This window comes from Flavobacterium ammoniigenes, assembly GCF_020886055.1.
Classification (GTDB): Bacteria; Bacteroidota; Bacteroidia; order Flavobacteriales; family Flavobacteriaceae; genus Flavobacterium; species Flavobacterium ammoniigenes.
The window spans coordinates 807,401-865,071 of record NZ_AP025184.1; the positions used below are offsets into that span (position 1 = coordinate 807,401).

Sequence of the window (57,671 nt, forward strand, 5' to 3'; positions counted from 1 at the left end):
TACTACTTCACCACCAATCATTCGCGCTGCTTGCAGGATGGTTGTTCCTGGTTCTACTTCTATTGACTGACCGTCTATTGTTACTTTCATATTATTAGTTGTTGGTTGTTGGATGATAGTTTAACTATAAGCCTTCAACTTTTATACGGTTTGTTTTGCTACTAAATGTCTCACTTTTTCAAATGGTTCATTGACAAAATGGTCTCTATGTTTGATTTTTTCTGGGAAACGAATATGGTATTCAAATTCCTCTCTAAAATGACGAATCGCAGCAGCAACAGGCCAAGAAGCAGCATCACCTAAGGGACAAATGGTGTTCCCTTCGATTTTACTTTGAATGCTCAAAAGCAATTCAATATCTTCTTCACGACCGTGACCGTTTTCGATTCGGTGTAATACTTTTTCCAACCAACCAGTTCCTTCTCTACATGGCGTACATTGACCACAGCTTTCATGATGGTAAAAACGAGAGAAATTCCAAGTGTTACGAACAATACAAGCGGTATCGTCATACACTATAAATCCTCCTGAACCCAACATGGATCCGGTAGCAAAACCTCCGTCAGACAAACTTTCGTAGGTCATCAATCGGTCTTCACCAGCGGCGGTTTTGTAAATTAAATTGGCAGGCAAAATTGGCACTGAACTTCCTCCTGGAACAAAGGCCTTCAAAGGTCGGTCAGAACTCATTCCGCCTAAATATTCGTCAGAATTCATGAATTCGTATACGCTTAATCCCATTTCAATTTCATATACTCCTGGATTTTTAATGTTTCCTGAAGCTGAAATTAATTTGGTTCCTGTAGAACGTCCCACCCCAATTTTAGCATAATCAGCACCTGAATTGTTTACAATCCAAGGCACAGCCGAAATAGTTTCTACGTTATTCACCACTGTTGGGTTAGCCCAAAGTCCTGATACCGCAGGGAAAGGCGGTTTGATACGTGGGTTACCACGTTTACCTTCTAATGATTCGATTAATGCAGTTTCTTCACCACAGATGTAAGCCCCAGCACCACAATGAACATATAATTCTAAGTCGTAACCAGTTCCTAATATATTTTTACCCAACCAACCAGCAGCTTTCGCTTCGGCGATGGCTCTTTCTAATATTTTATAGACCCACATGTACTCTCCACGAATGTAGATGTAAGAGCGGTTTGCACCCAAGGCATAACTCGAAGTAATCATTCCCTCTATTAACAAGTGCGGAATGTACTCCATTAAGAAACGGTCTTTGAAAGTTCCCGGTTCTGATTCGTCAGCATTACATACTAAATGTCTTGGCTTTCCTGATTTTTTATCAATGAAACTCCATTTCATTCCGGCAGGGAAACCGGCACCACCACGTCCACGTAGCCCCGAAGTTTTTACTTCTTCAACTACTTCGTCAGGGGTTAATGTTTTTAGGGCTTTTTCTACAGAGGCATACCCACCATTTTGACGGTATACTTCGTAGGTTTTAATCCCTGGAATATTGATTTTGTCTAGTAATATTTTTTGTGACATCTTATTTATCGTGTAAGATTATTTTACCCGCTTTGGCCTCTTCAATAATTTGGTCGATCTTTTGTTCGTTCAAATGCTCTTTGTAGAAATCGCCTAGCTGCATCATTGGGGCATACCCACAAGCACCTAAACATTCTACTCCGCGCACTTCAAAAAGACCATCTGCAGTAATTTCGCCCACTTTTACGCCTAACTTTTCACAAGTGTAGTCCATTAGGTTTTCAACTCCGTTCAAACAGCAAGGAGAAGTTTGGCAAAACTCAAACATGTATTTTCCAATCGGTTTTAAATTGAACATGGTATAAAAAGTAGCTACTTCGTATACTTCAACCGGTTTAATGTGAAGGATTTCAGCCACTTTATCCATTAACTCAATACTCAACCAATTTTGGTGTGCATCTTGTACTTCGTGCAAAACAGGAATCAAAGCTGATTTTCTGTTTTCTTCAGGATAATGACCAATTAATTCATTGATGCGATTCATCAAGGCTTCGGTCATATTTATTTCTTGTTTGTGTAAGGTACGTTCCATAATTTATGCGTCTAATTCTCCGGCAATAACATTTAAACTTGATAAAATGACAATCGCATCCGAAAGCATCGCGCCTTTTATCATTTCTGGATAGGCTTGGTAATAAATAAAACAAGGTCTGCGGAAATGCAATCTGTAAGGCGTACGGCTTCCGTCAGTAACTAAATAGAATCCAATTTCTCCGTTTCCACCTTCCACGGGATGGTAAATTTCTGCTACTGGAACCGGAACTTCTCCCATTACAATTTTGAAGTGGTAAATCAAAGACTCCATATTATGGTAAACGTCTTCTTTTGGAGGCAAGTAGTATTCCGGAACATCAGCATGGTAAGGTCCTTCAGGTAATTTTGCCAAAGCCTGACGAATGATGCTGATACTTTCCCAAACTTCAGCATTACGAACGCAAAAACGATCGTAGGTGTCTCCTGATTTTCCAACAGGAACGATAAAGTCAAAATCTTCGTAAGAACTGTACGGTTGTGCTACACGCACATCGTAATCTACTCCTGCAGCACGTAAGTTAGGTCCTGTAAATCCATAAGCCATAGCTTGTTCTGCTGTAATCGCACCTACATTTACGGTTCTGTCAATAAAGATTCTGTTTCTTTCAAATAGGTTTTCAAATTCTTTCCAGGCTACCGGAAATTCTTCCAAAAAAACTTCTAATTTGCGGAAAGCTTCTGGCGACCAGTCTCTTTCGAAACCACCTATTCTTCCCATATTGGTTGTTAAACGGGCTCCACAAATTTCTTCGTAGATTTCGTATACTTTTTCTCTAAATTGGAACACATACAAAAATCCCGTATAAGCACCTGTATCTACACCAAGAATAGAGTTACAAATCAAGTGATCTGTAATTCGAGCCAATTCCATTACGATAACACGTAAATACTGAGCTCTTTTTGGAACTTCAATATCCAATAGTTTTTCTAAAGTCATCCACCATCCCATATTGTTAATAGGAGAGGAGCAATAGTTCATTCTATCGGTAAGTGGTGTAATTTGGTAAAACGGTCGATTTTCTGCAATTTTTTCAAAAGCTCTATGGATGTAGCCAATGGTTGGTTCTGCTTCCAAGATTCTTTCTCCGTCCATCAACAAGATATTTTGAAAAATACCGTGTGTTGCTGGGTGAGTAGGCCCCAAGTTCAGAATAGAAAGCTCGCTTCCGTCTTCATTATGGCGCTCTTTGATTATTTTAGCATAGCGATGCTCTGGTGGTAATAATAGTTCTGACATTTAGCGAATGTGAAAAATTATATATTGTTTTGTTAGCAATTTGCTGTTGTTCTTCCGAAGAAACGATCGTCTTTATCCGTTCTTCCGCTGTCTTCCATTGGAAATTCTTTTCGCATTGGAAAAGAAACCATTTCGTCCATATTTAAAATACGTTTCAATTGAGGGTGACCAATGAAATTGATGCCGTAAAAATCGTAAGCTTCTCTTTCCATCCAATTAGAACTTAAGAAAATATTTGATACGGTTTTGATTTCAGGATTGTTCCCGCTTAGAAACGCTTTGATTTTAATTCGTTTGTTTTCGTACCAATTGTGCATATGGTAAACCACTGCAAATTGTCTTGCTTCTTCATTATCTGGGTAATGAATCCCACATAAATCTGTCAAAAAGTGAAAACGTAAAACAGGATCGTTTTTTAAGAAAAGGATAACGGCTGTAATTTTATCAGCGGCGACTTCAAATGAAAAAATATCTTTTTCTTGATTGAATTGAAAAACATCGGAACCAAAAGTGGCTACTAATTTTTCTTGTATTTCGTTTGTTTCTAAAGCCATCGTGTTATTTGATATTATAAGAAGCTAATAATTCTTGGTACTCTGGAGAACTTCTTCTTCTAACCGATTCGTTTTTAACGATTTCTTGCAATTTCATCACCCCGTCTACAATTTGTTCTGGTCTTGGAGGACAACCCGGAACATAAACGTCTACTGGAATTACTTTGTCAATTCCTTGTAAAACAGAATAAGTGTCAAAAATACCTCCTGAAGAAGCACAAGCGCCAACGGCGATTACCCAACGAGGTTCTGACATTTGTTCGTATACCTGACGTAAAATGGGCGCCATTTTTTTAGAAATAGTTCCCATAACCATCAACATATCGGCTTGACGTGGAGAAAAACTCACACGCTCAGAACCAAAACGAGCTAGATCATAGTGAGAAGCCATAGTGGCCATAAATTCAATTCCGCAACAAGATGTTGCGAAAGGTAAAGGCCAAAGTGAATTGGCACGAGCCAAACCTACTACATCATTTAGCTTTGTAGCGAAGAAACCTTCTCCTACAACTCCTTCCGGCGGCGCTACCATTGTTGTTTTTGAATCACTCATTTCGAATTCGTATTTTTTTGAATTGATATTTTTAAATTAATTATTCCCAGTCTAGTGCTTTTTTCTTGATGATGTAGAAGAATCCTACTAACAACAAAAGCATAAAAACGACCATTTTAATCATCCCTTCTATTCCTAATTCTTTGAAGTTGATTGCCCAAGGATATAAGAAAATAACTTCCACATCGAATAATACGAAAAGGATAGCTACGACAAAATATTTTACAGAGAAAGGAATACGTGCATTTCCTACTGATTCAATACCACATTCAAAGTTTTTGTCTTTGGATTGAGAGGTTCTTTTTGGACCTAATTTTCCAGAAACAAATATGGTACCTGCCACAAAACCAACTGCTAAAAGCAGCTGCATGAAAATTGGAATATAATTCAATTGTTCTGATTGCATAATTATTTGGATTTTTTGTTGAATTTTAGCCACAAAGATAACTTTCAACTAATTAAAACACAAGCGGAAATCCGAATTTAATCGTACTAAAAATCTAAAAAACAGCTTATTTTTATTGATTATAAATAAAGAGGTAGTTGATACTTGTGTTTAAGGAGTTTAAAAAAACAGTAAACAAAAAAACGCCCCGATATTTATCGGGGCGTTTAGACCATTCTCAGGCTAAAAAAATATTTTTTTCAGCTTAGATAACAGCTACTTGTGCAGCTACTTTTCCTTTTCTTCCTTCTTCTTCTACGTAGCTCACTCTGTCACCTTCGCGTAATTCTTCCGCTGTGATTCCTGATGCATGAACGAAGATGTCTTTTCCTGTTTCTTCGTCCGTAATGAATCCATAACCTTTTGATTCATTAAAAAATTTAACTGTACCTGTACGCATTGTAATAGTAATAATAATTTATAATAGAACAAATGTAGTATTAAATATAATACGAAATGCGTTTTTGATTTTTATTTTGCAAAAATATTGATTTTCAACGTTTTCTGACTAAATTATCAGTTCTACTACGCTTGAATATTCAATTGAATGTGTAATTCTTTCAATTGTGCGTCATCAATAGTTGAAGGTGCGTCAATCATGACATCGCGTCCCGAATTGTTTTTTGGGAATGCAATAAAATCACGAATGGTTTCTTGCCCCCCTAAAATTGCAACTAAACGGTCCAATCCAAAGGCTAAGCCACCGTGAGGAGGAGCGCCAAATTGGAAGGCATCCATCAAGAACCCAAATTGGGCTTTAGCTTCTTCAGGGGTAAAACCTAAATATTTAAACATCAATTCTTGTGTGGCTTTGTCGTGAATACGAATCGAACCTCCGCCAATTTCATTTCCGTTCAATACCATATCATAGGCATTGGCACGCACTTTTCCTGGCTCAGTTGCCAATAAGTTAATATCTTCTGGTTTAGGAGACGTAAACGGGTGGTGCATTGCATGGTAACGACCACTTTCTTCATCAAATTCTAATAATGGGAAATCAACCACCCATAATGGTGCAAATTCGTCTGGTTTTCTCAAACCTAAACGAGTCGCTAATTCCATTCGTAAAGCCGAAAGTTGTCCTCTGGTTTTGTTTGCAGGTCCTGATAAGACAAAAATCATATCGCCTGGTTGTGCTTGTGTGGCTTTAGCCCAGTGTGCCAAATCGTCTTGATCGTAAAATTTATCTACAGATGATTTGTAGGTCCCATCGTCGTTGCATTTTACATAGACCATTCCTGAAGCACCAATTTGTGGGCGTTTTACCCAATCAATCAAAGCATCAATTTCTTTTCGAGTGTAATTTCCAGCGCCTGGAACAGCAATTCCTACTACTAATTCAGCGGTATTAAAAACGGGGAAATCCTTATGTTGTGCTACAGCATTTAGTTCGCCAAATTCCATTCCGAAACGAATGTCTGGCTTGTCATTTCCGTAGGTTTTCATGGCATAATCGTAGGTAATTCTTGGAAATTTGGCTACTTCAACACCTTTTATTTCTTTTAATAAATGACGGGTTAGTCCTTCAAAAACATTCAAAATATCTTCTTGTTCTACAAAGGCCATTTCGCAGTCAATTTGAGTAAACTCGGGTTGTCTGTCGGCACGTAAATCTTCGTCACGGAAACATTTTACAATTTGGAAATACTTGTCCATACCACCTACCATCAACAATTGTTTGAAAGTTTGAGGCGATTGGGGTAAAGCATAAAATTGTCCCTCGTTCATGCGCGAAGGCACCACAAAATCTCTTGCTCCTTCCGGAGTCGATTTGATTAAATAGGGTGTTTCTACTTCGCAAAAATCCAAATCAGAAAGGTATTTTCGTACTTCCATGGCCACTTTGTGACGGAAAAGCAAACTGTTTTTTACTGGATTTCTTCGAATGTCAAGGTAACGGTATTTCATTCGGATGTCTTCACCGCCGTCTGTTTCATCTTCAATAGTGAAAGGAGGAGTCAAGGCCGCATTCAAAATAGTCATCTCTGAAACCAAAATCTCAATTTCTCCGGTTGGGATAGTTGTATTTTTTGATTCACGCTCAATCACAGTTCCTTTTACTTGAATTACAAATTCGCGTCCAAGGGTTTTAGCCAATTCAAAAACAGTTTTTTCGGTACGACTTTCGTCAAAAATCAATTGGGTTATTCCATAACGGTCGCGTAAATCGACCCAATTCATAAATCCTTTATCGCGCGATTTTTGCACCCAACCCGCTAATGTTACTTCTGTATTGATATGTGAGGCGTTCAATTCGCCACAGTTATGACTTCTGTACATGATTAAAAATATTTGATGCAAATTTAGGACTAATTATGAATAAATGCAGGATAAAATTATAAGAATAAAAAAACCTGCAAATTTTAGTTTGCAGGTTCTTTATTCACTCTATTTAAAACATTTATTATTCCGCTAAAGCCTCTTGATTTCTTTTGTTGCGTCGGTCACGCAACCAGTATTTAGTTCGTTTTACTAAATAAAACATTACTGGCACCATTACTAAAGTTAGTACTGTAGCATAGGTCAATCCGAAGATAATGGTCCAAGCCAAAGGGCCCCAGAACATCACATTATCTCCACCCATAAAGAAATGTGGGTTGAAATCAGTTACCAAAGTAAAGAAGTCAAAGTTCAATCCGATTGCTAATGGAATTAATCCCAAGATTGCGGTTAAAGCGGTTAATAATACCGGACGCAATCTTGATTTTCCAGATTCAATAATTACTTCTTTAATTTCCTCCAAGCTTAAATCGTCGTGGCTTTCCAGTTGTTTGTCTGCTACTTTTTTGTCCAATAATAAGACAAAGAAGTCCATTAATACGATTCCGTTTTTCACCACAACTCCAGCTAGCGAAATGATTCCCATCATGGTCATTAAGATTACAAAATCCATATTGGCAATTACGTAACCATAAAATACACCACTAAAACTCAACAATACGGTAAACATGATGATCATGGTTTTTGATACGGAGTTAAACTGCAATACAATAATGATGGTAATTCCAGCCAAGGCTAAAAACAAGGCATACATCAAGAAACTTTGGTTTTTACCTTGTTCTTCTTGTACTCCAGAGAACGAATAAGTCACACTTTTCGGTAGGTTGTAACTTTTTAGTTCTTCCTGGATTTGTTTGGTAATTTCATCGCCATTATAACCGGTCAACACATTCGAATAAATAGTCATAATTCGTTTGTGATTCTTTCTCTTGATCTGATTATACGTATTGGTTTTTTCCGTTTGTGAAACAGCCGAAATAGGCACTTGCATGATTTGACCATTACTTGGGTTTCTGAACGTCATCGATTGGTTGAAAAGGATGTTTTCGTTTTTACGTTGGTCGTCTTGCATACGCATGACAATATTGTAATCGTCATCGCCTTCTTTGTAAGTTGATATTTCTTGTCCGTAAACCGAACGACGAAGGTTAAACCCAAGTTGTCCAGTAGAAATTCCCATACTTCCGGCATTGGCACGATCTACTTTTACTTCCAATTCAGGACTTTCTTTGTTGATATCAATGCTCAATTTTTCGATACCCGGAATGTTTTTAGAATCTATAAAAGCAATCATTTTGTCGGCTTCAGTCAACATTTGTTCGTAATCAGCACCTGTTAATTGAATACTAATTGGATACCCTGCAGGCGGTCCGTTTGAATCTTTTTCTACAGTTACAGTAGCACCAGCAATTCCGGTAACTTTACTTCTGATTTCTTCTAAAATCACAGAAGTATTGATACCTTTTCTAAATTTGAATTCAGAGAAGCTCACAGTCACTTTACCTTTATAAGGTGTTTCAGAAGCTGATCCAGCGTCTACATTTGGATTACCAGCACCCACACCCACTTGCGAAATAATCGATTCCGCCATGAAATTTTTGTCAGTAGCAGGGTCTACATATTTTTCTAAAATTTGAATAATTTGTTTTTCTACAAACAAAGTCGCCTTGTTGGTTTTTTCGATCGTTGTCCCTTGAGGATATTCGATATAAGCAATGGCTTGGTTCGGAATATTATCAGGGAAGAACAATACTTTTCTAGGGAAAATTCCCAAAAGTATAAACGAGAAGAAAAGTAAAACAATAATACCTCCAAAGGCTTTCCAAGCTGTTTTTCCAGATAAAATTTTAGCTAAAAAGATTTTGTATTTTTCTTCCATTCTAGGAAAGAAACTGTACTGAAAATCTTGGGTCCATTGGAACACTTTCCAATAATATAGCCACATCAATCCAACAGATATTAGTAATAAATGTCCTAATCCACGCAATAACTTACTATCGTAAATATTACCTGGAACAGCAAATAAAACACCCAAAGCGATGAAAAGAATAGTGTAAAATCGCAAGCTTTTCTTCTTGATGTTTTTATCTTCTAAAGCCATAGAACCACCTGTCATAGCAGCGTTGATAACCATCGCTACAAATAAAGATCCAGTTAAAGTTACTGTCAAGGTGATTGGGAAATATTTCATGAATTTACCCATAGTTCCTGGCCAAAGGGCAAAAGGCAAAAAGGCCATCAATGTAGTAGCTGTTGACGAAATTACCGGCCAAGCAATTTCTCCAATTCCCACTTTAGAAGCCTGAATTCGGGTCATTCCTTTTTGCATATTGGCATACACATTATCCACTACCACAATACCGTCATCTACCAGCATTCCTAATCCCATTACCAAACCAAAAAGCACCATAGTGTTTAGGGTCAAACCAAACATGGAAAGAATGGCAAAGGCAATCATCATAGACAATGGAATGGCAGCGCCTACAAATAATGAGTTACGCAATCCCATAGTAAACATTAACACAATCATTACCAGAATGATTCCGAAAATGATGTGGTTAGATAATTCATCTACTTGGTGTTCTACTCGAGACGATTGATCGCTTGTTAATTCTACTTTTAAGTTTTTAGGCAAATAAGTTTCTTGTGCTAAAGCAACTCTTTCTTTTACTTGATCAATAGCCGAAATCATGTTTTGATTGGAACGTTTTTTAACGTTCAACATCACTACTTCAGTTCCTTTTTCACGAGCATAAGTTGTTTTTTCTTTTTCTTTAAAACTTACTGTCGCAATGTTTTTAAGATACACGGTTCCACCAAACGATTTCACAATGATGTTTTCTAACTCTTTTGGGTCTTTAAATTCACCAACAATTCGAATGTTATTTCGAGATCCTTGCGAAGTTAAATTCCCACCCGAAAGGGTCATGTTTTCGTATTTAACTGCATTTTGAATGTCGTCAAAAGTTACTTGAGCGGCTGTCATTTTAAAGATATCAACCGCAATTTCAACTTCTTTATCATCGACACCTAGAATGTCAACTTTTTTGATTTCTGAAATTTCTTCGATATCATCTTGTAGTAATTCCCCATATTTTTTTAACTGTTGGGTAGTATAATTCCCCTGTAAGTTGATGTTCAAAATAGGCACTTCCTCAGAGATGTTCAATTCAAAAACATTGGGCTCTACCTTACTACCGTTGTCCATATTGGGCCAATCGGTATCTGACTTAGCATTGTCTACTTTATCTTTAATTTTTTGTTTGGCTTGTTCTACCGTAACATCATCTGAAAATTCAGCGATAATCATTCCGTAATCTTGAAATGAACTCGATGTTACTTTATCAACTCCACTGATGTTTTTGATTTGTTTTTCAAGGGGTTTGATGACCAATTTTTCAACATCTTCAGCTGAGTTTCCAGGAAACACAGAGGAAATGTATATTTTGTTCTCGATAATTTCAGGGAAATCTTCACGAGGCATATTAATGTATGCAGTCAAACCTGCAATGACAATAATGAAAGTCAAGATATAAACGGTAACACGATTGTCTACCGCCCAACTTGAAATGCCGAATTCTTTATTTTGATGACTCATAATTTAGGGTATTAGGTTATTTGTTTATAAAGTTATAAGCAAATTATTTAGGTAATTGTGATTTATATAATCCATTAATTAACACAGTAACCTCGGTTATTTTTTCTCTAATTTCAATATATTTTTGTTCTTCAAAGTATTCAAAATCAAATGACAAAATCAATTGGTTCAACAATTCTAAAGCAGATCCAAATGCAATTTCAGTAAATCTCGCTTTATCTTTCATAGAATTTCTGCCAGAGCCTTCAGCTAAATTTGAAGCTATAGAAACGGCACATCTTCTCATTTGACTAGTCAAACCAAAAAGTTCATCTTTTGGGAAAAGCTTTGTAGTTTTATAAATTTCAGAAGCTAATTCTCTTGCTTTTTGCCAAGCAATAAGTTTTTCAAAACTAAATGTTTTCATATGGGGGCTTTTAAACATTTAAACAAATCAACTTTTTAAACTAAAAATTCAATTTCATTCCTTCCGAAATCGTGTTGACTCCTTCAATTACAATGATATCATTAGCATTTAAGCCGCTTAGGATTTCGGTTAGATTGTCAGATGATTTTCCTACAGTTACCATTGTTTTTTTAGCAGTAGCAGTTTTTCCATTGCTGTTGGCAGCTACAAAAACAAATTGGTTTCCTTTACCGTCTTCTTGAACCACATTTGAAGGTACAACAATTGCATTTTTAACAGTGTAATCAATTACTTTTAATTTGGCTACTTGGTTAGGGCGCAATAAATTTTCAGGATTTGGAATGCTTACTTCAATTCCGAAACTTCTGTTGTTTGGATTGATGAAATTTCCAATCTGACGTACTTTCCCTTTGTAATTTTTATTCAATGAAGTCAAGAAAACATCAACTTGAGTTCCTACTTTCAACTTGCCAATATAGCTTTCAGGAATCGAAGTGGAAACGTACATATTATTAAGGTTAACAATTCGCATTAAACCTTGTGGTCCTGCTGAAACAACTTGTCCTCTTTCTACAAAAACTTCGTCAATGGTACCAGAGAATGGCGCGCGAATTTCCGTTTTTGACAACATAGCTTTGGCTTGTGCTACGGAACGTTGTAAGCTCAACATTTGTGTTTGTGCTTGTAAATACTGAATTTCTGAACCAATTTTTTGACTCCAAAGATTTTTTTGTCTTTCAAAAGTTGTTTTAGCCAATTGGTATTGTGTTTCTAAACTAGCAACTTGTTGGCTAGAGCCACCATCATCTACACGAGCTAAAAGCTGTCCTTTGCTTACGCGTTGTCCTGCTTTTACATTAAGTGCTACTAAAGTTCCTGGCATTTCAGGTTGAATTAAGATATTCTCTTTAGTTTCCACACTTCCTTGGATATCCAAATAGTGATTGAACACAGTGTCTTTCAAAGTAGCAACCGAAACCAAAGCTTCTTCTTTTCTTACGTTCAAAGTAGCTAACGCCGCTTCAATCTTAGCTAAGTCAGCTTGTATAGCCGCTTTTCTTGCTTGTAATTCTTTGTTGTTTTTAGCTGCAATCAATTGATCTACGGTTTGATTGTTGTTTTTTTCTCCGCAAGAAACAACTAGTGTAGCTGCGATCAATAATGCGAAAAGTTGTTTTGTCATGGGTGTTCTATTAAGTGTCATAATATGGTGCTGTTAGTTCTTTGTTGTTATTTTTTCTAAAGAGGCTTTTTTATTGATTACGTCAAGCATGGCTTGTAAATAATTTTGTTGTGTGGAATACAATTGGCGTTGTGCCTCACTCAAATCAAAACTAGACGACAAACCTTCTTTCAATTTGATTTGTTGTTTGTTTTCAATGCGTTCAGCAAGAGCTAAACTGCTTTTTGTGGTGTTCAATTGTTCTAAACTGTATTCGTAATCGCTTTTGGCTTTCTCAAATTGTAGTTTAAGACTTTGTTCTACTTGTAACATTTGTGTTTTGGCTTGTTCCAAAGCAATCTTAGCTTGTTGTGTGCGAGCACTTCTTCCTAAACTGCTAAAAATAGGAACATTCAAACTGACTCCAACATTAGCAAAATTCAACCATTTTTGATTGTTGGTAAAAAACTGAAATTGGTTTCCAAAAGCATTATACCCAATATTATAGGCTGCTCCTAAAGATGGAAGTGCATTACTTTTTTCCAATAAAAGCAATAATTTTTTGCTTTGAACAAGGTTCTCTTGAATTTTGAAATCAATAGAATTTTCTACTTGAAAAGGGGTAGTAGTTAACTCAAAATTGATGTTGTTTAAACTAAGGTTGTTTAGGTTTTCAGTCAAAACCAACTCTTTGTCAATTGTAATTCCAAGAATTAATTTCAACATATTGGTAGCAATTACCTTTTGTCTTTTGATGTTTTCTTGAGCACTTTTAATCGTAGTCAAGGTAATTTGAAGTTGTTCTACATTTTCTTCTTCAATCAAACCGTTTTTGAAAATTTGATTGGTTTCATTTAAGGTTTTCTCCAAATTCAATTTATTCTTTTCCAATATAGCAATACTCTCATTGGCTAGCAATACATTGCCATACGCATTGACTACCATTTCACGAATTTCTTGATTGGTTTTGATTTTGGCATTTTCTGAAATTTGCAAATACACTTTTGCCGATTGCAATCCAACCAAATAGGAACCATTGAAGAGGAGTTGGCTAACTGTTGCGCTTCCCAACATATTGTGTCTGGTTCCAAAAGCTACCTCGGCAAATTCACCTTTTGTTCCGCCAAAAAATTCAGCTGGGATCAAGGATTTTTGCAATTCAATATTGTTTTGGTATCCAAGCGACGCATTGATTTGTGGCAAACCTATAGTGGTGGTTTCCCATTTTTTCTTTTTAGCCGCATCAATATCTCGACCGGCATTGATAGCAGAATAGTTGTTTTTTAAAGCGTAATCAATAGCTTCGTTTAAGCTAAAAGAATAGGATTCTTTGAGGGTGTTAGTTTGTGCCTGCATCACAAAACTAAGAGTTAAGAGGACAATTAATTGGATTTTCTTCATTGTATGATTAGGATTGATTTGAAATTATGTATTGGTTTAATTCTAGTATTCCTTTGGGAGTTGCCATGGCTCTAATATGGTATTCTAAGGCTTCTAATTCTAATTTTTTAGCTTTCTTTTCTGAGCTTGTATTTTCATTAATTGTAAAAATCAATGCATAATAAAAGTAGACATAACTCGACACGTTTATGGTGTCTCGGTACAAACCTTCTTGGATTCCTTTTTCAATATTTTGTTTGAATAAGGTAGTACATTCTGACTGCAATTTTTCAGTTAATTTTTCATGAATTTCGGGATAGTGTTTTTTTAACTGATATGAAGGAGACGTTTCAATAGAAACAAACATTTCTTTGATCATTTTTATGATCTCGAAATTTTCTTTAATTGCATTGTATTTTTTAGCTACAATCTCATCTATTGTGGTATAAATAGTATGAGTAATTGTCTCTGTCGTTTCTGCAATTAAAAGTTCTTTATTGCAAAAATACTTGTAGATGGTTTTTTTAGAAATACACATTTCATTGGCAATATCATCCATAGTAACGCTTTTGAAACCAAGTTTCAAAAAGAGCTGGGTCGCTTTTGCAATGATTTTTTCTTTCATAATTTTTTTAAAGTGGTGCAAATGTATGAAAGGAAACTTTGAATACCAAAAAAGTTTCCATTGTTTTTACCAATAGCACTATTGAAAAGAGGGATTCTAAAAATCTACTCTTTTTTTGGAACAAATTATTCAGATGGGAATTGTATATTTGGGGCTTAGTAAATAAGAATTAAAGAAGCTATGCATTCCATTCAACAGTATCAAGATTTTGTTTTGGATTTTCTTAACGCACAACCCAAGCTGCGTGAGCCTAAAAATTTATACGAACCTATTCAATACATATTAGGTCTTGGCGGAAAAAAAATAAGACCTGTACTTACTTTGATGAGTGCCGAAATTTTTGATGCCGACTATTCTAAAGCACTTCCAGCAGCATTAGCAGTAGAAGTTTTTCATAATTTTTCGTTAGTGCATGACGACATTATGGATGATGCGCCTTTGCGAAGAGGAAATGTGACGGTGCATGAAAAATGGAATATTAACACCGGCATCCTTTCAGGAGATGCTATGTTGATTTTGGCGTACCAATATTTTGAGCAATACGAACCTGCTATTTTTAGAGAATTAGCCAAGTTGTTTAGCAAGACCGCTTTGGAGGTTTGTGAAGGTCAGCAATGGGATGTAGATTTCGAAACCCGTTCCGATGTAACCATTCCGGAATATTTGAAAATGATTGAATACAAAACGGCAGTTTTGGTTGCAGCAGCTATGAAAATGGGTGCTATTGTAGCCGAAACTTCAGTTGAAAATGGCGAATTAATATACGATTTTGGATTGAATTTAGGTTTGGCGTTCCAATTGCAAGACGATTATTTGGATGCGTTTGGTAATCCAGCCACTTTTGGAAAACAAATTGGTGGCGACATCATCGAAAATAAAAAAACCTATTTGTATCTTAAAGCAATTGAATTTGCTTCGGCAGAAGAGAAAGCCAAATTATTGCAGTTATTTTCGGTCTCACTTGAAGAAAACAAAACCAAAATCGAAGCAGTGAAATCTATTTTCAATACATCTGGCGCTTCAAATGCTACACAACAAGCTATTCAAGACTACACCTTGAAAGCGTTTGCTACCTTAGATAAAATGAACATAAGTCCCGATAAAAAAGCGATATTGAAATCATTTGGAGAGAATTTAATGAATCGAAATGTCTAATTCTACTTCGTATATCGCGCCCTTAAATACAGAGGTATTGCTTGATGAAGCGACTAACGAAAACTTGTATTTCAACTTAATCGAGCAAATTAATAAAGATTTCAATTTAGCCAATGAATCGATCGACTTGCCTCAGGACATTCAACCAGAGGAGTTGAAAAATGAATTACACGAAAAAATTTACCGATTGATTCAGTATAAGTTTGCTGAATATTTGAACTTACTCTATATAGTAGACGTTCCCGAAGATCAAATTAAAAAATTGGATGGTTCGGATATTGCAGAGTTAGCTAAGCAAGTTGCGTTCTTAATCTTAAAAAGAGAATGGATGAAAGTTTGGTTTCGAAATAAATACCAATAATTTTCTTAAAAATACAATCGAACAAAAGGCATTAGGGCATCGCTGTAAATACTGTTATCCTTATCGAACAATAAATTGTAGCGTGCACCAAGGGTAACATTACCATTACGATAACCGGCACCAACATACAATCCGGTGTTCCAATATTTTTGGGTAACGGGATTGGGTATCATTTGTAATTCTGTATTCACTCTTAGTTGTTCAATCTCTAATGAAAGTTGAATTTTTTCAATGGGTTGAAACAAGCCAATACCACTTACACCCAGTACACCAGTAGTGTAATAATTTTTGGAATTGGTAAAACTTCCAATTAATCCAGCGCCTACACTTACATATTTATTTACAGGATAAATAGCGCTCGGGGCGATAGTAATTTCGGTATAACCAGTTCCGAAATTCAATCCAAATCCGCCACCATATTGTAGTTGTTTCCAGAATTCTTTTGGGGTATTTTCCGCAATCGTTTGCGAATAGGAAAAAGAAAAAAGAAAAAGAATTGGGATTGTTACCAATACTTTTGGATTCCATATGCGCTCAAAATTGATTTTTTTCATCGGTGTTTCAACAATTTTTAACAAAATTTAACGTAAAAGTAGTTAAATAATAAGGTTAAATAGATTGGTTTATTGTACTTTTGTCAACAAATTAAACAAAAAGCATATTAATCAATAATTATGGATAGGTTTTCCTTTTTAAACGCAGCTCATACCGAATTTTTCGCTCAATTATACGATCAATATTTAGATAATCCAGACAGTGTTGAACCAAGTTGGAGAAGTTTTTTTCAAGGGTTTGATTTTGGAATGGCCACTTACAATGAAGAAAATGCCGCTGAACAAATGGCGACCTATTCTTCAAATTCGGTTGCTTCAGGACAAGTGTCTGAAAAAGTTTTAAAAGAATTTAATGTATTAAAATTAATTGACGGATACAGAACTCGCGGGCATTTGTTTACTAAGACAAATCCTGTTCGTGACAGAAGAACCTATTCTCCAAATCTAGCGATTGAAAATTTTGGTTTGTCTGCAGCGGATTTGGATACTGTATTTGATGCCGCTAAAATTTTAGGACACCAACCAGCTACTTTAAAAGAAATCATTCGTCGTTTAGAAAACTTATATTGCCAGTCTATTGGTGTTGAATATATGTATATCCGTAAGCCAGAAGTGGTGCAATGGATTCAAGACCGATTGAATATTAATGATAATTTGCCCAACTTTAATGTGGAGCAAAAGAAAAACATCCTTGATAAATTAAATGAGGCGGTTTCATTTGAAAATTTCTTACATACTAAATATGTAGGTCAAAAACGTTTCTCTTTAGAAGGAGGAGAAAGTATCATTCCAGCTTTGGATGCTTTAATTGAAGCTGCTGCCGAAAAAGGAGTAGAGCAATTTGTAATGGGAATGGCACACCGTGGAAGGTTGAATATCTTAGCCAATATCTTCGGCAAAGCCACTCAAGATATCTTTTCTGAATTTGATGGAAAAGATTACGACCAAGAATATTTTGACGGTGATGTTAAATACCATTTAGGATTAACTTCAGAAAGAAAAACCAAAACAGGTAAATCAATCAATATTAATTTAGCGCCAAACCCATCTCACTTGGAGACGGTTGGAGCGGTTATCGAAGGTATTACCCGTGCCAAACAAGACAAATATTTTCCAGACGATTTCTCAAAAGTATTGCCAATTGCCGTTCACGGGGATGCTGCAGTAGCGGGACAAGGAATTGTGTACGAGATTGTTCAAATGGCCCAATTGGACGGTTACAAAACAGGAGGAACGATCCACTTAGTGATTAATAACCAAGTTGGTTTTACAACCAATTACCAAGATGCACGTTCGTCAACCTATTGTACAGATGTTGCCAAAGTGACTCTTTCGCCAGTATTACACGTGAATGCTGATGATACCGAAGCGGTAGTTCACGCCATGTTGTTTGCCTTAGATTACAGAATGACTTTTGGAGGCGATGTATTTATCGACCTTTTAGGATATAGAAAATACGGTCATAACGAAGGGGATGAGCCTCGTTTTACCCAACCCGTTTTATATAAAATCATTGCGCGTCATAAAAATCCAAGAGATATTTATGCTGAGAAATTGATTGTTGACGGCATTATTGACCAAGCTTATGTAAACAAAATTGAAAGTGATTACAAAGCCAAATTAGACGAAAACTTACAAGCTTCTCGTAAAAAAGATTTGACAATCATCAAGCCGTTTATGCAAGATGAATGGAAAGGATTTGTTCAAGTATCTGACGATGTGATGTTGCAGAAAGTCGATACTACTTATGATAAGAAAAAATTAGATGGTATTTTAGAAACTATTTCGACTTTGCCATCGGATAAAAAATTCATCAACAAAATCACCAAAATTGTAACCGATAGAAAAACGATGTACGACAACAATCAAATTGATTGGGGAACAGCCGAAGCTTTGGCTTACGGATCGTTGTTGCAAGAAGGCTATGATATTCGTTTATCAGGGCAAGACGTAGAGAGAGGAACTTTCTCTCACCGTCACGCCGTGGTTAAAGTTGAAGACAGTGAAGAAGAAGTAGTGCTTTTAAACTCAGTGAAAGATAAAAAAGGACAGTTTAATGCTTTTAACTCTTTCCTTTCAGAATATGGTGTTTTAGGTTTTGATTACGGTTATGCTTTGACTAATCCTAATGCATTAACAATTTGGGAAGCACAATTTGGAGATTTCTCTAACGGTTGCCAAATCATGATTGACCAATACATTTCGTGTGGAGAAGACAAATGGAACAATCAAAATGGAATTGTACTATTATTACCTCATGGTTACGAAGGACAAGGTGCTGAGCACTCTTCGGCTAGAATGGAGCGTTACTTACAATTGTGTGCTCGTCATAATATGTATGTGGCTGATTGTACTACACCAGCTAACTTCTTCCACTTGATGAGAAGACAAATGAAAACGAAATTCCGCAAACCTTTAGTAGTATTTTCTCCTAAGAGTTTGTTGCGTCATCCTTTATGTGTTTCGACTCAAGAGGAATTGGCTAACGGAAGTTTCCAAGAAACCATTGACGATACATCAGTAGATAAATCAAAAGTAAAAACAGTAGTTTTCTGTACGGGTAAATTCTACTATGATATTCTTGCTGAAAGAGAAAAACTAGAACGAAATGATGTAGCTTTGGTTCGTATCGAACAATTGTTTCCATTGCCAACAGACCAATTAAAAGCAATTATCGCTACCTATCCAAATGCAGACGATTACGTTTGGGCACAAGAAGAACCAAAAAACATGGGTGCTTACAGTTATATGTTAGTGAATTTTGATTTGGTTCCATGGCGTTTGGCTTCATTGAAAAATTACTCGGCTCCAGCTTCTGGAAGTCACACTAGAGATAGAAGACGTCATGCCGATGCCATTAGAATGGTTTTTGACAAAAATTTATTTAGATAATATTAGACAACAATAAAATTACAAACGATGATTTTAGAAATGAAAGTCCCTTCACCGGGGGAATCAATCAAAGAAGTAGAAATTGCCACTTGGTTAGTAAAAGATGGCGATTATGTAGAAAAAGACCAAGCAATTGCTGAAGTAGATTCAGACAAAGCCACCTTAGAATTACCAGCAGAAGCAAGCGGTGTAATTACACTTAAAGCTGAAGAGGGTGATGCCGTAGCGGTAGGTGCCGTAGTTTGTTTGATTGATACTGCTGCAGCAAAACCATCTGGCTCAGCTCCGGCTCCAGTAGCAGAAGCGCCAAAAGTAGAAGAGAAAAAAGTAGAAGAGAAAAAAGTTGAAGCGCCAAAAGCGGCTCCAGCACCAGTAGCAACTTATGCAGCGCAAGCACCTTCGCCAGCGGCAAGAAAAATATTAGACGAAAAAAACATCCAGCCTTCTGACATCGTTGGAACAGGTAAAGATGGTCGTATTACTAAAGAAGATGCTGTAAATGCAGTACCTTCTATGGGAACTCCAACAGGAGGAAGTCGTGGTACTGAACGAATTAAATTGTCGATGTTGCGTCGTAAAGTAGCAGAACGTTTAGTAGCAGCTAAAAACGATACAGCTATGTTGACTACTTTCAACGAAGTGAACATGACTCCAATTAACAACTTGCGTAACGAATACAAAGATGCGTTCAAAGCTAAACACGCAGGTGTTGGTTTAGGCTATATGTCTTTCTTTACAAAAGCAGTGACAAGAGCCTTGCAATTGTATCCTGATGTTAACTCTATGATGGATGGAGATTACAAAGTAGCTTACGATTTTTGTGATATTTCAATCGCGGTTTCTGGTCCAAAAGGATTAATGGTGCCCGTAGTTCGTAATGCTGAAAACTTGACTTTCCGTGGAGTAGAAGCTGAAATCAAACGTTTGGCTATCAAAGCGCGTGACGGACAAATTACAGTTGACGATATGACCGGAGGAACATTTACTATTACAAATGGAGGTGTTTTTGGAAGTATGTTGTCTACACCAATTATCAACCCACCACAATCAGGAATTTTAGGAATGCACAACATTATTGAGCGTCCAATTGCAGTTAATGGGAAAGTAGAAATTCACCCAATGATGTATGTGGCTCTTTCGTATGACCACAGAATTATCGACGGTCGTGAGTCTGTTGGATTCTTGGTAGCGGTTAAAGAAGCCCTTGAAAATCCAGTTGAATTGCTTTGCGATAACAATCCTAAAAAAGCATTCGAATTGTAGAATTGTCATTCTGAACTTGTTTCAGAATCTAACATATTAAATCCCAAACTCCACCAAGAGTTTGGGATTTTTTTGTTTATTTGCTTTTCCTAAAAAGTACCATTATGTCATCCAATAAAAAGTCGGCCGCTATCGGATTTATTTTCATTACCATGTTAATTGATATTACGGGTTGGGGAATTATTATTCCGGTGATCCCAAAATTGATTAAAGAATTAATTCATGGCGACATCAGCGAAGCTGCTAAATATGGCGGATGGTTGACCTTTGCGTATGCCATCACTCAATTTTTATTTGCTCCCTTAGTGGGGAATTTAAGTGATAAATTTGGCAGAAGACCCATTATCTTAATATCGCTTTTTGCTTTTTCTATGGATTATTTGTTGTTGGCTTTTGCGCCAACGATTCAATGGTTGTTTGTTGGGCGAATTATTGCCGGATTAACGGGAGCGAGTATCACTACAGCAACCGCTTATATTGCCGATGTGAGTACGCCCGAAAGCAGAGCCAAAAACTTTGGAATGATTGGAGCAGCATTCGGATTAGGATTTATCATCGGACCAGTTATTGGAGGTTTATTAGGCCAATACGGCGCTAGAGTTCCATTCTATGCGGCAGCTATCTTGTGCTTGTTGAACTTTTTGTATGGGTATTTTATTTTACCTGAATCCTTGGCTAAAGAAAATCGTAGAGCATTTGATATCAAACGTGCCAACCCCATTGGAGCCTTATTACATTTGAAAAAATACCCTAAATTGATTGGTTTAGTAATCGCTACTTTTTTATTGTATGTAGCGTCTCACGCCGTGCATAGCAATTGGAGTTTCTTTACTATGTACCAATTCAACTGGGACGAGAAAATGGTAGGAATATCACTAGGTGTCATCGGACTTTTAGTGGGGCTAGTTCAAGGTGGATTAATTCGTTGGATCAATCCTAAGTTAGGCAACGAAAAAAGTATTTATGTGGGAATGGCCTTGTATACCATCGGTATGTTCTTATTTGCCACCGCCACTCAAAGTTGGATGATGTTTGTCTTTTTAATTCCGTATTGTTTGGGAGGAATTGCAGGCCCTGCCATGCAAGCTGTAATTTCAGAACAAGTGCCTGCGAATGAGCAAGGTGAAATTCAAGGAACAATGTCGAGTTTGATGAGTGCTTCAGCAATTATTGGACCGCCAATGATGTCTACCGTATTTTATTTTTTCACCCACAACGAAGCGCCGTTTAAATTTGCAGGTGCCCCTTTTGTCTTAGCTGGATTTTTGATGTTGTTGAGTACCATAGTGGCTTATTTGTCTTTTAAAAAGCGCCACTAATTTTTATAATTTTCGATCCATGATATTGACCGATACCCATACACATTTATGTTCTGAAGAGTTTGACCAAGACCGAACCGAGATGATCCAACGCGCCATCAGCGCAGGAGTTTCTCGATTTTTTATTCCGTCCATTGACAGTTCTGAAACGCAGAAAATGTATGATTTGGAGGCCCAATTTCCTGACAATGTGCATCTAATGATTGGCTTACATCCTTGTTATGTAAAAGAAAATTATTTAGAAGAATTAGCCCATGTGGAAACCCAATTGGCGCAACATAAATTTTATGCTATTGGCGAAATTGGAATTGATTTGTACTGGGACAAAACTACTTTGGACATTCAAAAGATTGCTTTTCAACGCCAAATCCAATGGGCCAAGCAACACGGTTTAGCGATAAATATCCATTGTCGCGATGCCTTTGACGAAGTCTTTGAAGTCCTAGAATTGGAAAAATCATCCGAATTATTTGGCATTTTTCATTGTTTTACTGGCGATTTGGATCAAGCCCAAAGAGCTATTTCGTATGGATTAAAATTAGGAATTGGCGGAGTAGCCACATTTAAAAACGGAAAAATAGATCAGTTTTTAGATCAAATCCCATTGGAACATATTGTACTCGAAACTGATTCGCCTTATTTAGCTCCAGTTCCATACCGTGGTAAGCGCAATGAAAGCAGTTATACCCTTTTGGTGGCACAAAAATTAGCCGAAATCTATCAATTGCCAGTAACTGAAATTGCACGAATTACAACCGAAAACTCCAAAGCAGTTTTCGGGATTTAATCCAGAATTGACGCTAATTTGGGTTTTTTTTTGTTCATTTGTCCTCTATAAAATTATTTTAAAATGCAAAAGTTTGACGCTATACGCCCTTTTTATGAAACTGAAGTAAATGAGGCATTACAATCTGTAATTTCCCATCCAATGATGAAGGCGTTAATGAATTTTACTTTTCCAGAAATGGAAGATGAGGTTTGGAAAGCACAATTGAAAAAAACTCATTCCATTCGTGATTTTCAATGTAATTTTATTTACCATACCGTTCAAAGAATTTTAGAAAACAGCTCCGATGGCTTGACCACTTCGGGCTTTGAACATCTGGAAAAAAACAATTCGTATTTGTTTATTTCCAATCATCGAGATATTCTATTAGACACCACTTTATTGAATGCCGCTTTATTTCAAAACGGCCATTTGATGACGGCTTCGGCAATTGGCGATAATTTGGTTCAAAAATCATTCATCAAAACCTTGGCGCAACTGAATCGTAATTTCTTAGTATTGAGAGGTTTGTCGCCAAGAGAAATGTTGCAAAGCTCCAAATTATTATCTGAATATATGGGGCAGTTGTTGTTACACGAAAACCGTTCGGTTTGGATTGCACAACGCGAAGGACGAACCAAAGATGGTAACGACGAAACCAATCCTGGTGTGTTAAAAATGATTGGCATGGCCTCTGATGAAGCCGATGTAATGCAGTACTTTAAAAAGCTGAAAATCGTTCCGGTTTCGATATCATACGAGTACGACCCAACCGATGTTTTGAAAATGCCACAGCTATTAGCAGAGGCGAATAACGAAGTGTATGTTAAATCCAAAAATGAAGATTTGAATACGATTTTGAGTGGCGTGATGGGACAAAAGAAACGCATTCATTTGCACATTGGAAAAGTATTGGACACTGAAATTGACCAAATCGTTGCTGAAAATGATTCGTCAAACAAACAAATTCAAGCTTTGGCACAAAAAATCGACGATGCCGTTTTAAGCAACTACAAACTATGGCCGACCAACTTTATCGCCTACGATATTGTGCATAAGTCGTCGACCTATTCGCACCTGTACACCGAATCAGAAAAATCACTTTTTGAGCGCCGATTGGAGATGCGAATTGGTTTAGACAATCCAATTGCATTGGAAGGATTTTTGGCTATGTATGCCAATCCGGTAGTTAATAAATTAAAATACAACCATGCTTTCTAAAGCAAAAATATTGCTGATTTATACCGGTGGAACTATCGGTATGAAGAAAGATTTTGCAACGGGTGCGTTGAAGGCTTTCAATTTTAGTAAGTTGTTGCAACGCATTCCAGAACTAAAATTATTGGATTGCGAAATCGAAACCATTTCGTTTGAAAATCCGATCGATTCTTCTAATATGAATCCGGAGAAGTGGGTCAAATTAGCCACTATCATCGAGGACAATTATACTGCTTTTGATGGCTTTGTGGTGCTTCATGGTTCCGATACGATGTCGTATACCGCTTCGGCTTTGAGTTTTATGATGGAACATTTGGCCAAGCCAATTATATTCACAGGTTCGCAATTGCCTATTGGAGATTTGCGTACCGATGCCAAAGAAAATTTAATCACGGCAATCCAAATTGCATCGTTGCGAGAGAATGGACAAGCGGTGGTTCAAGAAGTGGGTTTGTACTTTGAATACAAATTGTATCGCGCGAATCGCACCACTAAAATCAATGCCGAACATTTCAAAGCGTTTACCTCGCCCAATTATCCTTTTTTGATCGAATCGGGAGTGCATCTGAAAATCAATTCGGAGGCATTGCTTCCTGTTTCCGGAAAGGAGTTGCGTGTGCATAAAAATTTAGATACCAATGTGATTATCCTGAAATTATTCCCAGGTATTAGCGAACAATTAATGGATGCCGTTGTAACTATTCCGAATTTGAAAGGGATAGTTTTAGAAACCTACGGAGCTGGCAATGCGCCTACTGACGATTGGTTTTTGGCTGTTTTGCAAAAAGCCATTCAAAACGGAATTCATATTATCAATGTAACCCAATGTTCAGGTGGAAGTGTCCGAATGGGTCAATATGAAACCAGTACTGCTTTGCGCGAAATAGGAGTGATTTCTGGTAACGATATTACGACTGAAGCTGCTATCACAAAGTTGATGTATCTGTTAGGCCAAAATGAATTGGTGTCCAATTTTAAAGAGGTATTTGAAACTTCGTTACGAGGTGAAATCCAAGAATAATTCTTTTTCATTTTTCTAAGTCAGTTTTTTTTAAGTTATTTGCAACCCCAATTAGAGAGGTGTCCGAGTGGTTGAAGGAGCAAGCCTGGAAAGTTTGTATATGGGTAACTGTATCGTGGGTTCGAATCCCATCCTCTCTGCTAATTTAAATCCCCAAGAAATACAGTTTTGTAATTCTTGGGGATTTTTCAGTATTTGTAAGATATTTTGTCAAAATCCATTTGAATTTTGAATTTTAAAATTAAAAAGTGTCTATTTTTTAATTTTATTGGACAATTTTGTTGTATTTTATAAATGAAAATAGGGGAATAATATTATTTTTGTAGGTTAACACATATAGGTATTAAAAATTAAGTGGTTTACAGCCTCTTTTTTTTGTAAAAAATAAAGTGATTAATAATGAAAGTAGTTGTCTTGTTTTTCTTTTGTAGCTTGATGTATGGGCAAAAACTGCACCATCATATGCTTTCTGCTCATGGAGGTGTTGCTACAACATCAACGGGTATAAAGGTGACTCACACGATTGCTCAACAAGGTGTTATTGGTATCTCTACAACAAAAAAAGTAATTTTAGGTCAGGGATTTCAACAAAGTAAAATTTCCAATGTTCAGCCCATTACTAATGATGCAATAACCACTTTGGTGTACCCAAATCCAGTGGTAGATGTTGTGAACTTTACATTTTCGGCGCCTGTAACTGGTAAAATTGCTGTTTCTATTTTTGATATTCATGGGCGTTTGATATTGTTTCAAGAAAAAGAAGCAATTGATACTATACTTTCGATAACTAATTTATTAATAGCTTCAGGAGAGTATGTTGTTAAACTCGACGGAAATCGCTATTCTTTCACCACCACCATTTTAAAATCAAAATAATCAAAATATAAATGAAAAAAATTATACCCCACATCCTTTTTTTCCTTCTTACCATCACCGCTTACTCCCAAGGAGTATTCTTCAATCTTGGAAAAAACTTTAGCACATTTCATTACAAAAACAAATCGGCTTATGCGGATAAATTAGGTATTAAAGGCTTTGGAGATGCCTATGAAATTGGGTATACCGATGTTTTGAAATACAAAAATTTTAAAGATTTAAAGTATTCAGGAAGTGTAACCATCAACGATTTCAATGCTATTGCGGCCTCAAATGTGAACAAATTAGAATGGAAAACCACTTACTTGGGTGTACAGAGTTCTGTAGACTATCAATTTTACGATTCGTTTTATTTTTTCTTAAGTGCTAAAGCAGGATTAAACCTTTCAACTCTACTGAGAGGTCATCAACAAGTAGATAATTCAGCAGTTAATTTAGTGGGTGTAAATGAATTTTCAGGCATCATTATTCAACCAGTTCTTGGGGTGTATGCCAAATACTATTTAACCAAAAACGGCTATTTAAGCGCTGGCTTAAACCTAAGCAAAAGCCTAAAACTAGGCAACAATTCCGATCATGTTTCTATTAATACAACCCAAATCCTTTTCGGAGGTTATTTTGATTTAATAAAAAGATAATTCCCCATGAAAAAATTATTTTACATCCTTCTTTTATTAGGTTCAACTTATGTTTTTGCTCAAAACAAAGGCATGACGTATCAAGCAGTAATCTATGCGCCCGGAGGGCAAAATGTTCCTGGTGTCAACGTGGCCAATGTCCCTATGACGAACCGCACTATTTGTTTGCAATTTAGTTTGTTAGATGCTAGTTCTGGTTTAGAATACCAAGAGGTAGTTAAAACAAAAACAGACGAATTTGGTATGGTGAATATCACTATTGGTAGTGGTACTCAAACCGGTGGTTATGCTACTTCATTTGGTGCAGTTGTATGGAGTGCTTCAGCTGATAAATCGATGAAAGTAGCACTTGATGCCACAGGATTGTGTAACCAATACGAGGAATTATCAGTAGAAAAATTGGATGCTGTTCCTTTTGCCAATGCTGCAATTACTGCCGGAAATGTAACTGGAGTTGTCGCTTTGACTAATGGAGGAACGGGTGCAACTACCGCTGCTGGAGCCAGAACCAATCTAGGAATTGGCAATGTAGACAATACTTCAGATTTGAATAAACCAATGTCAACGGCTACCAAAACTTATGTTGATAGTCAATTAACAAATAGTACGATAGTGGATGCAGACGCAAACACTAAAGGGAAAGTACAACTAGCAGGTGATTTAGCAGGAACTGCTGCAGCACCTACTGTACCTGGTTTAGCTTTAAAAGAAAATGCAACCAACAAATCGACTACGACGACTTTAGGGACAAGCAACGTTTTATTCCCAACGCAAAATGCGGTAAAAACCTATGTGGATACCGCTATTGCGGGAGCTACTATTGTTGATGCCGATGCCAATACTAAAGGGAAAATTCAGTTAGCAGGTGATTTAGCAGGAACTGCTGCAGCACCTACTGTACCTGGATTAGCATTAAAAGAAAATGCAGCCAACAAATCGACTACGACGACTTTAGGGACAAGCAACGTTTTATTCCCAACACAAAATGCGGTTAAAACCTATGTGGATACCGCTATAGCGGGAGCTACTATTGTAGATGCTGACGCCAATACTAAAGGAAAAATCCGATTGGCAGGGGATTTAAGCGGTACTGCCGCAGCACCAACGGTACCCGGATTAGCTTTAAAATTAGATGCTAGTTTGGCAGGTGTTCCTAACGGGATTGCGACCTTAAATTCAGCGGGTATTATTCCTGCAAACCAGTTGCCACCAATCAGTGTGGCTTCTACCAATGTGGTGGGTAGTCAAGCTGCAATGTTGGCTTTGAGCAATGCTACAGTAGGAAGTATCGCTGTAAGAACAGACGTGAATAAAAACTTTATACTATCTACAGCTGGACCCTCTGTTTTGGCTAACTGGATTGAATTGTTAACCCCTGGAGCACCAGTACAATCAGTAAATGGTTTGACGGGAGCTATTCAACTTTCAAAGGCTGATATCAATTTAGCCAATGTAGACAATACTTCGGATGCCGCTAAACCGGTTTCGACGGCAACTCAAAATGCGTTGAATTTAAAATTAAATACCAACCAAGTGGGTGTTCCCAATGGAACAGCGAGTTTGAATGCTTTGGGTAAAATACCTACGGAACAAATTCCGGCCATTTCATTTTCAAGTGTAAAAGTATTGGCTAGCCAAGCGGAAATGTTAGCTCAGACCAATGCTTTGATTGGTAGTGTGGTGATTAGAACAGACGTAAATAAAAACTATGTTTTAGCACAATCAGATCCTACAATTTTAGCCAATTGGGTTGAATTGTTAACGCCTGCTCCACCCGTACAATCGGTTAATGGATATGTAGGAAATTTGTCTTTAACAAAAGCAGATTTAGGGTTGGGAAATGTGGATAACACAGGCGATATCAACAAACCCGTTTCAACACCGACACAAAACGCTTTGGATTTGAAAGCAAATTTAGCTTCGCCAAGCTTTACCGGAACCGTATCTGGAATTACCAAATCGATGGTAGGTTTAGCGAATGTGGACAATACAACCGATCTAAACAAACCTGTATCAACGGCTACACAAACAGCATTGGATTTGAAAGCCAATACAGTAGATCTTACTGCTGAAACGACAAGAGCGACAGCTGCAGAAGCTACTTTAACTACAAACGTAGCTACTAATGCAACGGCTATTGCGGCAGAAACGACTAGAGCTACGGCTGCAGAAGCTACTTTAACTACAAACGTGGCTACTAATGCTACGGCTATTGCGGCAGAAACGACAAGAGCTACAGCTGCAGAGGCTACTTTAACTACAAACGTGGCTACCAATACCACTGCTATTGCAGCAGAAACTACAAGAGCAACGGCTGCTGAAGCTACTTTAACTACAAACGTGGCTACTAATGCTACGGCTATTGCTGCTGAAACTACAAGAGCTACGGCTGCTGAAACTACATTGACAACTAATTTAGCTGCCGAAGTAACTAGAGCAACGGCTGCCGAAGCATTGAAAGCAAATGCTACAGATGTTACTACTTCTTTAGCATTAAAAGCCAATTTAGCTTCACCAACTTTCACAGGTACCCCAACAGCTCCTACGCCAGCAACGGCCGATAATTCGACTACTATTGCTACTACAGAATATGTTAAGAATTCGATAGTCGCTGCAAACGCAGGTTTGAGTACTATTGGTAATATTTCAGCTACCTCTAATGCAAAAGGTGCCGTAATTAATGGAACTACAGAATTAGTATTAACACCAGCTGATGCCACTAATGGTGGGGTGGTAACTACAGGAGCTCAGACTTTTGCTGGAGCAAAGACATTTAATAGTGATATTAAAGTGAATGATATAACAGTAGGAGGAGGATCACAAACTTATGGGAATACTGCTCTTGGATATCTTACATTGGCTAGTAATCAACCAGCTTCTTATAACGCAGGATCGTGGAATACAGCCATTGGTCATTCTGCTATGTACAGAAATACAAATGGAAATTATAACACAGCAATTGGTAAATCAGCTCTTACTAATAATACGACAGGTAAATACAACACAGCAATTGGATACTATGCAGGATCAAGTTTGTATACAGTAAGTTCTACATTTCCTACTGATAATACATTAATCGGAACTGCTTCTGGTATGGGAATAACTACAGGAAGTTTCAATACTATTATCGGTTCTCAAACCTACAATGTAGTAAGCGGTTATCCAGTAGGTATAGGTATTACTACAGGAAGTAACAATACTATAATTGGATCAAAGATTTTAGGTTTGTCTCCCACATTATCCAATAATGTAATTTTAGCTGACGGTAGTGGAAATATTCGCGCGCAACATGATGGAACCAATGGATGGACTCTGGGAACAATATCTTCAGGTACTTGGAACGGTACCGAAATTGCCATCACCAAAGGAGGTACTGGAGCTACTACTGCAGCCGATGCAAGAACCAATTTAGGATTGGGGAATGTAGATAATACTACTGATGCCAATAAACCAGTCTCAACAGCCACTCAAACCGCTTTGGATTTGAAAGAGAATGCTGCTAATAAAACGCTAAGCGTTAGTACAGATGGAGCCTCCGATGTAAAATTCCCTTCTGCGAAAGCTGTAAAAACCTATGTAGATACCGCTGTTTCAAGTTCATCTACTACTGCGGTTCCTTATACAGGCGCTACAGGTGCAGTGAATTTAGGCGCTTATGATTTGACGGTGAATGGATTGACTGTGGGTAAAGGTGGTGGATCAGATACAAGTAATACTGCCTTGGGAAATCAAGCTTTGTCTAACAATGTGATTGGTGTAGGCGCAGCGCACTATGGAACAAACAATACAGCTTTAGGTTATCAAAGTATGTTATCGAATACCAATGGATTTAGTAATTCAAGTTTTGGTAATAGTGCATTGAAGGCTAATACTACAGGTGCTTGGAATACTGCAATTGGATCTGGTGCTCTGAAGTTAATTACTAATGGCTTTTCTAATACCTCTATTGGTATGGGGTCTCTAGATTTTTTAACTTCAGGTTCAGATAATATTGCAATTGGTTCATCCGCAGGTAGAAGTTTTGTAGGAGGAAACTTAACAATATCTAATCAAAGTATTTATATTGGAGGTGGATCTAAATCAAACGCAAATTCAAGTAGCAATGAAGTTGTAATTGGATACAACACATCAGGTAACGGGAATAATACCGTAACCATAGGAAACACTTCGGTGACAGATAATTATTTTAAAGGAAATATTAATCTTACTGGAAATGTAAATGGAGGTACCTGGAACGGTACCGAAATTGCTATTGCGAAAGGCGGTACTGGTGCTACAACAGCGGCTGCGGCCTTAACTAATTTAGGAGCAGAACCTACTGCGAATAAAAGTACGGCCACTGATTTAGGAAATAGTGCACCAAGCGATGTATTATTTCCATCTCAAAAAGCAGTGAAGGCATATGTAGATGCACAAACCGCTGCGGCAGGGGTATCGGATGGTTCGATTACTTCGGCTAAAATTGCAGACGGAACCATTGTAAATGCAGATGTATCTACAACTGCAGCTATTGCCTATTCGAAATTAAATTTGGCTAGCTCAATTGTAGTTGGCGATTTAGCAGCCGATGCAGTAGAAACTGTAAAAATTAAAGATGCTAATGTAACAGCAGCAAAACTAGCAGCCGATGCTGTGGAAACTGCTAAAATCAAAAATTTAAATGTTACTACTGATAAATTAGCGGCTGATGCAGTGACTTCTGCCAAAATTACTGACGGCACCATAGTAGTTGGTGATTTAGCAGATAACGCTGTGGAAACTGCAAAAATAAAAGCAGCCGCAGTAACTAATGCCAAATTAGACAAAGCCAACATTCCATTAAGTGGTTTTGGAGCTGCTGCAGCTGACGTAGCTTTAGGAGCCAATAAATTGACTGGAGTAGCTGATCCTACTTTAGCGCAAGATGCAGCTACTAAAAATTATGTGGATACAGCAACAGCAGGAATTACCACTTTAGCTGATGGAAAAATTTATTTAGGAAATGCGTCAAACGTAGCTACCGAAGTAACACCATCAGGTGATGTAACGATGACAAATGCCGGAGTTACTGCTATTGGAACAGGGAAAGTTGTTGTGGGAATGCTTGCAACTGATGCAGTAGAAACTCTAAAAATAAAAGATGCAAATGTAACTGCAGCAAAACTAGCTACCGATGCAGTAGAAACTGTAAAAATTAAAGATGCTAATGTAACAGCAGCAAAACTAGCAGCCGATGCTGTGGAAACTGCTAAAGTAAAAGACGCTAATATTACGTATGCTAAAATTCAAAATGTAAGTGCTACCGATAAAGTATTAGGACGTGTAACAGCTGGTGCTGGAGTTGTGGAAGAGATTGCAACTACCGGATCGGGGAATGTAGTAAGAGCTACTTCTCCAACTTTAGTTACGCCAACATTAGGAGCTGCCACTGCAACTACCATAAATAAAGTTACAATTACACAACCTACTGCAAGTGCTACCTTAACTATTGCCGATGGCAAAACACTAACTGCAAATAACTCCATTGTTTTAGCGGGTACCGATGACAAAACTATGACCTTTCCAACAACCGATGCAACCATTGCTAGAACCGATGCAGCACAAACGTTTACGGGAACACAAACCTTTAGCTCCGATATGGTAGTCAACAGTGTCAATATTGGACGTGGAAAAGGAGCAATTGCCACTAACACTGCAGTAGGAACCGATGCCATTAGCGCGACTGCTACCGGTACCGAAAATGCAGCATTGGGTTATAATGCCTTAAAAGTAGTTACTTCGGGTTCTAGAAATGCGGTTGTAGGATCTCAAGCGGCTAAAGCTTTAATTACAGGTATTGATAATATCGCTTTAGGATATCGAGCTTTATCTACAGCAACAAGTTCGGAGTCAAATACTGCTATTGGAAGTGATGCCCTTAAAGTACTGGGTGATTCTACAAATGATCGAAATACTGCAGTAGGAACGGGATCATTTTCTAATTTGACAACGGGACAATACAATGTGGCGGTAGGTCAAGGAACTTTTCTCAACGCAACTTCGGGTTCAAACAATGTCGGGGTTGGAAAATATGCCGGTTTTAGAGATACTAACGATGCAGGAGTAACTTCTTCCAATAAAAGTGTTTTTATTGGTGCTGAAACCAAACCGTTAAACTCCACATCAACCAATGAAATTGTAATTGGATACGATGCAAGAGGACTTGGAAACAATTCAACTGTACTAGGAAATTCATTAATCACTCAAGCCAAAGTATTTGGAGCTTTAGATCTCCCGGATGCGACTACTTCAACCTCAACAACAACTGGAGCGCTAAAAGTAGGAGGTGGAGTTGGTATTGTAGAGAATCTTAACGTGGGGGGCAATGCTAAAATTACCGGAACCTTAACAGTTACTAATGGAGCAGGAGCAGGAAAAGTATTGACCTCAGATGCCAATGGATTGGGGACTTGGACAACACCAACAGGTGTAACTACAATGGCTGCCATAGGAAGTACACCTAATGCCAATGGTGCCACAATATCAGGAGTGAATTTGAATTTAGAACCTGCTAGCGCCAGCTACGGTGGTATAGTGACAACCGGAACGCAAACCTTTGCAGGAGCTAAAACCTTTTCTCCTGCATTGACTGCTGCCTCCGCTCTTGCGATAGGAACTAAATTTACTCCTACACTAACGGCTGCTGCAAATGCAGATATTTTAGTTGGGCTAGATATTGACCCTACCTTTACTAATGGATCGTATTCCGCTTTAACCAACTACGCTTTACGCGTACAAGGCATTGGTTTTGGACGTGGTGGCGGTGCTGTAGAAACGAATACCGCTATAGGATCGGGGACATTAATTAACAATACTACTGGAGCAAACAATACGGGATTAGGATATAGAGCATTACTATTAAATTCTACAGGAAGTGGTAATACCGCGTTTGGAACATTAGCAGGAGCTTACATTGGACCTACAAATTCATCAGCAAATAGCTCTGGAACTAATTCTACTTTTATTGGATATAATACTTCGCCATTGGCAAATGGAGATGATAATGAAGTAGTTATCGCCGGAGGTAATGCTACTACTAGAACGGTGGGACTAGGATCTAATACTACATTAATTGGTAATGCTGCCACCACCCAAACCCGTATCATGGGAGCTTTAGATCTTCCTGATGCTACTGCATCAACATCTTCTACCTCTGGAGCGTTAAAAGTAGCAGGAGGTGCCGGTATTGCTGGAGCTTTAAATGTGGGTACCACAGCAACTATTACTGGGGCAACTACAATAAGTTCAACAACTAGTTCAACTTCTACAACAACGGGAGCATTAAAAGTAGCAGGTGGTGCCGGTATTGCAGGGAATACCTATATTGGCGGAACCATAAGTATTGCAGGTGGCTCTCCAGGCGCCGGCAAAGTGTTGACCTCAGATGCTAATGGAGTGGGTTCTTGGGCTACTCCTGCGGGGGTAACAAGTATAGGAACTATAAGCGGGTCTTCAACAGCTAATGGTGCAAGTATTACTACAGGAGTATTAAATCTTGCCCCAGCTGACGGGACTAATGGAGGTGTAGTTACGACAACAACTCAAACATTTGCTGGAGCCAAAACATTTAGTTCTAATATAGTTTCTAACGGAGTAAAGCTTGGTAAAGTAGGTGGATCCAACAATGTTTTAGTGGGCAGTAATGCTATGAATACAACAACTACTACATCTGATTATAATACCGCTATTGGGGCATATACATTAACGAGTATCACTTCAGGACTGGATAACATAGCTTTAGGTTATTCATCATTGTATAACCTTACTACAGGTTCAGATAACGTTGCTATTGGTTCAGCAGCATTAAATACTCATACAAGTGGTAGTTATAATGTTGCTGTGGGTAACAACGCACTAAAATCTTCTACCACATCGACTAAAAATGTTTCTTTAGGTTATTGGTCGAGCTACAAGTTAACAACTGGAAGTGGAAATACTACGCTTGGATATTATGCGGGTTCCTATATTGGTTCTTCAGGTACAGTAGCAAATACAACTGGGTCAAATTCTACTTTTATTGGTATTAATACTTCACCATTAGCTGATGGTGATGATAATGAAGTGGTTATTGCTGGAGGTTCTACATATAGAACTGTTGGTTTGGGTAGCAATAGTACATTAATAGGTAACGCTGCCACCACCCAAACCCGTATCATGGGAGCTTTAGATCTTCCTGATGCTACTGCATCAACATCTTCAACCTCTGGAGCGTTAAAAGTAGCAGGAGGTGCCGGTATTGCAGGAGCTTTAAACGTGGGTACCACAGCAACTATTACTGGGGCAACCTCTTTGTCAAGTACCTTAGGAGTAACTGGAAATGTTGCTGTAAATACTGATAAATTTAAAATTACAGCATCAAATGGAAATACTGAAATTGCAGGTACTATAAAAATTGCAGGAGGCTCTCCAGGTTTAGGAAAAGTATTGACTTCGGATGCAAATGGGTTAGCTACTTGGTCAAACAATGGTGGTGGTGTATTGAGTAAAACGGCGACTTATACCATTTTAACAACTGACAATGCGAACGTATTGGTATTCTCTGGTTCAACAGCTTCCCAAACGATTACTCTACCAAGTGCCGTTACTGTGGGTGCTGGTCGTGAAATTACTATTAAAAACGTAGCATCTGTTTCGATAGCTATTGCTTCTGCTGGGGGGTATTTAATTTCAGATAGTACAACAACTACAGCAACTGGATTAAACATTGGTATTGAACCATCCAACAACTGGATCAAAGCGATTTCAGACGGTGCCAATTGGATTATTTTAAGAGCCTTATTCTAATCGAAAGCAAAGTCAAGATGAAAAAAGGAGTAGTAGTACTAATGTTGTGTTTGGTTTCCCTTTTGGGGGAAGCCCAAACCGGTATTGGCACAACTACGCCTAGTCCTTCGGCCAAGCTGGAAGTGGCCTCTACGAATCAGGGGTTTTTACCTCCAAGGATAGCCTTAACCGCTACCAATGCAGCAAGTCCCGTGACCTCGCCGGCCACAGGTTTGTTGGTGTTCAATACGGCTACTACTGGTACGGCTCCTACTAATGTAGCACCTGGCTATTATTATTGGAATGGAACAGCTTGGGTAGCAATTCTAAGCAATGTAACCACCAGTAGTATTTCGGGAAACGGAACTACGACTACCCTAACTAACTTTGGGGCTGAGGTCAATGCACAATCTGGAACATCCTATACTTTAGCTACAACTGATAATGGAAAAATTATCAGTTGTACCAGTAATAGTGCGGTTACGATTACCGTGCCGGCTTTAAACATTGGCTTTAACTGTTTGATCGTGCAACGAGGTACAGGTCAAGTCACTTTATCGGTTTCAGGATCGACCATAAATAACCGTTACAATTTTACCAAAACAGCCGGCCAACATGCAATCATGAGTTTAGTAAGTGTGGCATCGGGCGTTTTTGTTTCTTCGGGGGATATGTCAAATTAGAAATAGTATGAAAAAAGCAATTGCTCTTATTTTTTCTATTGTAAGCATGGGAGGTCAAGCACAAATTATGGCCGCTTACCAACCCGTACACAAACAACCTACCGTGCAATTTGATTATTGGGTGTACAGTACCCATGCGGGTAATGGAACAGCCACTCAATACCCAGTCTTACCCACCACTAGAGCCGAAATGGATAATTTATTCAACTCTGCTTATTCAAATACTACGGTATTTCAAACCGGTAAAACCAATTCGGCTAGACTATTAGATTGGTCAAGCGCTGCCGAATTAACTCCCCTTGGCATTAATTTGCCGAATAGCGGTAATTATTTTGCTATAAAAATACAAGGAACATTTATACCGCAACAATCGGGTAATTATGTTTTTACTTTAGAGGCAGATGATGCCAGCGATTTAATTATAGAGGGCAACCCAGTTATTGGAACCTATCAAGGTCAAGCTGTCCCTGCTTTAGGAACCCATACAGGAACGGTCAATTTAACAGCGGGAAAATCGTATTCTTTTCAAGTACGCATGCAACAAGGAAGCGGTGGTTATGGATTGCGATTGTTTTGGAAGTCTCCTACTCAAAATAGTGCCCCAAGCTCCTACACTAGTGTGCACCCAGCCAATACTTATTTTCAATCCTGGACACAGAATTTACAAGAAATGGTTAGCGTTCCGGTCATGGATGGAACTACCGCAGCCAAAGCAGCGCCTAGTGCCAAATACATTCAAACGGCTTTTAGCAATTATGCTGATGGGACCTATTGGATCAATTTACCCTATGTAGGACCCACACAAGTCTTTTGTTTATTGAATCCCGCCACTGACGGAGGCGGATGGATGATGGCCATGAAAGCGACTCGCGGCACTACATTTCCGTATTCTAGTTCCTATTGGACCGCAGTAAACACACTCAATCCGGGCCAAACCAATCGAAATGATGGCGACGCCAAATTTGATACCATGAATTATTTTCACGCCAAAGACATCTTGGCCTTATGGCCGGATATTGCTTGGAATTATGGTGGAAGTACCACCGGAGGAAGTCTTAGTACTAATGGGACCTACAACGTTTGGTGTTGGTTACAAAATAATTTTAATAGCGGTATTCGCATCACACCGATAAATTTTTTTAATACGGCGAGTAAATTGTTTTTTAGCGACGGCAATAGTTTTGCGGGCAGAGGCACTCCCTTTTCATCTCAAACGGATATTCGTTTTTATGGATTCAATTATACCAATGCCAGTTCAACGGCAAGTGTTCGTTGGGGATTTGGTTGGAATGAAAATGGCGGGGGCTTGTATCCCGGTGGCGAAGCTACCTCAAATGATGTTTCAGGTGGAATTGGAATGTCTGGCTTGTTTACTACTAATATCAATTATTCAGCAGGAGATCAATTGTCCTGTTGTTCCACTAATTCAGGAATCAATCGTTCAGCACGAGTAGAAATTTATATTCGATAAAATGAAAAAACTTTATATAGTAATAGTATTATTTGGCTTTGTAGGGTATGCCCAAACGGGTATTGGCACGACGACGCCAAATGCCTCGGCAAAGCTGGATGTGTTTGCTACTGATAAAGGGTTTTTAGCGCCACGAATGACGGCCACTCAACGCGCTGCTATAGCCTCGCCTGCAAATGGTTTATTGGTATTTCAAACCGATGGCGTTTCCGGCTTTTATATAAATACAGGCACTTCGAGTGCTGCTGTTTGGACCCGAATTAATATGGATTGGACGAGATCAGGAAATGATATTAGTTATACTGCTGGGAATGTCTCCATTGCTGGCAATTTGACTGGAGGTAACGCAGCAACCTCTAAATTGAGTGGTTTTGTTTCTAACATAAGTACAGAAGCCTCTAATAGGGCTATTGCGGTAACTGATAATGGAATGATTTTAAGATGTACCTCAGCCATCACGTTGAGCTTGCCATCAACGGGAATTCCGGAAGGTTTCAATTGCATGATTTTGCAGTCGGGAACGGGACAAGTTACTTTTTCTGGAACTTTTAGCAATAGAAATAGTTTTACAAAAACAGCTGGACAATATGCCATAGCGACTATATTGTATGTAGGCGGAGTGTATATTGTATCTGGAGAAATGAGTAATTAGACCATGAGTATCAAAAACACCTCTCTCTTTTTTTTGTTTTTTGTCACTACTGCTCTTGCTCAGTTGGTGCCTAATTATTATGCGACCTTAGAAAGTAATCGACCGAAAGGGAACAAGTATTTATACTATCGTTTGTATAGTACTTCATCCTCTGCTTTTCCAGCGACCGCCACAGAATTTGAAACTAGTTTTGCTACTGCAACCAATTTTAAATTAGCAGGATATGTGGCTTTAACTTCTAATACAGGTAATTTAAATACCTCATCTAGTTATGCTGCCAACCTAATCAATTTTTCAAACCAAACTGATTTAAAAAATGCCATTGGCAATCAGACCCCATATTCTGGATTTGGTGGAGATGGTTTTACTATTGTGGTATCGGGCTATTTTATTCCAAAACAAACAGGAATATATACCTTTACAATTGAAGGCGACGATGCAGTCGATTTATTTATAAACGATCAAAATGTAGCCAACCACTACGGACCTCATGGTCCTGACCCCATTGGTACTCATATTGGAACAATCTCTTTAGTTGCTGGAAAAAAGTACAGCTTTCGGGCCCGTATGCAAGAAGGTGGTGGTGGCGAAGTGATGCGGTTGTTTTGGAAAAAACCCTCTGAAGCAAGTGGTGCTGTTTGGTACCAAGACATTGAAGAATTATCGGGGGAAGAAGCCGTTCCTAATGGATTAGTGTTGTCAATAGATCCGGGAAATTGGTATACGTACCCCAAATATGGAACCGCTCTAACTGATTTAAAAGGGAATGCTACAGGTGTTTTAGGAGGAAGTACTGCTTATAATACAACCGCTCAAGGGGTGTTTTATTTTGATGGAAACGCCGATTACATTGATTTTGGGAAAACGCCTACCAATTTTCCTACTGGCGATATTAGTGTTTTTGTATGGTTAAAAGGGAATAGCATTCGAGGAGACTGGAATATATTTTTCACAAAATGGTTTGCAGATACAATTGGAACGTCTGGAGGTTCTGATTTTCATTACGATTTGTATAACAATGGAGTGAATATTTACCAGCGTATTTTTACCACAAGTAAAAGCAACATGATTGGAACCATCCCCTTAAATAATAACACATGGTACCAAGTAGGGTTTACTATTTCTTCTGGAAATTTACAAATGTATCTCAATGGGGCAACTGACGGGGCTGTAATTAGTGGCGCTGCAAGAACAAACCAAACCAATGCTAATCTTTTTTTAGGCGACCCAAGAACAAATGGTTTGGTAACTTTTAACGGATATATTGGATCTGCTCAAATTTATAATCGAGCAATAACAACTGACGAAGTATTTCAAAATTATAACGCAACAAAGACAAAATATGGATTATAAAAATAGTTTTACCCTAGTCTTATTATTGAGCGGTTTTTTTCTAACGGCTCAAACGGGTATTGGCACCACAACACCCGTGAATAAATTAGAAGTAGTAACTGCCAAAGCTGATCCTGCCACCTCTGGCACAACAGCCAATGGTAATTTCCGTTTGGGCGCCACGGTGGGGACCCACGTATTGGATTTTGGTTTAAGTAGTTCAAGTACTTTTTCTTGGTTGCAAGCCAGAGATAAAGGGGGGTATGGCACTAATTATTATTTAGCATTGAACCCTAATGGGGGTTTTGTAGGAATTGGCACCAATACACCAACCAGTTTATTAACTGTTGGAAAAGCAGATGGGACTAGTACTGCTGCTGAATTAGTGTTAAATCCATCAGCTAATCAAAATGAAGGAGGTCAAATTGTTATCAAAAAATCATTAAATGGTAGCGTTTCAGATTGGACGATTGATCAGTATGGCACCACCTCAGCGAATGCTAGGCTACGAATATTTGGCGGAACCTCTGAAACTAATGGTTTAGCAATTTTAGAAAACGGCAATGTAGGGATTGGAATTAACAACCCTTCCACAAAATTATATGTCAGTGGCGATATTACGGCCAACTCGGTTGCGGGTACTTCCGACCGTCGTTTCAAGACTAATATTCATCCTGTTGACAATGCTTTAGCCAAAGTAAAAGCCTTACAAGGAGTATATTTTAATTGGAACCAGAAAGACTTTCCAGAAAAAGACTTTGGCGCTCAAAACGAATTGGGATTGATTGCCCAAGAAGTCGAGAAAGTGGTTCCTGAAATAGTATCAAAAGACAACTCCAAAGAGGAATACCGCTCTGTAAAATATGACAAGCTGGTAGCGCTTTTAGTAGAGGCCATGAAAGAGCAACAAAAGCAAATTGAACAATTGCAAATCAAAGTAAAACAACTGTCCAAAAAAAGAAAAAAATAGGGATGAAAAAGCTTGTTATATTCTTTTTTTTTCTTGCTAATGGGACGGTGTTAGGACAGATGATCACAGCCCCAACACCACTTACTTTTGAAGCCAATGCTACCAATGTTGACCCAGGAAATTTTGTGGTGAATTGGGTGAATAATACAGAGCAAATTTTAGTAAGTGTAAGTTTGGACTACCATAGTGGAGCGAGACTTTCGTTTCCTACTACTACGGGTCTTTCCTTAAACACAGGGTATACCACTTGGTCTTCGGTAAGTAGTATTGTTTTTTTTGGCACCCGTGACAATATCAATACGGCCTTGGCAGCAATGACTCTTTCTATGGGTAGTATTAAAACTGCCGTTCGAATTAACATTGAAGTCTCTAATTATGATGCCAATTATAAATACAATCCGATAAACAAACATTTCTATAAATATGTTTCCAGTTCTGCTATCACTTATCCGAATGCAAAGTCAGGTGCAGCTGCACAGGGCTCATTTAAAGGAAAAACACCTTATTTAGTCACGATAACCTCTCAATCAGAACAAGATTTTATTAACACCAATATTACAGGTAGTAATATTTGGATTGCGCTTTCTGATGCGGGAACGACTATCGATGGTACCTGGAAAATAGATGCAGGACCTGAATTAGGAACTACAATTAAAACACAAAATGGCCCAACTGCAGGAAATATTGCAGGCCAATACAACAATTGGTGCGATGGAGAACCTAATGGTGCCAATCACAGTGAGGATTATGCTGTTGCTAAATGGAATGGCAATACGTGTTGGAATGATTTATCTGCAACGAATTCGGGAGGTGTTAGTGGTTACATCGTTGAAATCAGTGCGGATTTCCCCGCTGGATCGGATTATACAGGAGTGTATTCAAGTTATATTGTTCATAATAACGATATGGCGTTTACATTAAGTTCGGGAAATACGCTATCAACAGCAATAGTTTCCAATAAGTCCAATGCGTTTGGCGGTCTACAAATCAATGACGGTCATACTTATACCGTCAACAGCGCTACTACTTTAAACACGAATAAATTAGTCTTGTCTGGAACAGGAAAAATAGTTTTCACAGATGCCACCAGTAAATGGACTCCAGGGACCTCTAATAGTACTAGTACCGTGGTGCACAGTCCGACAACAAATTCAGAACCTATCTCCTGGCAAGTGCTTTCAACCTCTGTTTGGTCTGGAGATTCATTTTATGCAAATGCTCCAAGTCCATCTTCAACAAATGGTTACCACCTAACTCCCTGGATTGATTCACCGCAGGGTTGGTCTGTGGGTGCCAATGATTCGGGACAATTTATTATATTAAATTATCCCACCCCCGTTTATATCGCAGGAATTGTCACTCAAGGTAGGCAAAATAGTCCTCAATGGGTCACTAAAGCACATATTGATGTCAGCATGAATAATTCAGACTGGACGCGTATTTATACAGATCGAGCCTTGAATTCTGACCAAAACACCAAAGTGTATACCTATTTTCCAGAGGTACAATATGCTAAATATGTGCGCGTAACACCCACAGAAAGGTATGGGCACATGACCATGCGCCTAGGTCTATTACTTAAACAATAATCGATGAGAATTAAATGGCGTTATTGTAGTATTTATTTGTTGTGTTTTGGTATTAGCATTGCGCAAACCAACTCCACCACTTCAGGAGATTTTAATTTGGCTTCCACCTGGGCAACCCCTATACAGGTAGCTAATGGGATCACTATACAAAATGGACATACGATTACCGTTCCAAATGGAAGTACTTTTTATAGTGGAAAAATAAATTTTTCAGAAACAGGAAAATTACAATTATCAGGTACCGGCAAATGGAAACCAGGCCCCGCCCTGAATAGCTTAAAATCGTGTAAAGAAATATTGGATTATTACCCAATGACACCTTCAGGTCAATATACTATAGATCCAGATGGAGCTGGGTCGGCAGCAAGTACCACTTGTTATTGCGATATGACCACCGATGGCGGCGGATGGACATTGGTATTGAATTATTTACATAAAGGAGGAACAGATCCTTTATTAAAAACATTTGCTGCTGCATTGCCTGTTTTAGGATCTACTGCTTTAGGTACAGATGAATCTGGCTCTACAACAACCTGGGGGCATGTATCCAATACGTATTTAAGTAAGTTTACGTTTTCTGAATTACGAATTTATGGTGCAACCAATGCACACACAAGAATTATTAATTTTAAAACTTCGCATAGTGGCACGATTTCCTACTTTAAAACAGGTGTCGGGAGTATGAGTGGCATTGCATCAAATTATACTGCCTTGACAGGTCATAATGCAGTACTCCCGGGAAGTACAGCAAATTATTTCACAAACGAATACGATCTCGCCATGACCAACTTTCCATTTTGGGTAAGTGGAGCATATCATTGGGGTATCAAAGGGCATAATTACCGTTGGGAAGTAGATGATTTTAACAATAGTGCTAGTTATCATACATTACATCAAATTTGGATCAGATAGTTATGAAAAAATTTTATTTGACATTTTTATTTATAAGCCTTGTAGCTACTGCCCAAACAGGCATTGGCACCACTACACCTAATGCTTCGGCAAAGCTTGAAATTGCTGCTACAGATAAGGGCTTGCTAATACCACGTATGACCAAAACACAGCGAGAGGCCATCACGCTTTCCTCTGCAGCCAACGGTTTAATGGTCTATCAAACGGATGATCTAGCGGGTTTTTATGTGAACACCAGTACAACAACCACTGTTTCTTGGACGCGCGTTAATAGTAATTGGACCCGTTCTGGAAACGATATTAGTTATACTTCAGGAAACGTTTCAACTACGGGAAATCTAACAGGTGGCAATACAAGCACCTCTACCATTTCGGGTTTTGGGGCTAATGTCGCTACTATTTCAGGAGCCTATAGTATAACCGCTTCCGATAATGGGAAAATTATTCAATCGACCAGTGCTTCAGCCTTAACGGTGACAATTCCTGCAGGTTTACCAACAGGATTTAATTGTACCATTGTACAAATGGGAGCGGGGCAAATTACCTTTTCGGGCACATATTTCAATAGGGGTGGATTTACCAAAACCGCCAGTCAATATGCGGTGGTTAGTATTATGCATTTAGGTAGCAATAGTATTATTGTAGCAGGAGAAATGAGTAATTAAAATGAGAAAAGCGCTAGTCATAGTATTGTTTTTGCAGTCCATTTTCCTTTGGGCTCAAATTACTTTGCCTATACAGCAATCCAATATTCCTAAAAATAATTTGGTAGTTAACTACGATTTTTCAAAAACAGCTAGTTTTACTCGTGGTAGCGGAACAGTCACTAATTTAGCGGGTACCGCTTCGGGCAATGGGACACTTTATAATGCCCCTATTTTCATGAATTCATTAGGATTAATTTCTTTTAATGGCTCCAATCAATATGTAGTAACTCCTAACATTAGAACTTATTTTAAATCAGTTAATACCAGTTTTCAAAAAAGCTTTACCATGAGTTTTTGGTTCTATCCTATTGCTTCAACTGGGGTATTGGTAAGCGAACTAGATTCGCAAACTCCTAGTGGTGGATGGCATGCTTCCAATATTGAAATGGTCAATGGATACTTAAAATACCGTATTTGGAACGGATCGATTGTTACGTCAACTTCAGCGGTCAATTTAAATCAATGGTACCATGTTGCCATGGTTTACGACGGAACTTCAGTGAAGGGATATTTAAACGGAGTTTTACAAGGGACTCAGGCTGGAGCAAGAGAAATTCCAACAACAAGTCAACATTATGCCATAGGTGCGGGAGAGACTACTAATATGGGCACAAGTGCCTATGGTAATTTTCATTTAGCCCAATTTAAAATGTTTAATTTACCCTTTACTGATTTCGATGTTGTACAGGAGTACGAATCCAGAAAAAGCGAATTTGATTATGCCATTCATAGCCCATCTACTAATTCAAATCCTAGCTATTGGAGTGTGTCTAGCGCATGGAATAGCGAGACTACCTTTAGCCAAGACCATTATACTCCATGGCTTAATAATTCAAGATTAGGTTGGGCTGCACTTTATAATGACGCCAACCAATGGATTACCTTAAATTATGACGAACCCACATATATAAAGGGTATTGTTACCCAGGGCAGAGCAAATAATGGAGGTCAATGGGTTAAAACAGCACATATAGAAACGAGTTTAACAGGATCAGCTCCTTGGTCAAGAGTGCAAACTAATGTTGCTTTGAACACTAACTCGACAGATGATGTAAGGATAAACTTTCCATCTCCTGTTTTTACCAAATTTGTCAGAGTCTTACCCACAGATTGGAATAATCATATCACTTTACGCATGGGATTGTTAGTAAAACCGAATACTTCCACTTCTGATAATCTGGTATTGCATTACAATCCTAGCATGACCGAAAGTTACCCTGGATCAGGAACTAGTTTAGTTGATTTATCTGGAAATGGATTAACGGGAACTATGAGTAATCTTAGCTATACCAACCCTGCTTTTACGTTTAATGGATCTACTTCACAGGTAAGTATTCCCGATAATGCAGCTTTAGAACCCGGAACAGGAAGTTGGACGATTGAAGTTTGGTTTAAAAATGTCGGTAGCTCCGGTACGGTTATTGGCAAATATAATAATGGGGGTAATTCAGCTAATATCTCGTATGCGTTGCGTTTGGTTGGATCCAATTTAATTCGAGCCGATTTTAGTAATGGAAGCACGGCTATTGTTACAGATAACTACACTTTTACTACCAATACTTGGATTCAAATGGTGTATATTTGGGATAAAACTAACAACAGTATTTATACGTATTCAAATGGGGTACTTAAGCAAACTAAAGCCATTTCTATTACTGGCGGGATATTAAACGCAACGACCAACTTATTTTTGGGCTCCTATAATGGGGGAGAATATTCCCAATATTTTAATGGTCAAATGGGTATTGTTAGGATATATAAAAAAGCACTAAACGCTACCGAGGTACTAACTAATTTTAATTCGAATAGAGCCTTATATGGTTTATAAATTTAAAACAATGAGAAACCTTTTTTATCTAGTAGTAATTATAGGACCTTTTTTAAATAGCACCGCTCAAACCGGTATTGGTACTACGACGCCTAATGCTTCGGCAAAATTAGACGTATCCGCTACTGACAGAGGATTTTTACCACCAAGAGTGGCATTAACAGCTACAAATGCCTTTTCTCCTATCACGGGTACGTCTTCGGCCGCAGCTGGACTATTAATTTATAATACCGCTACGGCAGGAACAGCTCCTACTAATGTTGTTCCGGGTTATTATTATTGGAATGGCACGGCTTGGATTCAAATTGCCCCCGGACTGATTATTGACACTAGCAAGACAGCAGGTTTCACCTTGGCTGCAACAGATAACAACAAAGTATTTTTAATTACTTCGGCAACCAATAGCACGGTTACCGTGCCGAGTAGCTTACCCGTTGGCTTTAGTTGTCAACTCATACAAGGGGGTCTAGGTACCATAACGGTTACAGGATCCAGTGTGACATTAAATTCGTCTAACGGATTTACTACAAGAGCCACCAATAGTGTAATTGGTTTAGTAATGACTACCACTACTACTGGATTTGTTTTTGGAGATAGTATTTTTTAGCCATGTGTAAACGAATATATATCCTATTTTTTATTTGTTTTTCGATAGTATCGAATGCGCAAATTATTCCACGCAATCTAGCTTTACGAAAACCACTGGGTATTAACACTCAACTATTTTCCTATACAGGAGCTATCCAACAATTTATTGTCCCTAATAGGGTGACTGCCATTCAGGTTAATGCCATTGGTGCATTGGGAGGAATTGGCGGGGGTGGACAGCCAGGAGGAGCAGGAGCGAATATCACCACTACCCTAAATGTAACACCGGGACAAGTGTTGTATATCGTTGTGGGAGGATTTCCTGGACAATCGGCTACGGCTAAATATGGTTTTGCCGGAAATGGAGGGAGTAACTCTAGTGGGACTGGCTATGGTGGAGCAGGAGGTGGATTATCAGGGGTGTTTACATCTAGTTCACCTGCTACTGCAAATGCATTGGTTGTTGCCGGAGGCGGTGGAGGCGGTAGTGGTTCAGGTGGTACAATAAATTATAATGGAGGAGCTGCCTTAAATTCAAATGGAACTACCGCTGCGAATGGTCAAGGATCTACGGCTTATCCTGTTTCTTCGAGATATCAATATGGGTATGGAGCTTCTACCACCTCAGTAGGTGTTGGGGGATATGCTTTTGATAATGCACCCGCTCAAAATGGCGCTGACGGAAATGGAATAAACGGTGGTGCTGGTGGAGATGGTACCATTTGGCAAGCAGCTGGCGGCGGCGGCGGCGGGTTTTATGGCGGCGGCGGTGGCGCTGGCGGTGGTGCAGCAAATGGTGGTGGAGGTGGTGGCTCAACCAAATCTGTTTCTGGAATTAATTCATTTGGAACGCCCAATACCACTTCTGATGGTAGTGTTTCCATTACTTGTTTTTCTAATTCAGGTTTGGTATTGCATTTAGACGCGGGCAATACTACTAGTTATAATGGTTCAGGAACTACTTGGAACGATTTGTCAGGAAATGGCTCCAATGTTACATTAACAAACACCACTTATAGTTCAGCAAACGGAGGTTCTATTGTATTCAATGGCACCACAAGTTATGCTGATTTTACTGCCAATATTGGAAATACCAATGTGGTTACTGTTGAGATGTGGGTAAAAACAAATTCATTAACTTCTCCAATTGGGATGTATTTTGGATTTGGATTATACGATGTATGGACGAGTGGCGGTAATATTGGCTATAATACTTCAGCAGGAGATTTGCAGGGTGTAAATAGTTCGCAAGTAGATTTTTTGGGGATAGTTGGTGGATGGAGGCATCTTGTTTTTGTGATGAATTCGGGGGCTAAAACCAATAATAAAATTTATGTCAATGGAGAAAGCCAGACAATGAGTCAAGTGTATGGAACATTTAATACCGCCAATGCAAATTTTAATTCAGGAGTGGGTAGAATTTCCAGTTGGCGCAATGACCTTAACTGGAGAATGAATATGCATGTGGCCAATTTTAAAATTTACAATCGTGAATTAACGCAACAAGAAATTACCAATAATTTCAATGCCAATAAATCGCGATTTTATGCTGAAAAAGACGGATTGAGTCCACAAACAGCCTCTACAAATGCCTACCAAATCAAACAGGATTATCCTAGTTCAACAGATGGATTTTATTGGATCAAAAACAGCAATATTAACGGAGGAGTTCCTTTTAGAATCTATGCTGATATGACTACTGATGGAGGTGGTTGGACTTTGATTTTGAAGAATTCATCCAATTCTGTTTGGACCTATGCTAATGCGATTGCATACAATTCTCAAATTCCCTTTACAACCAATTCAGAGGTAATAAGTACGGCAACTTCGAGTTATTCCATCATTGGTTGGGCTGATTATATTAAAAGAAGTGCTAGTGGTTTTCAATACATGATCGATGCGGGTAGTAGACGAAGTTTTGGAGGAATTTGGACTGCTAATGGCAGCTATAGTTTTGTGAAAACAGACAACACTCAAACGGATGTAACAATCAATACCAAATTTGGAAGCTGGAATTACAATACAGCAAATAATGGTATTTCACAAAGAATGCCATGGTATAGTAATACAACTGGTTCTGGAACTGGCTATATCACTTTGTCTTCCGGTACGGGAAACTGGTGGGGCACCATGGTTGCAAACAATCAATATTATTCGCCATCGCCTTGGCTTTCTGATGCGTCTGGTGGAACGTCTACGAATACAGATCCAGGAATTATATGGTATTGGGTACGATAAAAAGATGAAGAATATGAAAAAAATTGTAATGATAATAGTAATTACATGGGTACAATTGAACGCCCAAACGGGTATTGGCACTACGACACCTAATGCTTCGGCAAAACTAGAAGTCTATGCTACGAATAAAGGGTTTTTGCCACCACGAATAGCCTTAACCGGTACTTTAGACGCTGTAACAATTGCTTCTCCTGCAACGGGATTAGTAATTTATAATACTGTAACTGCCGGTACATCACCTAATAATGTGCTACCAGGATACTATTATTGGGATGGAGCCAAATGGAACGGTTTAGTAGATCAAGGGACCTTACAAAGCTTTAGTGGTTATGTTCCAAACTATGCGCAATCCAATGCAAGTTCAGTGACCAAAAGTGCCACAGGAGATATTGTGGTAAGTCAATCCATTACAACATCTGGAAGACCCGTTCAAATTATCGCAACAGGAGATGCTAATCCTGCATTAAGTGGAGCTTGGGTGCAATTACAACTATTTAGAGACAATACAGCTATTGGTAAAAAAGTGCAAGCAGAATCAAGCTCAAATAACGAAAACATCCCGTATTGTTTAAATTTTATCGACAATCCTACAACACCAGGAACGTATAATTATTCAGTTCGAATTGTTGGAGGTGGTGCTGGTGGTTTTGGATTTGGGGAATCTGATGGGAACCATATCACCTTGTTAGAACTAGGTGCCTGGAGTGCCGGAACCATGCCCGTTGCGAAAGGAGGAACCGGAAGTTCGAGTTATACTAACGGTTCTGTGCTGTTTAGTGATGGGACTAAAATTGATGAAAAAAACGCCCAATTATTTTGGGACAATACCAATAATCGATTAGGAATTGGAACAAGTTCACCCACTTCAAAATTAAATATTGCTGGTGGTGGGATTAAAATTGCATCCGGTTTGGGAAATTCATCTACTAGACCTAATTTGAATACCAGTACTATCGGAAATTATGAAATAAGAGGTGTTGGCGGAGGCTCCCCTCAAATTGATGGACAAGATGATGGATTTTTACGATTATCAGCAGGAGGAGGTACAAATGTAAATACACAAAGTTCTATCGATATAAGTGGTTACTCAACAGTTGCAGATATGAGTAGTACTATAGTGATGCGAACGGGTGGTTCTGAACGATTAAGAATTGATCCAAGTGGTAACGTAAATATTTCTGGAAAATTAAATATTGGTGATGCAACAGGAAATGTAGCCGTAAAAGCTGCAGGTTTTGTTAATGAAAGTGTGCCTGTTACGCTTGGAGATATACAAGTTCAAATGGCACCTAATGGATCAGCTAGAAGTTTGCAAATAAAAACAACAGGTACTGCATTTACAGCAATGGTTTCAGCCTACACCACTTACAATGGTGCTTCTGGGACAAATTCTTTTACCTATTTTTCGGATATTACCCAAAATATTAATACGGTTTTTGCGCACTTAGGTACAACCTGGGGCTTTGCTCAAAGTGGAGATGTTGCAAACTATTTTGTAAGAGATTCAACCAATTTGCGATTTTGGAGAATTACACTCATGGTCGGGCCCAGTTATTTTAATAACTTCATTTCTATTGAAAGATTATTATAATTCTTAGTAAGTTAGTTTAAATTTACAAATTGATTTTTGGTTAAATATTCTATGAAGCAGCTCATTATTTTATTTCTTTTATCGTTTTTTTCATTGATTGGGAAAGCCCAAACCGGTATTGGGACCACTACGCCTGATGCTTCGGCAAAGTTGGATGTGAGCGCTAGTAATAAAGGCTTTTTGCCACCTCGTGTCACTTTAACTAGTGGCACAGATACTGCTACTATACCCAGTCCAGCTACAGGATTATTGGTTTATAATACAGGGAATAATGTAGGTTTAGTGGCTGGCTATTATTACTGGAACGGAGCAAGCTGGGCAACCATTGCAACTGCTACAGGATCTGGGGTGAGTTCATCCTATATGCGAGGATCACGATCCACTGCTCAAACTACGGGGCTAAGTACAAATGGACTAGTGGTGTTTACCCAAGCAGATCAAGTAGCAGGACAAGACATTTCATTAAATACAACTACTGGCCAAATAACATTAGCGGCTGGAAGAACGTATCGTTTACAAGCTCAAGTGCCTTCATTTCAAACCTCTGCCTCAGATGCGAGACCACAATTTGGCTGGTATAATGAAACTACAGGAGCTTATGTAGGAAGTAGTGCCGCAGCTTATTCTGGAGCTAGTTCAGCAGGCTACGGTGCAACAGGGGGACTATCAGATGCTGTAATTACCACCAATACTCAAACTGTTGTATCTTATCGAATCATTCAAACCTTTAATACAAATCAATTGGGTGCTAACGGAGATTTCACGGCAACTGGATCATATCCTTGGTTTAATATTCAGGTAATCTCAGGAAATTTACCTGTTGACACCAATAAACTTTCCGGTCGGGTTACTGCTGGATCTTTTTTAACTTTTGAAAATTTAAAATTTTCAGTAACAACATCAGAACCTAGAGGCCTTTCTATAGCAACGGTCTCAGGTACAGTAAATTTTTATGTTGAGGGTAGGTACAATAACGGTGGAGTTAATGGATCTAGAACAAATTCAACTGTATCGTATACGACAACTCCCAGTGGCTCTCCATTTGGATGGAGCTTTCTTTCATCGGGAGATACTATTGTGTATCATTTAACAGATGCAGATAATAGTAGAATGTATCGAGTTACTTTAATCATAATGCCCTCGTATATCAATAATTTTATCACTATTGAACGACTTTATTAAAATGTACCCTTTCATCTCTTGTATTTAAAAAGAAACACTATTTTTGATCAACAAAATATTAAATTGAGCATACACGCTTTTTGAATACATGAACATATCCATCCAAAATAGCATTACACAATTAGGCGCTGAATTTGTTGGGAGTACAAATGAAGCTACTATCGACGCGGTAGCCATTGACAGCCGCTCCTTGCAAAACAGCGCGACTACTTTGTTTTTTGCTTTGGTGGGACCTAATAATGATGCGCATTCGTACATTAAAGATGTCATTGAGAAAGGGGTACAGTATTTTGTGGTAACCCATATTCCCAGAGGTTGTGAAGGCAAAGCCAATTTTCTGATTGTCAACAACACCTTAGTTGCCTTGCAACAATTTGCAGCCTATTATCGTTCTTTATTTGATTTTCCTGTCATTGGAATCACCGGGAGTAATGGCAAAACCATCGTAAAAGAATGGCTTAATTTTGTATTGAGTCCAGAGTATAATATCATTCGAAGCCCCAAAAGTTACAATTCGCAAGTGGGCGTTCCCTTATCAGTAATTGGTATTAATGAACAACACAATTTTGGCATTTTCGAAGCCGGAATTTCTACTATTGCCGAAATGGAAAAATTAGAAGCCATCATTCGCCCAACAATAGGTGTGTTAACGAATATAGGTTCGGCTCATGATGAAGGATTTGCCTCTACCGAAGAAAAAATAAAAGAAAAACTACGTCTTTTTGATCGTTCTCAAATTTTGATTTACGAGAAAAATAACGCAATAGATGCGCTGATTCCATCAACTATAGCTACATTTTCTTGGAGCTGTACTCATACTGATGCCGATGTTTTTGTAACCAAAACAAGAAATGCTTCCAACACGATTTTAAGTGTTCGTCAAGCGAAGGGATCTTTTGAAGTTAGTATTCCATTTCTGGATGAAGCGTCCCTAGAAAATGCGATTTCGTGTTTGCTGGTGTTGTTGTATTTGAATTATGATGTGGCTACTATTCAAACCAGAATGGCATTGTTATATCCAGTCGAAATGCGATTGCAACTAAAGAACGGAATTAACAATTGTAGCTTAATTGACGACAGTTATAGTGCCGATTTTCAGTCGTTGAAAATCGCCCTAGATTTTTTAGAAAGCCAAAAGCATTCGGCTAAAAAAACAGTAATTCTATCCGATATTTTTCAAAGTGGGTTGCCCAATTCCGAATTGTATTCCAGAGTAGGACAATTAATTGTGGCCAATAAAATCAGTCGGGTAATTGGCATAGGCGAAACGATTTCTCAGTTCCAAAATCAATTTGAAAACTGCATTACGTTTAAAAACACAGCGGAGTTTTTAGCACAACTAGACCAATTGAATTTTGAAAATGAAACGCTATTAATCAAAGGAGCGCGTAGTTTTCAATTTGAAAAAATTGTAGCGGCTTTGGAAGAGAAAACGCATGAAACCGTTTTAGAAATCAATCTAAATGCCATTAGTCACAACCTGAATTTTTACAAATCCAAATTGCAGCCCACCACTAAAATGATGGTGATGGTAAAAGCTTTTGGCTACGGGAATGGGGGTTTTGAAATTGCTAAATTATTAGAATACCATCAAGTTGATTATTTGGGAGTTGCCTTCGCCGATGAAGGGATTAGCTTAAAAAATGCTGGAATTCAATTGCCTATAATGGTGTTGAATCCAGAGTCAACGAGTTTTTCTGCGATTATTCAACACGAATTAGAACCCGAAATTTACAGTCTAAAAGGATTGAAAGCCTTTCTTAAAATAGCAGAGCAGCACAATTTGCATCAGTATCCAATTCACATCAAATTAGATACAGGCATGCACCGATTGGGCTTTGAAGCCGAGAATATTCAAGAGTTAATTCATACCTTACAAGAGAATCAACGTGTTGTGGTAAAAAGTGTTTTGTCGCATATGGCCACAAGCGATGCCGAAGAGCACAAAGCATTTTCACTATCTCAGATCCGTTTGTTTGAAGAACTGTCAAGTCAATTAATTCGGGAATTAAACATTAGACCCATTCGTCATATTTTGAATACTTCGGGTATTAGTAATTTCCCTCAAGGGCAATACGATATGGTGCGTTTGGGAATTGGATTGTATGGAGTTTCGAATGATAGAGAAGAACAAAAATACTTGGAAAATGTCAGTACGCTAAAATCGGTTATATCCCAAATCAGAACTATTCCTGCCGGAGATAGCGTGGGTTACGGTCGCCGATTTGTGGCTGAAAAACCAACCCGAGTGGCGACTATCCCAATTGGCTATGCTGATGGGATTGCCCGTTTGTGGGGCAATGGCGTGGGTTATGTCACAATACATAATGAAAAAGCAATACTTCTAGGAAGTGTTTGTATGGATATGTTAATGGTGGATGTTACAGAAATTGAATGTACCGAAGGAGATGCTGTGATTGTTTTTGGCGAAAGCCCAACGGTGATGGAAATGGCCCAAAAAACACAGACCATTCCGTATGAGATTTTGACGAGTATATCACAACGCGTAAAACGAGTTTTTTACCGAGAATAAATAAGTAAGTATGGGATTTTTTACAGATTTTAAAGCCTTTTTAATGAAAGGTGAAATAGTCAACTTAGCCACGGCGGTGATTGTAGGGGGTGCATTTGGAAAAATAGTAACCTCATTTACCAATGATGTGTTGATGCCACCCATTGGATTACTTTTGGGAAAAGTGGACTTTAAAAATCTAAAATTAGTGCTCCAAGACGGTGTTCCTGCCGTTGTTGAAAATGGAGTTCAAAAATCAAAAGCGGTGGCCGAAGTTACTTTAAATTACGGCGCTTTTATTCAAACCATTTTTGATTTTGTGATCATTGGGTTCTGTATTTTTATCGTTTTGAAAGCCTATGAGAAAGCGCAACAAAAAATCAAAAAAGAAGACGAACCTAAAGTAACGACCGGTCCAACACAAGAACAATTGCTTGCTGAAATTCGGGATTTGTTGAAAAAAAAATAACAATGTTATAAATTTAACAATTTGTTATTTTTTGTGAACGCCCTTGTTTCGAGAATAGTATTGGTTACTTTTGCCAAAAAATAGTACAATTCAATAATACAAATATACAATGAGAATAGCAGTAGTAGGTGCTACCGGAATGGTAGGCGAAATAATGTTAAAAGTATTAGCAGAAAGAAATTTTCCGGTAACTGAATTAATTCCTGTAGCTTCTGAGAAATCAGTGGGTAAAGAAATTGAATTTGGAGGAAAAAAACACAAAGTGGTTGGCATGCAAACGGCTGTCGATATGAAAGCCGACATTGCTTTGTTTTCTGCAGGTGGTGGCACTTCGTTAGAATGGGCTCCTAAATTTGCAGCAGCTGGGACTACAGTAATTGATAATTCTTCAGCTTGGAGAATGGATCCTACTAAGAAATTAGTTGTACCTGAAATCAACGCGGGAGAACTAACTGCAGCTGATAAAATTATTGCTAATCCGAATTGTTCTACCATTCAAATGGTATTGGCTTTGGCCCCTTTGCACAAAAAATACAACATCAAACGTATTATCGTTTCTACGTACCAATCTATTACAGGAACAGGAGTAAAAGCAGTACAACAGTTTGAAAACGAATGTGCTGGTATCGAAGGAGACATGGTGTACAAATACAAAATCAACCGAAACTGTATTCCACAATGTGATAGTTTTGAAGACAATGGTTACACTAAAGAAGAGATGAAGTTAGTTAACGAAACGAAAAAAATCTTAAGTGATAATAGTATTGCGGTAACAGCAACTGCGGTTCGTGTTCCTGTTGTAGGAGGACATAGTGAGGCTTTGAATGTAGAGTTTACCAATGATTTTGATGTGAATGATGTTCGTACTATTTTAAGTCAAACAGACGGAGTAGTAGTACAAGATAATTTAGATACGTTTACCTACCCAATGCCACGATATGCTGAAGGTAAAAATGAAGTTTTTGTAGGTAGAATTCGTCGTGACGAAAGCCAAGCGAATACCTTAAACATGTGGGTAGTAGCCGATAACTTGAGAAAAGGAGCGGCGACTAATACGATTCAAATTGCTGAATATTTAATTGCAGCCAAATTGGTGTAAGTAGTTCAGTAACACCTAATGTAACCATTTACGATTTATATTTTTCTAAATTGTAAATGGTTTTTCTTTTTTGGTTTCCATATATTTGTGTCCAATGAAACTAAAACAACTATTGATACGATTTTTCTTTGCGCTAGTCCTACTAGGATCACTAGCCCTACAATCGTTTCATGGATTGGAGCATTTAGAAAAACAATTTGCAGAAAAAGCATGTGCGCACAAACAACTTAATTCTTCTGAATTAACCCACCAACACAAAGGCTTTGAGCAGTGTTTGGTTTGTGCTATTTCGTTTCAAAGCGGAATTGTATCTGAACAGTTTCAGTTTCAAATAGCCACTACTCCAGAAGTAGTTGCGCCTTACTTTTTTAACTTTCCTAGGGTTATTTCCTTTTCTGGAAGTTCCTATTCGTTGCGCGGACCCCCGCATTATAATGTTTAAAATCGAATGATTCATCGGTTCTATAGTAGAACACGATTCTTTTAACATTATATCAATATCATGAAAAAATTAATTGTTGCTTTGGTAGTAAGTTGTACTGCCTTAATACAAGCACAAAATACAGTTTCAGGAAGGATTACTGACACTAATAACAAAGCGCTTTCGGGTGTTTCCATCTATATTCAAGAACTACAAAAGGGAACCACTTCACAAGCTGACGGAACCTATAATTTATCGAATTTACCTAAGGGTACTGTTAGGATTTCCTTCGCTTTAGTGGGATTTGGAACACAGTATAAAACGGTTTCAGAGATTCAAAAACAAAACACTATAAACATTCAGTTGGCACCTTCCGTTTTTGAAATGGATGAAGTTATTGTTTCCACTGCGTTTAACAAATTACAATCGCAAAATGTGATGAAAGTCGCACACGAAACCATGAAAAATTTGTCTCGAAAAGGAACGTCAACTTTAATCGAAGGATTGGCAACTATTCCGGGAGTTTCCCAAGTTTCTACAGGGGCTTCTATTGGAAAGCCAGTGATTCGTGGGTTGAGTGGTAATCGCGTATTGGTGTATTCGCAAGGTGTTCGAGTTGAAAACCAACAATTTGGCGACGAACATGGTTTAGGATTGAACGATGCTGGAGTAGAAAGTGTTGAGGTAATCAAAGGACCCGCTTCCTTATTGTACGGCTCAGATGCTTTGGGAGGGGTGTTGTATTTTAACCCAGAGAAATTTGCCAATGCCAATACATATAAAGTCAATTTTAGTCAAAAATTGTTTGCCAATACTTTAGGGAGTAATTCTTCTTTGGGCCTAAAAACAACTTCCGATAATTGGAAATTCTTGGCAAGAGGAACAATGAATACCCATTCGGATTATACTACAGCAGATGGTGAACGGGTGACCAATACACGCTACCAAGAAAAAGATTTTAAAACTGGAATTGGCTATAGTGACGCTTCTTTTTCTTCGGTATTGCGATACAACTTCAACGATCTTACTTTAGGAATTCCAGAAGAAGGGATCGCTGAGCAAAGTCAAAGCAAAAGTGTTTTGTATCCAAAACAGGCGGTTTCCAATCATTTAGTAAGTTTAAATTCGAGTCTCTTTTTCAATTCTTCAAAACTGGATTTGGACTTGGGTTTTATTTCAAATGACAGGTCTGAGTTTGAAGACAGTGAAGTAGCTGTTTTGAAAATGAAGTTGAATACCTTCAATTATAATGCGAAGTATTATTTACCTTCTTCAACAAAAATGCAGACCATTTTGGGAGTTCAAGGGATGCATCAAACCAATGAAAATTCAGGAGAAGAGTACTTAATTCCTGATGCGGTTACCCAAGATTTTGGAGTCTTTGGAACCACCAACTACGAATGGAACTCCAACGTGATCCAAGCCGGTTTGCGTTTTGATACCAGAAATTTGACTTCAGAAGCTAACGGGATTCTTGGTGAAGAAGGGTCTTTTGAAGCCTTGAAAAAATCCTACACAAGTTGGAACGCCTCTTTAGGTTATAAAACTAATTTGAATGACGCCTTCATTTTTAGATTCAATCTAGCGTCTGGATTTAGGGCGCCCAACTTAGCCGAATTGTCTTCCAATGGTGTTCACGAAGGTACCAATCGTTATGAAGTGGGGAATGCCAATTTGAAAACAGAACAAAACTTTCAAACGGATTTGAATTTGGAATACAAAACAGATCATTTAGAGTTTTTCGTTAATGGCTTCTACAATCACATCAATGATTTTATCTATATCAACCCTAGTGGAGAATCAATTGATGACAATGAAGTTTTCAATTATGTTCAAAATAATGCGGCTCTTTTTGGAGGTGAAATAGGCTTGCATTTTCACCCTCATCCGTTGGATTGGTTGCATTTAGAAACCAGTTTTGAAACAGTTACAGGCAAAAAACAAAACGGAGATTATTTGCCATTAATTCCAGCTAATAATTGGAACAATACATTGCGCACTGAATGGAAGGATACAGATTGGCTTAAAGAAGGTTTCGCAACGATTAGTTTAGTGTCTACCTTTAACCAAAATAAAATCAGTGGCTTCGAAACCAGAACAGCAGGTTACAGCATTTTGAATTTAGGAATTGGTGGAACATTGCATCTTGGCAAAACCAAAATGGAGGTGAACCTTAATGGAAACAACATTACCGATAAAAAATATACCGCCCATTTATCACGACTTAAAACAGATGGTATTTCCAATATGGGAAGAAATTGGGTTGTAGGTTTGAACTTCAATTTATAATTATCTAAGCT

The 57,671-nt window shown here is 38.2% G+C and carries 44 protein-coding genes and 1 tRNA gene (1 of these 45 cut by a window edge); 30 read left to right on the top strand and 15 right to left on the bottom strand.

The genetic code is table 11. From position 1 onward, the window contains the following. From LPC21_RS03640 to LPC21_RS03705, 14 genes are all read right to left on the bottom strand, one after another. Positions 1–90 carry the 5' portion of an NADH-quinone oxidoreductase subunit G gene (locus tag LPC21_RS03640; RefSeq protein WP_229318149.1) on the bottom strand. The gene continues 936 nt to the left of window position 1, outside the view, so only the first 90 of its 1,026 coding nucleotides appear in the window; its start codon is at positions 88–90; its stop codon lies off the left edge, out of view. 51 nt (positions 91–141) lie between these two features. Next, on the bottom strand, positions 142–1,509 hold the full coding sequence (gene nuoF, locus LPC21_RS03645; RefSeq protein ID WP_229318150.1) for an NADH-quinone oxidoreductase subunit NuoF: 1,368 nt from the start codon (positions 1,507–1,509) through the stop codon (positions 142–144). A gap of 1 nt (position 1,510) precedes the next feature. After that, entirely contained in the window at positions 1,511–2,041 is a 531-nt protein-coding gene (locus LPC21_RS03650) for a complex I 24 kDa subunit family protein (protein ID WP_229318151.1), read from the bottom strand. Positions 2,042–2,044: 3 nt separating this feature from the next. Beyond that, on the bottom strand, positions 2,045–3,280 hold the full coding sequence (locus tag LPC21_RS03655) for an NADH-quinone oxidoreductase subunit D (protein ID WP_229318152.1): 1,236 nt from the start codon (positions 3,278–3,280) through the stop codon (positions 2,045–2,047). Positions 3,281–3,312: 32 nt separating this feature from the next. Next, a complete protein-coding gene (locus LPC21_RS03660; RefSeq protein ID WP_229318153.1) occupies positions 3,313–3,834 on the bottom strand; it encodes an NADH-quinone oxidoreductase subunit C in 522 nt (173 codons plus the stop codon). 4 nt (positions 3,835–3,838) lie between these two features. Continuing rightward, positions 3,839–4,387 carry an NADH-quinone oxidoreductase subunit B gene (locus tag LPC21_RS03665; RefSeq protein WP_229318154.1) on the bottom strand — a complete coding sequence of 183 codons (549 nt, stop codon included), beginning with the start codon at positions 4,385–4,387 and terminating at the stop codon, positions 3,839–3,841. A 40-nt stretch (positions 4,388–4,427) separates the two neighbouring features. Next, positions 4,428–4,793, bottom strand: a complete 366-nt coding sequence (locus LPC21_RS03670; RefSeq protein WP_229318155.1) for an NADH-quinone oxidoreductase subunit A — start codon at positions 4,791–4,793, stop codon at positions 4,428–4,430. Between the two features lie 244 nt (positions 4,794–5,037). Further along, entirely contained in the window at positions 5,038–5,232 is a 195-nt protein-coding gene (locus tag LPC21_RS03675; RefSeq protein ID WP_229318156.1) for a cold-shock protein, read from the bottom strand. Positions 5,233–5,357: 125 nt separating this feature from the next. Beyond that, positions 5,358–7,112 (bottom strand): aspartate--tRNA ligase, encoded by a 1,755-nt coding sequence (gene aspS / locus LPC21_RS03680; RefSeq protein ID WP_229318157.1) that lies wholly within the window; start codon positions 7,110–7,112, stop codon positions 5,358–5,360. 124 nt (positions 7,113–7,236) lie between these two features. Beyond that, on the bottom strand, positions 7,237–10,710 hold the full coding sequence (locus LPC21_RS03685; protein ID WP_229318158.1) for an efflux RND transporter permease subunit: 3,474 nt from the start codon (positions 10,708–10,710) through the stop codon (positions 7,237–7,239). A 43-nt stretch (positions 10,711–10,753) separates the two neighbouring features. Further along, entirely contained in the window at positions 10,754–11,116 is a 363-nt protein-coding gene (locus LPC21_RS03690) for a four helix bundle protein (protein WP_229318159.1), read from the bottom strand. 40 nt (positions 11,117–11,156) lie between these two features. Next, entirely contained in the window at positions 11,157–12,299 is a 1,143-nt protein-coding gene (locus LPC21_RS03695) for an efflux RND transporter periplasmic adaptor subunit (protein ID WP_229318160.1), read from the bottom strand. Between the two features lie 33 nt (positions 12,300–12,332). Further along, positions 12,333–13,679: a TolC family protein gene (locus LPC21_RS03700; protein WP_229318161.1), complete on the bottom strand. Its 1,347-nt coding sequence runs from the start codon at positions 13,677–13,679 to the stop codon at positions 12,333–12,335. A 7-nt stretch (positions 13,680–13,686) separates the two neighbouring features. Then, positions 13,687–14,283 carry a TetR/AcrR family transcriptional regulator gene (locus tag LPC21_RS03705; protein ID WP_229318162.1) on the bottom strand — a complete coding sequence of 199 codons (597 nt, stop codon included), beginning with the start codon at positions 14,281–14,283 and terminating at the stop codon, positions 13,687–13,689. A 180-nt stretch (positions 14,284–14,463) separates the two neighbouring features. On the opposite strand from LPC21_RS03705, the gene LPC21_RS03710 reads away from it, so the two are divergent. Both LPC21_RS03710 and LPC21_RS03715 read left to right on the top strand, forming a co-directional pair. After that, positions 14,464–15,438 carry a polyprenyl synthetase family protein gene (locus LPC21_RS03710; RefSeq protein ID WP_229318163.1) on the top strand — a complete coding sequence of 325 codons (975 nt, stop codon included), beginning with the start codon at positions 14,464–14,466 and terminating at the stop codon, positions 15,436–15,438. Then, positions 15,431–15,799, top strand: coding sequence for a hypothetical protein (locus LPC21_RS03715; RefSeq protein WP_229318164.1), 369 nt, complete (start codon positions 15,431–15,433; stop codon positions 15,797–15,799). Before LPC21_RS03710 ends, LPC21_RS03715 begins: the two co-directional genes overlap by 8 nt. Positions 15,800–15,804: 5 nt before the next feature. Here the strand turns inward: LPC21_RS03715 and LPC21_RS03720 are convergent, their stop codons facing one another. Beyond that, a complete protein-coding gene (locus tag LPC21_RS03720) occupies positions 15,805–16,353 on the bottom strand; it encodes a hypothetical protein (protein ID WP_229318165.1) in 549 nt (182 codons plus the stop codon). Positions 16,354–16,473: 120 nt separating this feature from the next. Between LPC21_RS03720 and LPC21_RS03725 the strand changes: the two genes are divergently transcribed. The 28 genes from LPC21_RS03725 (at position 16,474) to LPC21_RS03860 (ending at position 57,660) form a co-directional block, all read left to right on the top strand. Continuing rightward, the gene (locus LPC21_RS03725) at positions 16,474–19,245 is read left to right on the top strand and encodes a 2-oxoglutarate dehydrogenase E1 component (RefSeq protein WP_229318166.1); all 2,772 of its coding nucleotides are present in this window, start codon (positions 16,474–16,476) and stop codon (positions 19,243–19,245) included. Between the two features lie 27 nt (positions 19,246–19,272). After that, entirely contained in the window at positions 19,273–20,508 is a 1,236-nt protein-coding gene (gene odhB, locus LPC21_RS03730; RefSeq protein WP_229318167.1) for a 2-oxoglutarate dehydrogenase complex dihydrolipoyllysine-residue succinyltransferase, read from the top strand. A 104-nt stretch (positions 20,509–20,612) separates the two neighbouring features. Then, positions 20,613–21,827, top strand: a complete 1,215-nt coding sequence (locus tag LPC21_RS03735) for a TCR/Tet family MFS transporter (RefSeq protein WP_229318168.1) — start codon at positions 20,613–20,615, stop codon at positions 21,825–21,827. Between the two features lie 19 nt (positions 21,828–21,846). Next, positions 21,847–22,614 carry a TatD family hydrolase gene (locus tag LPC21_RS03740; protein WP_229318169.1) on the top strand — a complete coding sequence of 256 codons (768 nt, stop codon included), beginning with the start codon at positions 21,847–21,849 and terminating at the stop codon, positions 22,612–22,614. Positions 22,615–22,677: 63 nt separating this feature from the next. Further along, on the top strand, positions 22,678–23,814 hold the full coding sequence (locus LPC21_RS03745; protein ID WP_229318170.1) for a 1-acyl-sn-glycerol-3-phosphate acyltransferase: 1,137 nt from the start codon (positions 22,678–22,680) through the stop codon (positions 23,812–23,814). Continuing rightward, on the top strand, positions 23,804–24,832 hold the full coding sequence (locus LPC21_RS03750) for an asparaginase (protein WP_229318171.1): 1,029 nt from the start codon (positions 23,804–23,806) through the stop codon (positions 24,830–24,832). Before LPC21_RS03745 ends, LPC21_RS03750 begins: the two co-directional genes overlap by 11 nt. Positions 24,833–24,885: 53 nt before the next feature. Then, positions 24,886–24,972, top strand: a tRNA-Ser gene (locus LPC21_RS03755). A 259-nt stretch (positions 24,973–25,231) separates the two neighbouring features. After that, positions 25,232–25,708, top strand: coding sequence for a T9SS type A sorting domain-containing protein (locus tag LPC21_RS03760; protein ID WP_229318172.1), 477 nt, complete (start codon positions 25,232–25,234; stop codon positions 25,706–25,708). An 11-nt stretch (positions 25,709–25,719) separates the two neighbouring features. Continuing rightward, a complete protein-coding gene (locus tag LPC21_RS03765; protein ID WP_229318173.1) occupies positions 25,720–26,346 on the top strand; it encodes a hypothetical protein in 627 nt (208 codons plus the stop codon). 6 nt (positions 26,347–26,352) lie between these two features. Beyond that, a complete protein-coding gene (locus tag LPC21_RS03770) occupies positions 26,353–35,148 on the top strand; it encodes a beta strand repeat-containing protein (protein WP_229318174.1) in 8,796 nt (2,931 codons plus the stop codon). Between the two features lie 17 nt (positions 35,149–35,165). Then, a complete protein-coding gene (locus LPC21_RS03775) occupies positions 35,166–35,810 on the top strand; it encodes a hypothetical protein (RefSeq protein WP_229318175.1) in 645 nt (214 codons plus the stop codon). A gap of 7 nt (positions 35,811–35,817) precedes the next feature. Beyond that, the gene (locus LPC21_RS03780) at positions 35,818–37,281 is read left to right on the top strand and encodes a PA14 domain-containing protein (RefSeq protein WP_229318176.1); all 1,464 of its coding nucleotides are present in this window, start codon (positions 35,818–35,820) and stop codon (positions 37,279–37,281) included. Between the two features lies 1 nt (position 37,282). Next, positions 37,283–37,933 carry a hypothetical protein gene (locus LPC21_RS03785; RefSeq protein ID WP_229318177.1) on the top strand — a complete coding sequence of 217 codons (651 nt, stop codon included), beginning with the start codon at positions 37,283–37,285 and terminating at the stop codon, positions 37,931–37,933. Positions 37,934–37,936: 3 nt separating this feature from the next. Further along, a complete protein-coding gene (locus tag LPC21_RS03790; RefSeq protein WP_229318178.1) occupies positions 37,937–39,286 on the top strand; it encodes a LamG-like jellyroll fold domain-containing protein in 1,350 nt (449 codons plus the stop codon). Further along, positions 39,276–40,235 carry a tail fiber domain-containing protein gene (locus LPC21_RS03795; RefSeq protein WP_229318179.1) on the top strand — a complete coding sequence of 320 codons (960 nt, stop codon included), beginning with the start codon at positions 39,276–39,278 and terminating at the stop codon, positions 40,233–40,235. Before LPC21_RS03790 ends, LPC21_RS03795 begins: the two co-directional genes overlap by 11 nt. Before the next feature lie 2 nt (positions 40,236–40,237). After that, positions 40,238–41,824, top strand: a complete 1,587-nt coding sequence (locus LPC21_RS03800; RefSeq protein WP_229318180.1) for a discoidin domain-containing protein — start codon at positions 40,238–40,240, stop codon at positions 41,822–41,824. A gap of 3 nt (positions 41,825–41,827) precedes the next feature. Beyond that, entirely contained in the window at positions 41,828–42,736 is a 909-nt protein-coding gene (locus tag LPC21_RS03805) for a fibrinogen-like YCDxxxxGGGW domain-containing protein (RefSeq protein WP_229318181.1), read from the top strand. Positions 42,737–42,738: 2 nt separating this feature from the next. Next, positions 42,739–43,401 carry a hypothetical protein gene (locus LPC21_RS03810; RefSeq protein ID WP_229318182.1) on the top strand — a complete coding sequence of 221 codons (663 nt, stop codon included), beginning with the start codon at positions 42,739–42,741 and terminating at the stop codon, positions 43,399–43,401. A gap of 1 nt (position 43,402) precedes the next feature. Continuing rightward, positions 43,403–45,271: a LamG-like jellyroll fold domain-containing protein gene (locus tag LPC21_RS03815; RefSeq protein ID WP_229318183.1), complete on the top strand. Its 1,869-nt coding sequence runs from the start codon at positions 43,403–43,405 to the stop codon at positions 45,269–45,271. A 10-nt stretch (positions 45,272–45,281) separates the two neighbouring features. Then, on the top strand, positions 45,282–45,878 hold the full coding sequence (locus tag LPC21_RS03820; protein ID WP_229318184.1) for a hypothetical protein: 597 nt from the start codon (positions 45,282–45,284) through the stop codon (positions 45,876–45,878). A gap of 2 nt (positions 45,879–45,880) precedes the next feature. Beyond that, positions 45,881–48,097, top strand: a complete 2,217-nt coding sequence (locus tag LPC21_RS03825) for a fibrinogen-like YCDxxxxGGGW domain-containing protein (protein WP_229318185.1) — start codon at positions 45,881–45,883, stop codon at positions 48,095–48,097. A 13-nt stretch (positions 48,098–48,110) separates the two neighbouring features. Then, a complete protein-coding gene (locus tag LPC21_RS03830) occupies positions 48,111–49,688 on the top strand; it encodes a hypothetical protein (protein WP_229318186.1) in 1,578 nt (525 codons plus the stop codon). A 51-nt stretch (positions 49,689–49,739) separates the two neighbouring features. Continuing rightward, positions 49,740–50,870 (top strand): hypothetical protein, encoded by a 1,131-nt coding sequence (locus LPC21_RS03835; protein ID WP_229318187.1) that lies wholly within the window; start codon positions 49,740–49,742, stop codon positions 50,868–50,870. Positions 50,871–50,958: 88 nt separating this feature from the next. Continuing rightward, positions 50,959–53,403 carry a bifunctional UDP-N-acetylmuramoyl-tripeptide:D-alanyl-D-alanine ligase/alanine racemase gene (locus LPC21_RS03840; protein WP_229318188.1) on the top strand — a complete coding sequence of 815 codons (2,445 nt, stop codon included), beginning with the start codon at positions 50,959–50,961 and terminating at the stop codon, positions 53,401–53,403. Positions 53,404–53,413: 10 nt separating this feature from the next. Beyond that, a complete protein-coding gene (mscL, locus tag LPC21_RS03845) occupies positions 53,414–53,851 on the top strand; it encodes a large-conductance mechanosensitive channel protein MscL (RefSeq protein ID WP_229318189.1) in 438 nt (145 codons plus the stop codon). A 109-nt stretch (positions 53,852–53,960) separates the two neighbouring features. Then, positions 53,961–54,950: an aspartate-semialdehyde dehydrogenase gene (locus LPC21_RS03850; RefSeq protein ID WP_229318190.1), complete on the top strand. Its 990-nt coding sequence runs from the start codon at positions 53,961–53,963 to the stop codon at positions 54,948–54,950. Positions 54,951–55,044: 94 nt separating this feature from the next. Beyond that, the gene (locus tag LPC21_RS03855; RefSeq protein ID WP_229318191.1) at positions 55,045–55,392 is read left to right on the top strand and encodes a hypothetical protein; all 348 of its coding nucleotides are present in this window, start codon (positions 55,045–55,047) and stop codon (positions 55,390–55,392) included. A gap of 60 nt (positions 55,393–55,452) precedes the next feature. Then, entirely contained in the window at positions 55,453–57,660 is a 2,208-nt protein-coding gene (locus tag LPC21_RS03860) for a TonB-dependent receptor (RefSeq protein ID WP_229318192.1), read from the top strand. The last annotated feature ends 11 nt before the right edge of the window (positions 57,661–57,671 follow it).

Excerpts from the sequence above, each read along its gene's own strand:
- LPC21_RS03785 (WP_229318177.1), top strand. The coding sequence starts at position 37,283 with ATGAAAAAACTTTATATAGTAATAGTATTATTTGGCTTTGTAGGGTAT.
- LPC21_RS03700 (WP_229318161.1), bottom strand. The coding sequence starts at position 13,679 with ATGAAGAAAATCCAATTAATTGTCCTCTTAACTCTTAGTTTTGTGATG.
- LPC21_RS03860 (WP_229318192.1), top strand. The coding sequence starts at position 55,453 with ATGAAAAAATTAATTGTTGCTTTGGTAGTAAGTTGTACTGCCTTAATA.
- LPC21_RS03810 (WP_229318182.1), top strand. The coding sequence starts at position 42,739 with ATGAAAAAATTTTATTTGACATTTTTATTTATAAGCCTTGTAGCTACT.
- LPC21_RS03780 (WP_229318176.1), top strand. The coding sequence starts at position 35,818 with ATGAAAAAAGCAATTGCTCTTATTTTTTCTATTGTAAGCATGGGAGGT.
- LPC21_RS03805 (WP_229318181.1), top strand. The coding sequence starts at position 41,828 with ATGAGAATTAAATGGCGTTATTGTAGTATTTATTTGTTGTGTTTTGGT.
- LPC21_RS03705 (WP_229318162.1), bottom strand. The coding sequence starts at position 14,283 with ATGAAAGAAAAAATCATTGCAAAAGCGACCCAGCTCTTTTTGAAACTT.
- LPC21_RS03725 (WP_229318166.1), top strand. The coding sequence starts at position 16,474 with ATGGATAGGTTTTCCTTTTTAAACGCAGCTCATACCGAATTTTTCGCT.
- LPC21_RS03650 (WP_229318151.1), bottom strand. The coding sequence starts at position 2,041 with ATGGAACGTACCTTACACAAACAAGAAATAAATATGACCGAAGCCTTG.
- LPC21_RS03665 (WP_229318154.1), bottom strand. The coding sequence starts at position 4,387 with ATGAGTGATTCAAAAACAACAATGGTAGCGCCGCCGGAAGGAGTTGTA.
- LPC21_RS03720 (WP_229318165.1), bottom strand. The coding sequence starts at position 16,353 with ATGAAAAAAATCAATTTTGAGCGCATATGGAATCCAAAAGTATTGGTA.
- LPC21_RS03765 (WP_229318173.1), top strand. The coding sequence starts at position 25,720 with ATGAAAAAAATTATACCCCACATCCTTTTTTTCCTTCTTACCATCACC.
- LPC21_RS03685 (WP_229318158.1), bottom strand. The coding sequence starts at position 10,710 with ATGAGTCATCAAAATAAAGAATTCGGCATTTCAAGTTGGGCGGTAGAC.
- LPC21_RS03820 (WP_229318184.1), top strand. The coding sequence starts at position 45,282 with ATGAGAAACCTTTTTTATCTAGTAGTAATTATAGGACCTTTTTTAAAT.
- LPC21_RS03850 (WP_229318190.1), top strand. The coding sequence starts at position 53,961 with ATGAGAATAGCAGTAGTAGGTGCTACCGGAATGGTAGGCGAAATAATG.
- mscL (WP_229318189.1), top strand. The coding sequence starts at position 53,414 with ATGGGATTTTTTACAGATTTTAAAGCCTTTTTAATGAAAGGTGAAATA.
- LPC21_RS03815 (WP_229318183.1), top strand. The coding sequence starts at position 43,403 with ATGAGAAAAGCGCTAGTCATAGTATTGTTTTTGCAGTCCATTTTCCTT.
- LPC21_RS03745 (WP_229318170.1), top strand. The coding sequence starts at position 22,678 with ATGCAAAAGTTTGACGCTATACGCCCTTTTTATGAAACTGAAGTAAAT.
- LPC21_RS03695 (WP_229318160.1), bottom strand. The coding sequence starts at position 12,299 with ATGACAAAACAACTTTTCGCATTATTGATCGCAGCTACACTAGTTGTT.
- LPC21_RS03710 (WP_229318163.1), top strand. The coding sequence starts at position 14,464 with ATGCATTCCATTCAACAGTATCAAGATTTTGTTTTGGATTTTCTTAAC.
- LPC21_RS03800 (WP_229318180.1), top strand. The coding sequence starts at position 40,238 with ATGAAAAAGCTTGTTATATTCTTTTTTTTTCTTGCTAATGGGACGGTG.
- LPC21_RS03660 (WP_229318153.1), bottom strand. The coding sequence starts at position 3,834 with ATGGCTTTAGAAACAAACGAAATACAAGAAAAATTAGTAGCCACTTTT.
- LPC21_RS03830 (WP_229318186.1), top strand. The coding sequence starts at position 48,111 with ATGAAAAAAATTGTAATGATAATAGTAATTACATGGGTACAATTGAAC.
- LPC21_RS03825 (WP_229318185.1), top strand. The coding sequence starts at position 45,881 with ATGTGTAAACGAATATATATCCTATTTTTTATTTGTTTTTCGATAGTA.
- LPC21_RS03735 (WP_229318168.1), top strand. The coding sequence starts at position 20,613 with ATGTCATCCAATAAAAAGTCGGCCGCTATCGGATTTATTTTCATTACC.
- LPC21_RS03760 (WP_229318172.1), top strand. The coding sequence starts at position 25,232 with ATGAAAGTAGTTGTCTTGTTTTTCTTTTGTAGCTTGATGTATGGGCAA.
- LPC21_RS03790 (WP_229318178.1), top strand. The coding sequence starts at position 37,937 with ATGAGTATCAAAAACACCTCTCTCTTTTTTTTGTTTTTTGTCACTACT.
- LPC21_RS03775 (WP_229318175.1), top strand. The coding sequence starts at position 35,166 with ATGAAAAAAGGAGTAGTAGTACTAATGTTGTGTTTGGTTTCCCTTTTG.
- nuoF (WP_229318150.1), bottom strand. The coding sequence starts at position 1,509 with ATGTCACAAAAAATATTACTAGACAAAATCAATATTCCAGGGATTAAA.
- LPC21_RS03670 (WP_229318155.1), bottom strand. The coding sequence starts at position 4,793 with ATGCAATCAGAACAATTGAATTATATTCCAATTTTCATGCAGCTGCTT.
- LPC21_RS03835 (WP_229318187.1), top strand. The coding sequence starts at position 49,740 with ATGAAGCAGCTCATTATTTTATTTCTTTTATCGTTTTTTTCATTGATT.
- LPC21_RS03740 (WP_229318169.1), top strand. The coding sequence starts at position 21,847 with ATGATATTGACCGATACCCATACACATTTATGTTCTGAAGAGTTTGAC.
- aspS (WP_229318157.1), bottom strand. The coding sequence starts at position 7,112 with ATGTACAGAAGTCATAACTGTGGCGAATTGAACGCCTCACATATCAAT.
- odhB (WP_229318167.1), top strand. The coding sequence starts at position 19,273 with ATGATTTTAGAAATGAAAGTCCCTTCACCGGGGGAATCAATCAAAGAA.
- LPC21_RS03840 (WP_229318188.1), top strand. The coding sequence starts at position 50,959 with ATGAACATATCCATCCAAAATAGCATTACACAATTAGGCGCTGAATTT.
- LPC21_RS03655 (WP_229318152.1), bottom strand. The coding sequence starts at position 3,280 with ATGTCAGAACTATTATTACCACCAGAGCATCGCTATGCTAAAATAATC.
- LPC21_RS03795 (WP_229318179.1), top strand. The coding sequence starts at position 39,276 with ATGGATTATAAAAATAGTTTTACCCTAGTCTTATTATTGAGCGGTTTT.
- LPC21_RS03855 (WP_229318191.1), top strand. The coding sequence starts at position 55,045 with ATGAAACTAAAACAACTATTGATACGATTTTTCTTTGCGCTAGTCCTA.
- LPC21_RS03715 (WP_229318164.1), top strand. The coding sequence starts at position 15,431 with ATGTCTAATTCTACTTCGTATATCGCGCCCTTAAATACAGAGGTATTG.
- LPC21_RS03770 (WP_229318174.1), top strand. The coding sequence starts at position 26,353 with ATGAAAAAATTATTTTACATCCTTCTTTTATTAGGTTCAACTTATGTT.
- LPC21_RS03675 (WP_229318156.1), bottom strand. The coding sequence starts at position 5,232 with ATGCGTACAGGTACAGTTAAATTTTTTAATGAATCAAAAGGTTATGGA.
- LPC21_RS03690 (WP_229318159.1), bottom strand. The coding sequence starts at position 11,116 with ATGAAAACATTTAGTTTTGAAAAACTTATTGCTTGGCAAAAAGCAAGA.
- LPC21_RS03750 (WP_229318171.1), top strand. The coding sequence starts at position 23,804 with ATGCTTTCTAAAGCAAAAATATTGCTGATTTATACCGGTGGAACTATC.